The sequence below is a fragment of the Streptomyces sp. NPDC056296 genome, assembly GCF_042268605.1.
Lineage (GTDB): Bacteria > Actinomycetota > Actinomycetes > Streptomycetales > Streptomycetaceae > Streptomyces.
Genome location: NZ_JBHJRX010000058.1, coordinates 1 through 57,443, shown reverse-complemented (window position 1 = coordinate 57,443; position 57,443 = coordinate 1). Strand labels below are relative to the sequence as shown.

Below are 57,443 nucleotides of genomic sequence, written 5' to 3'. Positions count from 1 at the left end.
GCGTACGCCTCCTGCGCGCCGTCCCGTACGCCGTGCGCGACGGCAGCCGCCCCCTGGAACTCGACCTGTGGCTCCCCGGCGAACCGGCCGCCGGCCCACCGCCCGTGATCCTCTTCGTCCACGGCGGCGCCTGGCGCACCGGGTTGCGCGACGACCTCGGCCCACGCTTCCGCGACTGGCGGCCCGGCCCCTTCGCCCGCCTCGTCCGGGCCGGGTTCGCCGTCGCCTGCCCCGACTACCGGCTCAGCGGCGAAGCCGTCTTCCCGGCCCCACTGGGCGACCTGACGGCGGCGCTGGCCTGGCTGCGCACCCGCGCCGCCGAGCTCGGCATCGACGCGGAACGGGCGGTCGCCTGGGGCGAGTCGGCGGGCGGCCACCTCGCCGCGCTGCTCGCCCTCACCGCCGCGCCGGCCGCCCTGCGCGGCTGCGTCGTCTGGTACGGCCCCGCCGACCTCACCGCCGCGCCCCCGCACACCCCGGAGGCGGCACTGCTCGGCGCCCCCGCCGCCGACGTCCCGGACCGCGCCCGCGCAGCCAGCCCCGTCTCCCGAGTCGCGCCCCGCGCGCCGCCCTGCCTGATCCTGCACTGAGCCGAGGACACCGTCGTCCCCGCCGCACAGGGAGAGGCACTCGCCTCCGCACCGCGCGCGGTGGGCACGGAGGCCGGCTTCCGGGCCGTCCCGGCGCCGACCACGTGTGGACCGGGGCGGCCGAACCGGACGTGGAGGACTGCTTCACCGCCTCCCTCGACTTCGTGCGCGGCCGGACCGGGTGATAGAAGCGGGCATGAGCAACTTGCCCTGCCCCGTGCCGCCGAAGCGCCTCCGTCCCGGCGGCAGCCGATGACCGCCGGCATCGATACCCCGGACCGCCGGGGCCGCACCGGACTCGACCGGGCCGGCCGGGACCTGACCGGCAACCCCCGGGTCAGGGTCCGGGACGTACGGCTCCTCTCCAGCCACTGGTACGTCGAACGCACCACGACCTTCGACTTCCGGCGAGCCGACGGCACTTGGAGCACCCAGGAGCGCGAGACCCACGACCGCGGCAACGGCGCCACCGTCCTGCTCTACGACGCGGCACGCGAAACCGTGCTGCTCACCCGCCAGTTCCGCCTCCCCGTCTACGTCAACGGCCACCCCGACGGCATGCTGATCGAGACACCCGGCGGGCTGCTCGACGACGAGGACGAGCACCCCGAGGTCGCCGTGCGGCGCGAGGTCGTCGAGGAGACCGGGCACACCGTCGGCGAGGTCCGGCACGTCTTCGACGTCTACATGAGCCCCGGCTCGGTCACCGAACGCGTCAGCTTCTACGCCGCCGCCTACGGCCCCGCCACCCGCACCCACGAGGGCGGTGGCCTGGACGAGGAGGCGAGGACATCGAGACCCTCGAACTGCCCTTCCGCCGGGCCCTGGAGATGATCCGCACCGGCCAGATCGCCGACGCGAAGACCATCATGCTGCTCCAGTGGGCGGCGCTGGACGGCCCGTTCGCCCGCCCTGCCGGAAAGGGCTGACGCCGAAGCCGCTTGACTTGAAGTGCACTTCAAACTGAAGACTCCCTCTCGTGCCCGGACGACCGGGTACGAAGGGGAGGAACACCATGAAGTACCGCACCATCGGCACCGACCCGGCCCACCGTCGTGAGGTGAGCGTGCTCGCGCTCGGCGCGATGCTGTTCGGCTCGCTGACCGACGAGAAGACCTCCTTCGCCGTCCTCGACCGCTATGTCGAGGCCGGCGGCAACTTCATCGACACGTCCGACAACTACGCCTTCTGGACGGACGGCGGCCAGGGCGGCCAGAGCGAGGAACTCCTCGGCCGCTGGCGGCGCAGCCGCGGTGTCGGTGACGAGATCGTCATCGCCACCAAGCTCGGCGCCCGCCCTTTGGCCCCCGGCACCAGCTACACCGACAACCCCGAGGGCCTGTCGGCCAAGGTGATCCGCGAGGCCGCGGACCGCAGCCGCGACCGGCTCGGCGTGGACAAGCTGGACCTGCTGTACGCGCACATCGACGACCACACCGTGCCGCAGCGCGAGACCGTCGAGGCGTTCGGTGAACTCGTCGCGGAGGGCACGGTCGGACTGCTCGGCGTCAGCAACCAGGCGATGTGGCGCGTGGAGCGGGCCCGCGCCCTCGCCGCCGCGGCCGCACTGCCCGGCTACGAGGTGCTCCAGTACCAGCACAGCCACCTGCGTCCCCGCTTCGACGTGCCCGGCGACTTCTCCCCGGACGGCAGCCTCGGCCACGCCGGCGCGGAACTGCTCGGCTACCTGCGGGCCGAGCCCGCCCTGACCCTGGTCGCCTACTCACCCCTCCTGGCCGGCGCCTACGACCGCGACGACAAGCCGCTGCCCCCGGACTACGACCACCCGGGCACCCCGGCCCGGCTCGCGGTGCTCCGCGACATCGCCCAGGAGACCGGCGCCACCGTGGGCCAGGTCGTCCTCGCCTGGCAGATCGGCGCCGAACTGCCGATCGTCCCGCTCGCCGGCGCGTCGTCGGTGGCGCAGCTGGCGGAGAACCTGGCCGCCGTGGACCTGGACCTCACCCCGGACCAGCGGACCCGCCTGGACACGGTCCACTGACCCCGGGAAAGGCACCGGTGGCCCCGGGAAAAGCACTGGCCCGGTCCGAGCCCGGCGACTAGCCTCGCCGGGCGTGGACACCGGCGACCCCAAGGACATCGTGCGGCGCGGATACGACGCCGTGGCGGCGCGCTACGACGAGGCGTACGGCGACGGCACCAAGTACGGGTCCTGGCTCGACGACCTGCGTCGGCAGCTCCCGGCCGGCGGCACGGTCCTGGACCTCGGCTGCGGCGGCGGCGTACCGGTCGCCCGAGTGCTGACCGACGCCGGGCACCCGGTGACCGGCGTCGACATCAGTGACGTGCAGATCCGCCGGGCGCGCGAACGGGTGCCAGGCGCCGTGTTCCACCGCGCCGACCTCACGGACGTCGACTTCGAGCCCGGCTCCTTCGACGCGGTGGTCTGCTTCTACGCCCTCATCCACCTCCCACTCACCGAACAGCCGCCGCTGCTGCGCCGGATCGCCGGCTGGCTGCGCCCCGGAGGCAGGTTCGTCGCCACCACCGGGCACGGCGCGTGGACCGGCGTCCAGGAGGACTGGCTCGGTGGCGGCGCCCCCATGTGGTGGAGCCACACGGACGCCGCCGGATACCGGAAGTGGATCAGCCTGGCCGGGCTGACCGTCGAACACGAGGAGTACGTCCCGGAGGGCGACGTCGGACACACCCTGTTCCGGGCCCGCCGACCGCTGCGGGCAGGCACCTAGCACTCAACTCCTCACCAGCAGCTGGAAGTCGAACGCGTACCGGGACGCGCGGTATATGTGCGTCCCGTATTCGACCGGCCGCCCGGTGTCGTCGTACGCCGTGCGCTGCATGGTCAGCAGTGCGGCGCCCTCCTTCTCGTCCAGGCGGTCCGCCTCCTCGCGGGTGGCCGAGCGGGCGCCCACCGTCTGGCGGGCGCTGTGCAGGGTGATGCCGGACGCGCGCATCATCCGGTACAGGCCGGTCGACTCCAGCCGGGCGTCGTCGAGGTCCAGCAGCGTCGTCGGCAGGTAGTTGCACAGCAGCGCCACCGGCTGGCCGTGGGTCAGGCGCAGCCGCTCCAGGACGGTGACCTCGCCGCCCTCCGCGATGCCGAGGGCCGCCGCCACGTCGGCCGGGGCGGGCACGCACTCGTTGCGTACCACCCGTGTGGTGGGCCCCTGACCGGCCGCCTCCAGGTCGTCGTAGAGACTGCTCAGCTCCAGGGGGCGCTTGACCTGGCTGTGCACCACCTGCGTGCCGACCCCGCGCCGTCGGACCAGTAGTCCCTTGTCGACCAGGGACTGGATGGCCTGGCGGACGGTCGGCCGGGACAGGCCGAGGCGGACGGAGAGGTCCACCTCGTTGCCCAGCAGGTTGCCCGGGGCGAGGACGCCGTGTTCGATCGCCGCCTCCAACTGCTGGGCGAGCTGGTAGTACAGCGGCACCGGACTGCCCCGGTCCAGGGCGAAGTCCAGGGTGCTGAGCGCGGGGGCGGTCACGGCACGTGCGGGGTCGCCGGTCTTCGCCATGGACGTACCTCCCTTGCGTAGGTGGCGGGGCGTCATAGGTGGCGGCCCGTCAGAGGTGGCGGCGGCGGTCGGCTACGGCGCGTTCGTACTCCGCGCGGGCGTCGGTGGCGGCCGCGCGGGCGGACACCTCGGCCACCGGCACGTCCCACCAGGCCTCGGCCGGGGGAGCGGTCGGCGGCGCCGGGTCGGTCTCCACGTACACGCAGATCGGACGGTCCGCCGAGCGGGCCGCCCGCAGGGCCTCGCGCAGTTCCCCCACCGTCTTGGCGCGCAGTACGTCCATGCCGAGGCTGGCCGCGTTGGCGGCGAGGTCGACGGGGAGCGGGGCGCCGGTGAAGGTGCCGTCGGCGGCGCGGTGGCGGTAGTCGGTGCCGAAGCGCTCGGCGCCGACCGACTCGGACAGGCCGCCGATGGAGGCGTAGCCGTGGTTCTGGACCAGGACCAGCTTGACCGGCAGGTTCTCCTGCACGGCGGTGACGATCTCCGTCGGGTTCATCAGGTACGTGCCGTCGCCGACCAGGGCCCACACCGGGGTGCCGGGCGCGGCCTGCTGGACGCCGAGCGCGGCCGGGATCTCGTAACCCATGCAGGAGTAGCCGTACTCCAGGTGGTACTGGCGGGGGGAGCGGGCCCGCCAGAGTTTGTGCAGGTCGCCGGGGAGCGAGCCGGCCGCGTTGATCACCACGTCCTCGGCGCCGACGACCGCGTCCAGCGCGCCCAGCACCTGCGTCTGGGTCGGCACGGCGCTGTCGTCGTCGGCGCGGTAGGCCGCCTCCACCGTCTCGTCCCAGCGTGTCTTGCCGGCGCGGTACTCGGCCTCGTACGACGCGGCCACCCGGTGGCCGGACAGTGCCTCCGCCAGCGCCGTGAGCCCGGTCCGGGCGTCGCAGACCAGGGTGCGGGCGGCGAGCTTGTGAGCGTCGAAGGCGGTGATGTTGAGGTTCAGGAAGCGGACGTCCGGGTGCTGGAAGAGGGTGCCGGAGGCCGTGGTGAAGTCCGAGTAGCGGGTGCCGACCCCGATCACCAGGTCCGCCGTGCGGGCGAGGTCGTCGCTGACGGCGGTGCCGGTGTGGCCGATGCCGCCCAGGTCGGCCGGGTGGTCGTGGCGCAGCGCGCCCTTGCCGGCCTGCGTGGAGGCGACGGGGATGCCGGTGGCCTTCACCAGGGCTACGAGGGCCTCTTCCGCCTCGCTGTGGTGGATGCCGCCGCCCGCGACGATCAGTGGGCGCTCGGCGGCCCGGACCGCCCGCACCGCATCGGTCAGCTCCACCGGGTCGGGCGCCGGACGCCGTACCCGCCAGACCCGGTCGGCGAAGAACTCCTCCGGCCAGTCGTACGCCTCCGCCTGTACGTCCTGGGGCAGCGCGAGGGTGACCGCGCCGGTCTCGGCCGGGTCGGTGAGCACGCGCATCGCCTGGAGGGCGGAGGCGATGAGAGCCTCGGGGCGGGTGACGCGGTCGAAGTAGCGGGAGACGGGGCGCAGGGTGTCGTTGACGGACACGTCGGCCTCGCTCGGGTGCTCCAGCTGCTGGAGCAGCGGGTCGGCGGCGTGCGAGGCGAAGTAGTCGCCGGGGAGGAGCAGGACCGGGAGGCGGTTGATCGTGGCCAGGGCGGCGCCGGTGACCAGGTTGGTGGCGCCGGGGCCGATCGACGTCGTCACCGCTTGCGCGGACAGCCGGTTGAGCTGTCGCGCGTGGCCGACGGCCGCGTGTACCATGGCCTGTTCGCTGCGGCCCTGGTGGTACGGCATGACGTCGGCGTACTCGACGAGGGCCTGGCCGAGGCCGGCCACGTTGCCGTGGCCGAAGATGCCCCAGGTGCCCGCGATCAGGCGGTGCCGTACACCGTCGCGTTCGGTGTGCTGGGCGGCCAGGAAGCGCACCAGGGCCTGGGCGGTCGTCAGTCGGCGGGTGGCGGCGCTCATGCGGACCTCTCCGGTGCTGTGTAGAGGGGGAGTCGGGGGTCGACGGGCCGGTCCGCCCAGGTGTCGCGGATCCAGGCGTGGTCGGGGTGGTCGCAGATCAGCCAGGCGCGTTCGGCCTCCGGGCCCGCCATGACGTTGAGGTAGTACATGTGGTGGCCGGGGACGGCCATCGACGGTCCGTGCCAGCCGTCGGGGATGAGGACCACGTCGCCGTCGCGGACCTCGGCCAGCACGTCCGTGCCCTGCCCCCGGCCGGACGGGGAGACCCGCTGGTAACCGAGGCCGGGGGTGCCCTCGTGGTCCGCGAACTCGAAGTAGTAGATCTCCTCCAGTACCGACTCCTCGCCGGGGCGGTGCTCGTCGTGCTTGTGCGGCGGGAAGGAGGACCAGTTGCCGCCCGGGGTGATGACCTCGACCGCGATGAGTTTGTCGCACTCGAACACCCCGGCCGCACCGAAGTTGTTGACCTGCCGCGAGCAGTTCCCCGTGCCCCTCAGCTCCACCGGAACCGACGACGCCGGGCCGTAGCGGCTGGGCAGGCGGCGGGTGCAGCGGGCGCCGGTGAGGGCGAAGCGGCCACCGCCGGTGGAGGTGACGGTCGTGCGGGCGTCGCGCGGTACGTACGCGAAGTCGCTGACGCCGCTGAACACGTCGGCGCGGCCGGTGAGTTCGAAGGTGTCCTGGCCGAAGTCGTCGGCGGTGGCGACCGTGCAGCCGCCGCTGAGCGGGAGGACGATCCACTCGCTGTCGCCGCTGTCGAAGGTGTGGGAGCCGCCGGGCGGCAGGTCGAGTACGCGCAGGGCGGAGTGGCCCCAGCCTGCCTTCTCGGGCGTCACGTCCACGGCGTAGGCGCCGCTCGCCGCCTTGCCCGCCGAAAGGTGGTACGTCATCTCCTCGTCCTCTCCTGGTAGGTCACAGCAGTCCGACGGCCGTGTCCACCGCCTGCTCCACGCTGCCCTCGGCCGGGTAGAGCAGCGAGCGGCCGACGACCAGGCCCTGCACGGTGGGCAGCCGCAGGGCCTTGCGCCAGCGTTCGTAGGCGGCGACCTGGTCCGCGGGGGAGCCCCCTATGTCACCGCCGAGCAGGACGGCGGGCAGGGTGGAGGTCTCCAGGACCTCGCCCATGTCGTCCGGGTCGTGGGTGACGGGCAGTTTCAGCCAGGTGTAGGCGGAGGTGCCGCCCAGGCCCGAGGCGATGGCGACGGACCGGGTGACCGCCTCGGCGGACAGGTCGTTGCGGACCCGGCCCTCGACGCGGCGGGAGATGAACGGCTCCACGAAGACGGGCAGTTCACGCTCGGCCATGGCGTCGACCGCGCGGGCGGTGGACTCCATGGTGGCCAGCGAACCGGGGTCGTCGTAGTCGATGCGCAGCAGCAGCTTGCCCGCGTCGAAGCGCAGGCGGGCGATGTCCTCGGCGCGGTGGCCGGTGAAGCGGTCGTCCATCTCGAAGGCGGCGCCCGCGAGGCCGCCGCGGTTCATCGAGCCCATGACGACCTTGTTCTCCAGCACCCCGAGGAGCAGCAGGTCCTCCAGCACGTCGGCGGTGGCGAGCACCCCGTCGACGCCGGGCCGGGACAGCGCGGTGCACAGGCGCTCCAGCAGGTCGGCCCGGTTGGCCATGGCGAGCCGGCGGTCGCCGACGCCGAGCGCTCCGCGCGCCGGATGGTCGGCGGCCACGATCATCAGGCGGCCGGAGCCGCCGATCAGCGGGCGGCGTACCCGGCGGGCCGCCGCCTCGGCGATCGCCTCCGGATGCCGGGCTCTGACCGCGGTGAGGTCGGGGATGCTGAGGGACAAGGCGTTGCTCCGTTCAGGGAGTGGCTCGCGCGAGGAGGTCGTCGACCTCCGCCTCGGTGGGCATCGCGGAGGAGCAGGCGAGACGGGAGGCGACGAGGGCGCCGGCCGCGTTGGCGTACCGCATGGTCCGCGCCAGCTCCCAGCCGGAGAGCAGACCGTGGCAGAGCGAGCCGCCGAACGCGTCGCCCGCGCCGAGGCCGTTGACGACCTCGACCGGCACCGGCTCCACCTCGGCCGTCCGGCCGTCGCGGTGCACGGCGAGGACCCCCTTCGGGCCCTGCTTGACGACGGCCAGCTCCACACCGGCCGCCAGGAGCGCCTCGGCGCAGGCGTGCGGCTCGCGTACGCCCGTGGCGATCTCGCACTCGTCGAGGTTGCCGACCGCGACGGTCGCGTGCCGCAGCGCCTCGGCGTAGTACGGGCGGGCCTGGTCGGGGTCGGCCCAGAACATCGGGCGCCAGTCCAGGTCGAAGACCGTGGTGCCGGCCTTGGCGCGGTGGGCGAGGGCGGCCAGGGTCGCCGTACGGCTCGGTTCCTCGCTCAGCCCCGTGCCGGTGATCCAGAAGACGGCGGCCGCGCGGATCGCGTCGAGGTCCAGCTCCTCCGGGTGGATCTCCAGGTCGGGGGCCTTGGGGCGGCGGTAGAAGTACAGGGGGAAGTCGTCCGGCGGGAAGATCTCGCAGAAGGTGACGGGGGTCGGGTAGGCGGCGACCGGGGTGACCCAGCGGTCGTCGACGCCGAACTCCCCGAGTGCCTGATGCAGATAGCCGCCGAACGGGTCGTCGCCCGTGCGGGTGATGACGGCCGTGCGGCGGCCGAGACGTGCGGCGGCGACCGCCACGTTGGCGGCCGAACCGCCGAGAAACTTGCCGAAGGTCTCAACCTCCGCCAGGGGTACACCCGTCTGCAAGGGATAGAGATCGACCCCGATGCGGCCCATCGTGATCAGATCGAAACGCGGGACTGACTCGGCCATGTGCGACGCTCCTCGGGCTGGGCGGGGGCCTGCCGCCTCCCAGGTGTATGACTCCGAGGCGACCGTGTCAATACTTTGTACTTACATTCGGACCTGCGAGTGAAATGATGTCTTGACAAAGTATTGACAGCGGGCGTCCCAAGGACTTGTATCCGGTCCCAGCGCAACAGCCGTTCTTCTCTGGTCTGGCACACGGCTCCCCCGTCGCACAGTCGCACAGTGAGGTGCAGGAAAGATGGACCGCTCTTCGCACGCCCGCTCCCGCAGATTCGCCCCCGCCGTGGCCCTCGCCGCCGCCGCGGCCCTCACCCTCGCCGGCTGCTCCAGCGGCTCCGGGGGCAAGAAGGCCGACGAGGAAGGGGACTCGGGCGCCTCCGCGGGCAAGGCGAACACCCCCCGCATGACCGTCGCCCTGGTCACCCACCAGGCGCCCGGCGACACCTTCTGGGACATCGTCCGCAAGGGCGCCGAGGCGGCCGCCGCCAAGGACAACATCAAGCTCGTCTACTCCGCCGACCCGAACGCGGGCAACCAGGCCAACCTGGTGCAGAACGCGATCGACCAGAAGGTCGACGGCATCGCCGTCACCCTCGCCAAGCCGGACGCCCTCCGCGGCGTCCTCGGCAAGGCCGAGAAGGCCGGCATACCCGTCGTCGGCCTCAACTCCGGTCTGGCGGACTGGAAGAAGCTCGGCCTGATGTCGTTCTTCGGGCAGGACGAGACCGTGGCCGGCGAGGCGCTCGGGAAGCGGCTGAACGAGGACGGCGCCAAGAAGGCCATCTGCGTGATCCACGAGCAGGGCAACGTCGGTCTCACCCAGCGCTGCGACGGCGTGAAGAAGACCTTCGAGGGCTCCATCGAGAACCTCTACGTCAACGGCACCGACATGCCGTCGGTGAAGTCGACCATCACCGCCAAGCTCAAGCAGGACGGCGACATCGACCGCCTCGTCACGCTCGGCGCCCCGTTCGCCATGACCGCCGTGCAGTCGGTGGACGAGACCGGCAGCGAGGCGAAGATCGCCACTTTCGACCTCAACAAGCAGCTGACCGGCGCCATCGAGAAGGGCGACATCGAGTTCGCCGTCGACCAGCAGCCCTACCTCCAGGGCTATCTGGCGGTCGACGGCATGTGGCTCTACAAGAACAACGGCAACTACAGCGGCGGCGGTGAGCAGCCGGTGCTGACCGGCCCGGCCTTCGTCGACAAGTCCAACGTGAAGGCCGTCGCCGAGTTCGCCGCGAAGGGCACCCGGTGATGAGCATGACCCAACAGGCTGAACCGGCGGTGACCACACCGCCGGTCCCCGGCCCGGGGCAGACCGACGGACGGACCCGGCAGCGCTCGCTGGCGCTGCGGCTGCTCGCCCGGCCGGAGGTCGGGGTCTTCCTCGGCGCCGTCGCCGTGTTCGTGTTCTTCCTGATCGCCGCCCCCTCGCTGCGCGACGGCAGCTCCATGGCGACGGTCCTGTACCAGTCGTCCACCATCGGCATCATGGCGCTGCCCGTCGCCCTGCTGATGATCGGCGGCGAGTTCGACCTGTCGGCCGGTGTCGCCGTCATCACCTCGGCGCTCACCGCCAGCATGCTCAGCTACCAGCTGACCATGAACGTCTGGATGGGCGTGATCGTCGCCCTCGCCGTCTCCCTCGCCGTCGGCGCGTTCAACGGCTGGGTGCTGATGAAGACCGGCCTGCCGAGCTTCCTGGTGACGCTCGGCACCTTCCTCATCCTCCAGGGCGTCAATCTCGCGGTCACCAAGCTGGTCACCGGCAACGTCGCCACCGACGACATCAGCGACATGGACGGCTTCGACCAGGCCAAGGCCCTCTTCGCCTCGTCCTTCGACGTCGGCGGCGTACAGGTGAAGATCACGGTCGTGTGGTGGCTCGTCTTCGCCGCCCTGGCCACATGGGTGCTGCTGCGCACCAAGTACGGCAACTGGATCTTCGCGGTCGGCGGCAACAAGGACAGCGCACGCGCGGTCGGCGTCCCCGTCGCCTTCACGAAGATCACGCTGTTCATGCTGGTCGGCTTCGGCGCCTGGTTCGTCGGCATGCACCAGCTGTTCTCCTTCAACACCGTGCAGTCCGGTGAGGGCGTCGGCCAGGAGCTGATCTACATCGCCGCGGCGGTGATCGGCGGCTGTCTGCTCACCGGCGGCTACGGCTCCGCCATCGGCCCGGTCTTCGGCGCCTTCATGTTCGGCATGGTGAACCAGGGCATCGTCTTCGCCGGCTGGAACCCCGACTGGTTCAAGGCCTTCCTCGGCGTGATGCTCCTCGGCGCCGTCCTCATCAATCTGTGGGTCCGCCGCGCGGCGACCCGGAGGTGATCGGAAAATGACCAGCAAGACCGCCGGCACCCACGGGGCCGTCCTCGCGGACACCGCGCCCGAGACCGACCGGCCGATCGTCCGACTGCGCGGCGCCGGCAAGGCCTACGGCAACATCCGCGCCCTGCACGGCGTCGACCTCGCGGTCCACCCCGGCCGGGTGACCTGCGTGCTCGGCGACAACGGCGCCGGCAAGTCCACCCTCATCAAGATCATCTCCGGGCTCCACCAGCACACCGAGGGCGAGTTCCTCGTCGACGGTGAGGCCGTGCGCTTCACCACCCCGCGTGACGCCCTCGCCCGGGGCATCGCCACCGTCTACCAGGACCTCGCCACCGTGCCCCTGATGCCGGTGTGGCGCAACTTCTTCCTCGGCTCCGAGATGACCAAGGGCCCCTGGCCCGTGCGCCGACTCGACATCGCCCGCATGAAGCGGACCGCAGACGAGGAACTGCGCAACATGGGCATCGTCCTGGACGACCTGGAGCAGCCCATCGGCACGCTCTCCGGCGGCCAGCGCCAGTGCGTCGCCATCGCCCGCGCCGTCTACTTCGGCGCCCGCGTCCTCATCCTCGACGAGCCCACCGCCGCCCTCGGCGTCAAGCAGTCCGGGGTAGTCCTCAAGTACGTCGCCGCCGCCCGGGAACGCGGCCTCGGCGTCATCTTCATCACCCACAACCCCCACCACGCGTACATGGTCGGCGACCACTTCAGCGTGCTGCGCCTGGGCACCCTGGAACTCAGCGCCGCCCGCGCCGACATCACCCTCGAAGAACTCACCAACCACATGGCGGGCGGTGCCGAACTCGCCGCCCTCAAGCACGAACTGGCGCAGGTCGGCGGGGTCGACGTGGAGGCGCTCCCGGACGCGGAGCCGGACGTTCCCGCGGCCGACACCGCCGGGCCCGACACCGCCGCGCCCGATACCGGGGCCCCGGACTCCGCGGCGCCCGACTCCGCGATACCGGACCCCGCGGCGCCCGACTCCGCGGCACCGGACTCCGCAGCGCTCGACTCCGCGGCACCCGACTCCGCCGCATCCGCCGAAGGGAAGGCCTGACATGCCCGCTGCCCTCGACCGCATCCGCGTCGGCTCGGCCCCCGACTCCTGGGGCGTCTGGTTCCCCGACGACCCCCGGCAGGTGCCCTGGGAGCGTTTCCTGGATGAGGTCACCGAGGCCGGCTACGAGTGGATCGAGCTGGGCCCGTACGGCTATCTCCCCACCGACCCGGCCCGGCTCACCGACGAGGTGGCCCGGCGCGGCCTCAAGGTCTCCGCGGGCACCATCTTCTGCGGCCTGCACCGCGGCCCCTCGGAATGGGACGCCACCTGGGAGCAGGTCAGCCGTGTCGCCGCCCTGACCCGGGCCATGGACGCGAAGCACCTCGTCGTCATCCCGTCGTTCTGGCGCGACGACAAGACCGCCGAGATCCTGGAGCCGCCGGAGCTGACCGGCGAGCAGTGGGCGCACCTGACCAAGGGCATGGAACGCCTCGGCCACGAGGTGCGGGAGACCTACGGCCTCGACATCGTCGTCCACCCGCACGCCGACACCCATATCGACACCGAGCAGCACGTCGAGCGCTTCCTCGACTCCACCGACTCCGACCTGGTCAACCTCTGCCTCGACACCGGCCACTACGCCTACTGCGGCGGCGACAGCGTCAAGCTGATCGAGACGTACGCCGAGCGCATCGGCTACCTGCACCTCAAGCAGGTCGACCCGGAGATCCTCGCCGAGGTGCGGGCGGGCGGGGTGCCGTTCGGGCCGGCCGTGCAGCGCGGGGTGATGTGCGAACCGCCCACCGGCGTACCCGAGCTGGGCCCGGTGCTCACGGCGGCCCAGAAACTGGGCGTGGACCTGTTCGCCATCGTCGAGCAGGACATGTACCCCTGCGAGCCCGACAAGCCCCTGCCCATCGCCGTCCGCACCCGCAGGTTCCTGCGCTCCTGCGGCGCCTGAGACGCCGAGACGGCTGAGACGCCGAGACACCTGGGACCGAGGCTGCCGACCGCGCCGGCGGGGCGGGTACCGCCGGCGCGCCGCCCGGCGGGCCGTTGTCAGTGGCGCGCGCTAGCGTGCACAGCACTGGCACTTCGTCCCGTTCCGGGAGGCAGTCATGTCCTCACGTCTCAACCCCTATCTCAGCTTCGACGGCGATGCCCGACAGGCGATGGAGTTCTACGAGCAGGTGTTCGGCGGCACGCTGGCGCTGAACACCTTCGGTGCGTCCGGCATGTCCGACAGCCCTGACGCCGACAAGATCATGCACGGCATGCTGGAGACACCGAGCGGCTTCACCCTGATGGGCGCCGACACCCCGCCCGGCATGGAGCACAGCCCGGGGAACACCTTCTCGGTGAGTCTCAGCGGCGACGACGAGACCGAGCTGCGCGGCTACTGGGAGCAGCTCTCCGCCGGCGGCTCCGTCGCCGTGCCGCTGGAGAAGCAGATGTGGGGCGACGTCTTCGGCATGTGCACGGACCGGTTCGGCGTCCCCTGGATGGTGAACATCAGCGAGCCGGCGAGCTGATCGCGCGGCCCGCCGGCCCGCACGCCCGCCGGCCCGCACGCCCGGCTCACCCCCGCCGTACCTCGTCGATCGTCACCGGCCGGTGCTCGTGCAGCGACAGCGTGCAGGCCTCGGCGATCCAGCCCGCCTCCAGCGCGTCCTCGATCGTGCAGGGGGACGTGCGGTCACCGGCGACGACCTTGGTGAACGCGGTGAGTTCGGCGCGGTAGGCGGCGGTGAAGCGGTCCATGAAGAAGTCGTGCGGAGTGCCGGCCGGGAAGGTCACGCCGGGCTCGACCGAGCGCAGCGGCAGCTTGTCCTCCAGGCCGACGGCGATGGAGTCCGCGAAACCGTGGATCTCCATGCGGACGTCGTGACCACGCGCGTTGTGGCGGCTGTTGGAGACCACGGCGATCGTGCCGTCGTCCAGGGTGAGAACCGCTCCGGTGGTGTCGGCGTCGCCCGCGTCCTTGATGAAGTCGGCGCCGCGGTTGCCGCCGACGGCGTACACCTCGGTCACCTCGCGGCCGGTCACCCAGCGGATGACGTCGAAGTCGTGCACCGAGCAGTCGCGGAAGATGCCGCCGGAGGCGGCGATGTACGCGGCGGGCGGCGGCGCGGGGTCCAGCGTGGTGGACCGCACGGTGTGCAGCTTGCCCAGCTCACCGCCCCGTACGGCCGCCCGCGCGGCGACGAACCCGGCGTCGAACCGGCGGTTGTAGCCGATCTGGATCGGCACGTCCCGTCCAGCGACCGCCTTGAGCACCTCGACGCCCTCCGCCATGGTGCGGGCGACGGGCTTCTCGCAGAAGACGGGGACGCCGGCCTCGACGGCGGCCAGGATCAACCCCGGGTGGGCGTCGGTCGCCGCCGCGATCACCACTGCGTCCACCCCGGCGGCCAGCACCGCCTCGGGGGAGTCCGCGACCTCGGCGCCGAACCGCTCGGCGGCGGCCTTCGCGGCGTCCGCGAACGGGTCGGCGACGACCAGCGAGTCGACGGACTCGAGTCCGGAGAGGGTCTCGGCGTGAAAGGCGCCGATGCGGCCGAGGCCGAGGATTCCGATGCGCATGTGCTCCGCTGCTCCCTGTGTGTGGTTGCGGTGGTGCGGACTCAGTCCAGGCCACCGAGGACGTTCTGGTCCCAGTCGATCACCGAGCCCGTGACCACCCCGGACCGGTCCGACAGCAGCAGGACCACGAAGTCGGCGATGTCGTCCGGTTGCCCGAGCTTTCCCATCGGCAGCCGGGCGGCGGCCTCCTCGCGCCAGTCGTCCCGGCACCGTGGAAGGCGCGCTGGGTCGCGTCCTCGCCCTCGGTCGCCGTCCAGCCGATGTTCAGGCCGTTGATCCGCACCCGGTCCCAGCGGTGCGCGTGCGCGGCGTTCCGGGTGAGACCCACCAGCCCCGCCTTCGCGGCGACGTACGGCGCGAGGAACGGCTGCCCACCGTGCGCCGAGGACGTGATGATGTTGACGACGGTGCCGGGAGCGCCCCGGCCCACCATGTCCGCGACCGCCGCCTGCATCGCGAAGAACGGCGCCTTGAGGTTGATCGCGATGTGCTGGTCGAACAGCTCGGGAGTCGTGTCCAGCAGCGTCCCCCGGGAGGTCAGCCCCGCCGAGTTCACCAGGCAGTCGACACGGCCGTACGCCTCCACCACCCGGGCCACACAGGCCTTCGCCTGCTCCGCGTCCGCCAGGTCGGCCCGTACGAACATCGCCCTGCCGCCCGCCGCCGCCAGCTCGGCCACCAGGGCGTCACCGGGCCCCGGGCGCCGCCCGGTGACGGCCACGACGGCGCCCTCGCGGACGGCGGCCCGCGCGATGGCGGCGCCGACGCCCTGGCTTCCGCCGTTGACCAGGACGACCTTGCCGTCGAGAAGTCCCCTCACGCCCGTCACATCCCTCAGCTCTCTCGGCGTTCCCGGCCGGCCCGCAGTACCTCGCGCAGTGCCTCCGGCGTCCACTCTTCGCGCAGCGCCCGCCGTACGACGTCCGCCTGGGAGGGCGGGGCCAGACCGTCGACCGGCGGATCGCTGTCGAGGTTGGTGGGGAAGGGGTAGCCCTCGGCGCTCGCGGCGACCACGTTCTCCAGCCACCGCTCGCCCACGCCCTCGGCCCGGCGCTCGAGCAGCACCGGGTAGACGGCGTTCGCCACCGCCTCCCGGTCCACGGTCTCCATGGCGCGGCCGAACGCGGAGGAGATCTGGAGCAGGTTGGCCATACGACGGATGCCCGCGGAGCGGTTGGTGCCGGCCGCGTGGAAGAGCGCGGGGTTGAAGAAGACCGCGTCGCCCTTGGCGAGGGGCAGTTGGACGTGGTGCGCCTCGAAGTAGGCCCGGAAGTCCGGGAGCCGCCAGGCCAGGTAGCCCGGTTCGTACTTCTGGGAGTGCGGCAGGTACATCGTGGGCCCCGACTCCACGGGCATGTCGCGGTGCGCGACCGCGCCCTGCAGCGTGAGCACGGGGGAGAGGCGGTGCACGTGCGCCGGGTAGGCGGCGGCGACCTCGTTCGAGAGGAAGCCGAGGTGGTAGTCGCGGTGCACGGTCTGGGCCGTGCCGCCCGGGTTGACCACGTTGATCTGGGAGGTGACCTGGTAGCCGGGGCCGAGCCAGGCCCGGGCGACCAGGGCCAGCGCGTCGTTGGCGTAGTAGTCGGCGAAGGCCTCGGCGTCGTGCAGGGCCGCCTTCTCCAGGGCGTTCCACACCCGGTCGTTGGCCCCGGGCGCCGCGAAGTGGTCGCCGGCGGTGGTGCCGGAGGCGCGCTGCTCGGCGATCAGGGCGTCGAACACGGCGGTGGCCCGGTCGACGACCGACGGGTCCGGGAACGCGCCCTCGATGACGACGATGCCGGGGCCGTCGGCGAGGGCGTGGACCAGCTCGGCCGCCGTCTCGCGGTCGTCGCGCAGTCGGTCGGCCTCGTAGAGCGGGACGTTCCGCTCCACGGCGCGGGCCCATGGATGGTCGGCGGGATCGGTGGGCTGCTCGACGAGTGCGCGGAACGTGTCGAGGTCGCAGTCCCGCTCGGACAGCCAGGCGCGGCGGGAGGGGACGGGGGGCAAGGACATCGTCGTCCTTTCGGGGGCCGGGGGCCGGGGGACGGTAGCCGGGGGGACGGGGTACGAAAAATGCGGCGCGAGAGCGCCGACGAGTGTGGGGGGCGGCGGGCCTGGCGGCACTTCTGCGCGTTGCCAGCGGGCGTCTGCGGGCGCCTGCCCCTGTTTGCCGGGGCGTTCCGCCCTCACCCCTCCGGTCGGACCTCGACCCAGGCGCCGCGCTCGGCCGACCGCGCCATCGCGTCCAGTACGGCCGCGCTGTGCACCGCGTCCGGCAGCGTGGCGCCGTGCGGGGTGCCCTCCGCGATCGAGCGCAGGAAGCGGTGGGCCTCCACCACCTTGAGGTCGTCGTAGCCCATGGCGTTCGCCGCGCCCGGCTGGAAGGCGGCGAACTCGCCGTGCGCGGGGCCGACGTAGACGGTGCTGACCGGCTCGTCCTGGTACTCCGTGCCGCGGCTGACGCCCAGTTCGTTCATGCGGCGGAAGTCCCAGAACACCGCGCCCTTGGTGCCGTGCACCTCGAAGCCGTAGTTGTTCTGCTCGCCGACCGAGACCCGGCAGGCCTCCAGGACACCGCGGGCGCCGGAGGCGAAGCGCAGCAGACAGCTGACGTAGTCCTCGTTCTCGACCGGGCCCGGCTCGCCGCCCGCGGCCCGGGAGTGTCCGGCGGTGGCGGCGGCCGGGCGGGCTCGCTCGGGCAGGAAGATCGCCGTGTCGGCGGTCAGCGACGCGATGTCGCCGAGCAGGAAGCGGGCCAGGTCGGCACCGTGCGAGGCCAGGTCGCCGAGGACGCCGCTGCCGCCGCGCTCCCGCTCGTAGCGCCAGGTCAGCGCGGACTCGGGATGGGCCGCGTAGTCGCTGAAGAGACGGATTCGGACATGCGTGACGGTGCCGATCTCCCCGGAGGAGATCAGCTCGCGGGCGGCCTCGACGGCGGGCGCGTTGCGGTAGTTGAAGCCGACCGCGCCCTGGACACCGGCCTTGGCGACCGCGTCCGCCACCGCACGGGCGTCGTCGGCGGTCAGGCCGACCGGCTTCTCGATCCAGATGTGCTTGCCGGCCTCGGCCATCGCGACGGCGATCTCGCGGTGCAAGAAGTTCGGGGCGGTGATGCTGACCGCCTCCACCCTCGGGTCGGCGGCGACGTCGCGCCAGTCCCGCGTCGTCGACGTGAACCCGAACTGCGCTGCGGCCTCCTCCGCCCGCCCCGGCACCTCCTCGGCGACCGTCACCAGTTCCGGGCGCAGGGCGAGCTGCGGATAGTGGTGCCGGACACGGGCGTACGCCTGGGTGTGCACCCGGCCCATCCAGCCGAAACCGACGACGGCGACACCCAGCGCGTCCACCATGAAAGCCCCTCTTCGGACCGGTCCCTGCTCTGTCCCGCCCACCCTCGGCGCAGCGGAGGCATCATGTCAACCTTTTGACAGGACAAAGGTCCGGAGGATGGGTGGTCGCCGGGGGCGCTACCCGATGTTGATCGCGTACGCCTTGCGCAGCGTCTCGTGCACCGTCCACGTCGTACGGTCGCCCTCGCGCAGCACGGCCAGGTCGCCCGGCCCCACGGTCAGCGTCGGGCCGCCCTCCACCTCGATCGTGGCCGACCCGCTGAGTACGACGAACATCTCGTCCGCCTCGGTGTCGGTGACGACGCCCGGGGTGATCTGCCAGATGCCGCGCACCTGCCGGCCGTCCGCCGACTCCCAGACCACCTTGCCGGTCACCTCCGGGTTGCCGGACACGATCTGCGCGGGGGAGAGGGGCTCGGGTACGAGCTCGGCGTCGGGGACGCGGACAACGAAGCTGTGGGTCATGCCGTGACGCTAACCGGGGCGCACGGTACCCCGGGGGCGACAGGGTGTGGTGTATCCGGCGGGGCACGCGGACACTTCGTCGCGCCGTACGACGGCCAGAACGCGGCTTCCGGCGTCGGCGTGCGAACCGGTACCCGCCCGGAGCCGGGCAGGGCGCCGATCGGTAGCGTGGCGATCATGGTGGAGTGGACACTTCGGCAGGCCTCGACGCCGGACGTGAAAGCCGTCGCCGAGTTGCGGGCCGTGGTACTGCGGGCGGACCTGGAACGCCTCGGCCGGTACGACGAGCAGCGGGTACGGCAACGGCTGAGGGACGGATTCGACCGGACGCACACCTGGGTGATCGAGGTGGCGGGCGAGTTCGCCGGCTGCGTGGCGCTGCGGCCGGCCGAGGACGCCCGGTGGTTGGAGCACTTCTACCTCGCCCCGAGCCTCCAGGGCGCGGGCATCGGCTCGGCCGTGCTCCGCGCGCTGCTGGCCCGGTGCGACCGCGGCGGCGACCTCGTCCGGTTGAACGTGCTGCGGGGCAGTGCGGCCCGACGGCTGTACGAGCGGCACGGGTTCACCGTCGAGACCGAGGACCCCGTGGACGTGTTCATGGTGCGCGAGCCGGTCCGGACCTGACCGATGGCGGAAGCGCGCGCCGGGCCCGCGGTGGAGAACCCGAGCCCGCTCGCCCGATCGCGGTTCACCGCCCCCGGCGCGACAACCAGGCCGCGGTGACCGCGCCGGAGACGTTGTGCCAGACGGAGAACACCGCGGCCGGCAGGGCGGCCAGCGGGCTGAAGTGGGCGGTGGCCAGGGACGCCGCGAGGCCGGAGTTCTGCATGCCGACCTCGAAGGCCATGGCACGGCTCGCCGGTTCGCCGAGCCGGCCGATCCGGCCCGCGCCGTAACCGAGCGCCAGCCCGAGGCCGTTGTGCAGCACCACCGCGACGAACACCAGCCCCGCGGCCGACTTGATCGCGTCGGCGCTGCCCGCCACCACCACCGCCACGATCACCGAGATCGTCAGCGCGGACAGCCAGGGCAGCGCCGGCAGCGCCCGCTCCACGTACCGCCCCGCCAGCAGCCGTACGGCCAGGCCCGCGAGGACCGGGAGCAGCACCGTCTTGAGGATGTCGGTGACCATGGACCCGGCGTCCACCGGGAGGTACTCGCCGGCCAGCAGCAGCGTCAGTGGCGGGGTGACCAGCGGCGCGACGAGCGTCGAGACGGTCGCGACGGAGACCGACAGGGCGACGTCACCCCGCGCCAGGTACGTCACCACGTTGGAGGCCGTGCCGCTGGGCGCGCAGCCGACGAGGATCACGCCGGCGGCGAGTTGCGGGGGAAGGTCGAGCAGGTGGGCGATGGCCCAGCCGAGCCCCGGCATGATGACGTAGTGCGCGACCAGCCCGAGGGCCACCGCCCAGGGACGCTTGACGACTCCGCGGAAGTCCTCCGGGGTCATGGTGATGCCCATGCAGAACATCACGACGCCCAGCAGGTACGGCACCGACTCGCTCCACCCGGTGAAACTCCCGGGGAGCAGCAGGCCGAGGGCGCCGGCCGCGAGGACGAGGATCGGGAAGACGGTCACGGCACGCCGCGCGGAGCGGTCGCCGGTGGCGTCGTTGCTGAGATGTTCGGGTCGTTCGGTTCGCACCGTGCGAGGTAACGCCTGGCGGGCGGTGTGACGCAACGCCGTCTCGCGATGTGATCATCGGGCGATTCGCATGTGGGACGGTCCGCTCGGGCGAGGCCCGGCCGGAGTGGGCGAACGCGCCGAGGCACTCGGTCCGCCCGTGGATGGGGTAGGCTTGACCAGCGCGATCACCCACGAAGTGGGCCGCGCACCGGGACGTGGCGCAGCTTGGTAGCGCACTTGACTGGGGGTCAAGGGGTCGCAGGTTCAAATCCTGTCGTCCCGACTTGCGTTTTTCGCAGGTCGTAGGCCGTTTCCGCGCAACAGCGGGAACGGCCTTTCTGTCGTCGCGCCGTTCGTGACCCCACCCGCTCGGCGGCACCCGGCACCCCGTGCGGCGATCGTCGCCGTGTCCGCCGCCCCCCTCGTGCGGCGGACACGACGTAGCCGGGACACGTCACCCTCCCCCGAAGGCGACGTGCCCCGGCCGTCCCCCGGCGCCGGACTGTGGCCGTTGCGCCCGGGTGCTCTGGAGCCGCGCGGTCACCAGCACATGACCGCCGTCTCGCCCGCACCCCACGAGGAGTGCAGACGCACCCGGACGACATAGCGGCGGCCCTTGACGAAACGGGCCCTGATAGTGGCGTTGCGGGGTGTTCCCCCGTCGTCCAGGCCCGCGAGGTAGCGGGGGTTTCCGTCCCGCATCTCGAAGATCACGACGACGGCGTCGCTGTCACCGAAGGTGCCCACGGTGTACTCCCGGGTCTCCGGCGGATCCACGCGGAAGTCGGCCTGCTCGCCCGGCCCGAGACCGAGCGGCACCGAACGGAACGGCACCAGCGGGCCCGGCCGGCCGGTGGGCGGATACCAGCGCAGGGCGAACTCCTTGTCGGCGGCGGAGAGGGTGCCCGGCGGGTGCAGACCCGAACGGTAGTGCTCCGGCTCCAGTATCAGCCCCGACGGGAAGGGGTACTCCATGATCGACTGGGGGTCCCAGACCGGGTTGTTGGCCTCGTCCGTGTCGAGCTTGCGCAGGATGTTGTGGAACGTCCGCTCCCGGCTCCAGTGGTTCGGCGGGCCCGCCAGTTCGGCGTAGACGGCCTCGTCGTCCCAGAGGATGCCGGCGAACGGGCTCTGGTGCTCGTGCAGCATGCCGAGCGCGTGCCCGATCTGGTGCAGGGCCGTCGCACGCTCCCCGGACGCGGTCAGGTCCCAGCCGAAGTTCATCGTGCGGTCGTTCAGACCGACCCGGAGCGCGTCCTTGCCCACCGCCGACCAGGACCCGTCGCCGGGCTGGAAGCCTATCCGCAGCTCGGCCTCCGAGCGGTCGCCGACCTCGGTGAGGACGAGTCCGATGCCGAGGTCCTGCCACTCCCGGAAGCAGTCGCGCACCACGTCCCGCTGCTCGTCGGTACCCACCCACGACACCCGCCGAGGCCGGCCGGTGCCCGGCATGGGAACCACGGACGAGTCGGTGTCGCCGCCGAGGAAGCAGTAGTGCAGAACGGTGCCGTTGACCCACATCCGCTGCCCGCCGACGAGCGCGGCGAGGCGCTCTGCGGCCAGCCCCGGCGCGAACACGGGGGCAGGCTGCTGCGCGAGCGAGCAGTAGCGTGCGGTCATGACCCCCAGACTGCCGTCCGGGCCGGTCCGGGCGCCTGAGTCGGGGGCTACTCAAGTCACCCTGTATCAGAGGTGAGTATGCCGACTCATGTTGCCGTGACGACTTCTCCGCGGGACCCGAAGACCCTTCAGACGCCCTGGCCGTTCACCGGGCGGACGGACGAACTGGAGCTGGTACGCCGGTCCCTGACCGCCGGACGCGGCGGCATCTCGGTGACCGGCCCGGCGGGTTGCGGCAAGTCCAGGCTCGTGACGGAGGCCGTCCGGGGCACGGACTGCGCCAGGGCGGCCGGGACCCCCGCGACCCGGGAGATCCCCTTCGCCGCCTTCGCCCACCTGCTGCCCGAGACCGTCACCCTGCACCGAGCGGTACAACTCCTGTCCGGTGTACGGCTGCTGCTGGTCGACGACGCCCATCTGCTCGACGACGCCTCCGCCGCCCTCCTGCACCAACTCGCCGTGCACGGCCGCACCCGGCTCCTGGTCGTCGCCACGGAGGGCGTACCCGTGCCGGGGGCGGTGTCCCGGCTGTGGTCCGGTGAGTTGCTGCCGCGCCTCTCCCTGGAGCCGCTGCCCCGTGAGGAGACCGCCGACCTGCTCACGGCCGGTGCGGGCGTCGCCGTCGAGCCGCTGACCGTCGACCGGCTGCACCGCCTGTGCCGGGGTGACCTGCGGCTGCTGCGCGAGCTGCTGACCGCCGTGCGCGAGCGAGGGCTGCTCGCACGGGTCCCGGACACGGACCAGCGGGCGTGGCGGGGACCGGTCCCGATCACCACGGCCGTACGGGAACGCACCGCCCACGTCCTCGACCGCGCCCGCGTCGAGGAGCGCGAGACGCTCGAACGCCTCGCCTTCGCCGAGCCTCTTCCCCTCGGCCTGGACACCTTCGACATCTGGACCCTGGAGCGGTTGGAGGCCGAGGGCCTGGTCGCCGTCGACGACCACGGTGCCACCCGACTCGCCCACCCCCTGCACGGCCCCGTCCTGCGCACCGCCGCCGGCCGGCTCCGGGCCCGGCGGCTGGCCCGCACGCCCGACCAGTGCGGGCCCGCGCTGGCTGCGGAGCGGGCCGCCCTGTCCCTGCGCATCGAGCAGGCCGACGTACGGGCGTTGGAGACACCGGTGGGGGAGTGGCTGGTGGCCGAGGGTGCGCCCCTGCCGGTGGAGTACGCGGCGCTCCGCGCCCGGTACGCCCGCCTGCGCGGCCGGCTGCGCGAGGCCGCGGCCTGGGCCCGCGAGGGCCTGCGCACCCACCCCGACGACGCGTCGTGCCGCGAGGAACTCGCCCTGGCCGGCGCCCAGTCGGGCGACGCGACGGCGGAGAGCCACGGGGCGGCGGCGGTCTGGGCCGCCGCCGCACGCGGCGACCTCGACGAGGCGGTCCGGGCGGCCGCTCGCACCGGTGACCCGTACGACGCCGTCCGGCTCGGCGCCCCCGAAGGGTCGGCCGGGCGGCTGACCGGAGTCTTCGCCGCACACGCCGACGCCCTCGCGCGGGGTGACGGACCGGCGCTGGACCGCGTGGCCGAGGAGCTGGAACGACGCGGGTTCCTGCTCTTCGCGGCCGAGGCGCAGGCCCAGGCGGTACGCGCCCACCGCGCCCCGGGCGGCGTCCGCGCCGCCCGCACCCGCGCCGTCGCCCTCGCCCGACGCTGCGAGGGCGCGCGCACCCCCGCCCTGTCCGGTCTGGTGCTCGGTGAACTCACCGCCCGCCAGCGGCAAATCGTCACCCTCGCCGCCGCCGGACTGAGCAACCGGCAGATCGCGGAGAGACTCACCCTCTCCGTCCGCACCGTCGGCAACCACCTCTACGGCGCCTACACCCGCCTCGGCGCCGGCGACCGCGGCGCCCTGCCCTGGCTGATGGAGCTGCCCGAGCCCCAACCCGCCTGACGTACGGACAGACAGGCCACTGACAGACAGACCACGCAGAGGCAGGCCGATGCTCAGGCCGCCCCGAACGCGGAGAACGCCCACCCCGTCGCCTGGTGCACCGCGTCGTCCGGCAGCGCCGCCCGCGCGTCGCGCAGCGCCTCCGCCAGGGACAGCCCCGCGTCCAGGCCCTTGTGCAGCGCGAGCATCAGCGGCACCACCGCCGCGTCGTTGACCGGCGCGCTGCACGCCACCACCCCGGCCGTACCCAGCGGCAGCAGCGCCGTGACCAGCCCGAGCAACTCGTCCGCGCCGACCGAGGCGAAGCGGGCGGTGTCGCAGCAGGACAGGATGATCCGGTACGGGCTGCGGTCCAGCCGCTCGAAGTCGTGCACGATGAGCGGCCCGTCCGCCATCCGCAGCGACGAGAACAGGGGGCTGTCCGCGCGGAACGCCCCGTGCGCCGCGATATGCGCCAGTGCCGCCCCGTCCAGCTCCCGCAACACCCGCGGCACCCGTGCCGCGTCCCCCTCCAGCACGGTGGGCACCGCCCGCCGCCCGGCGCCGCCGTGTGGTCCGGTGGGCTGGGCCGCACGTGCCGCTGTCGTTTCCTCGTCGCCGTGCGGTCCGGTGGGCCGGGCCTGACGTGCCGCTGACGTCTCTTCGCTGCCGTCCGGTCCGGCGGGTCCGGCCCCACGCGTCGCCCACGCCTCCTCGCCCCCCGGCGTCCGCGACGTCGCCCCGTACCGGTCGGCGAGTTCCGGTACCTCGGCACCGCCGCTCGCCAGCCCCGGCCCGCGCACCAGGACCTGGCGGCCGCCCCGCGGGGGCGCGGTCTCCCTCGCGCGGAGCCAGCTGCTCGCGGACGGCGACACACTCAGGACCCGTTCGCGCAGTGCGGGCAGCAGGGCCCAGGGCACCCGGTGCAGCCGGCCCGGGGGGACCACGACGACCGGGCCGGAGCCGAGGTGCGCCGCGGCAGGGCCCAGCAGCAGCTCCTGGAGGCGCGCGCCCGCCGCCTCCACCAGCGGCAGCCGGGCCTCCGCACCCGGGTGCGCCAGGCGCCGGAGGCCGGCCTGTACGTGCTCGGCCTCCCGTTCCGCGTCGGCCAGCAACCCGGCCTCGAACCGCCGTACCCGTCCCTGCCCGCACAGCAGTACGTGCACGCGTCCGTCGAGCACCGCCAGCTCCACCAGCCGTACGTCGTCGCCCAGCCGCCGCAGCAGGCGCCCCACGTCGAACAGGTCGCCGTCACCCGGCGCCTCGCCCCGCATGTGCAGGGTGCGGGAGCGGATCTCCCGCTCCAGGCGACGCTGTTCGCGCTCCAGCGCGGGGACGGGACGGCCGCCGTCCGTCCGTGCCTCCTCCGCGCGGGCGGCGATCTCGCGGAACGCCGTCATGCCGCTCAGCAGCGCGGGATCGGCCGGCGGCCGGGTCGGCGGCGCCGACAGCACCGTCGCCCGCCAGCGCTCGCTCCACACCAGCAGCCGTCGCGGCCCGCCCGAGACCAGACTCGCCCGCTGCGCCAGCGCCGCCAGCTCCGCACCCTGCGCGGTGGCCCGGGCCCGCAGCTCCGAGGCGCCCAGCGTCATCCGGTGGTCGTCGAGGACGTCCAGACCCCGTCGGCACGCCTCCAGCACACCCCGCGCCGACCCCGCCCGCAGCGCCTGCGCCGCCCAGCCCGTCATCCGCGCCAGCGGCGGCCCGCTGTGCCGACTGCGCGCGGCGACCGCCAGATGCCGTTCCGCGTCCGCCGTCCAGCCCAGACCCAGCGCGATCCGGCCCGCGAGCAGCGACGCCTCCGGCGCGGCCGGCGCGCCGAAGGCGGCCAGCCGCTCCGCCACCGCCGCCGCGTCCGCGACCAGCCGGCCCGAACCGCGCCCCGTCGCGACGCGCGCCTCGATCAGCACCAGCCGGGCGTGCGTCTCGTACCAGGTGCGCCGCTGCCCGGCGAACAGCCGTACCGCGACGGCCGCGCGCGCGAGCGCGGTCCGCGGATCACCCGCCAGCCGGGCCGCCCGCGCCGCGACCAGCAGCAACTCCGCCTTGCGGGTGGACTGGCCGCCGATCCCGTCCAGGGCGGCGATCGCCCCGTCCGCCTCGGTCAGCGCCTCCGTCGCCAGCCCTGCCGCCATGAGCACCTCGCAGCGCCGGATGGTGAGCATGAACGTCGGCGTGCCCAGTTTCGCGTACCGCTCCTCCGCCTCGTCCAGCAGCCGCAGCGCCGCCGGCACGTCACCGGACCGGAACGCCGCGAGCCCTCGGCTCTCCACCGCGTCGGCCTTGTCGTGCTCCTGGCCGGTGGTGTCCCACAGCGCCTCCGCCGCGGTGAAGTCGGCGTCCGCCCGCTCCACCGCGCCGAGCGCCAGATGCACGGTGGCCCGCAGGGTCAGCGCCCGCGCCGTCCAGATCACGTCGTCCGCCTGCCGCAGCACCGGAATCGCCCGCCGTACGTCCTCCAGTGCCTCGCCGTGCCGGCCCAGCACCCACCACACGTACGCCCGCCGGTACAGCACCCGCGCGCGGGTGTGCCCGGTACCGCGCGCCACCCCCTGCTCGAACGCGGCCAGGCCCTCCCGGGTGCGGCCGGAGTGCACCAGCGCGACCCCCAGCGTGGCCAGTACGTCCGCCTCCCGGTCGGCCGAGTCGGCGCGCGCCGCGAGATCGCGGGCGCGCCGCAGATGCGCCAGAGCCCGCCGGGTGTCCCCGAAGTCCCGCTGCCAGATGCCGATCACCTGATGGGCGATCGAGGCGTGCAGCGGTGAGGGATCGGCCCCGAGCAGCTCCTCCGCCCGCGCCAGCGCTTCGTTGGGGGCGGCGAACACCATCGGCAGCAGTTGGAGAACCGAGTCGTTTCCCGCTGTCACCCCACGGATGGTAGTGCTCCGGAACCACACCCCACAGGTTCGAGTCTGTATCAATCAGCCACCCCCGGACTCTGATTGACGACCGTCGCCGAGACCGTTGACGAGACGGTCACCGCGACCGCCGCCACCACCGCCGTCCCAGTGGAGGAAATGCCATGGCACCACAGAGATTCCGCGAGCAGTTCGACCAGATCCAGCGCTCGATGCCGGGCGTCCCGCTGGCGATGGGGCCGGACGACTCCGCCGAGTTCTTCTACGAGAAGGGCGTCGTCCTCGCCCGCGACGGCGAGGAGGCCCGCCTCGTCGAGGACACCGTGCGCGACCACTTCACCACGATGGCCGACCTGACCCCGGACCACGTGCGCCGGGCGAGCCCCGAGACCAACCGCACCGGCATCACCCGCATCCAGGTCGCCGACCCCGGTGAGGGCGACCGCGGCGGCGATCCGACCGTCGCGCACGCCTTGCGCTCCCTGCGGACGATGGAGGGACGCGCGGGCCGTCGGCTGATCAGCCGCAACCACGTCGTCTCCATCGCCGTCAACGCCTGCCCCGGCGACGAGCCCGTCCCCGTCCCGATCAGCGAGCCACCGAACCCGGCCGCCGCCGAGACGTCGTACGACGCCGGGACCGCCGTCGGTGTCCTCGTCATCGACACCGGCCTCATGCACGACTACCGGTCCTACCCGCTGCTCGCCCACACCGACGGCGACGCCCAGATCAGGGAGTGCGACGACGACGGCATCCTCCAGCAGTACGTCGGCCACGGCACGTTCATCGCCGGGCTCGTCGCCGCCGTCGCCCCCAACACCGAGGTGACCGTCCGCAACACCCTCAACGACGCCGGCGCCATCCTGGAGTCCGAGCTCGGCGAGAAGCTCTTCGAGGCCGTCGACCGGAGCGGCTGGCCCGAGGTCCTCAGCCTCTCCGCCGGCACCTCCAACGGCCGCACCGACGGCCTGCTCGGCGTGCACGCCTTCATGGAGGAACTGCGCGACCAGCGCACCCTGCTCGTCGCCGCCGCCGGCAACAACGCGAGTGCCACGCCCTTCTGGCCCGCCGCCTACGCCGACCTGCCCGGCTGGGAGAAGTCCGTGCTGTCGGTCGGCGCGCTGCGCGCCGACGGCGAGTTCGGCGCCTGTTTCAGCAACCACGGCGGCTGGGTCAAGGCCTACGCCCCCGGCGAGCGTCTCACCAGCGCCCTCACCGGCTTCGGCACACCCGTGCCGTACGTCTACCAGCACTCCACCTACGACGAGTGCCGATACGGCTTCGGCTACGCCTGCACCTGCCAGTACCCCCGCCACAACGGGGTCCTGAGCGAGCCGGGCGAGGCACCCGCCAAGCCGGACCAGGTGATGTTCGAGGGGCACGCGCAGTGGAGCGGCACGTCCTTCGCCACCCCTGTCGTCGCCGGTCTTGTCGCCTCCCACATGACGGCGCACAAGGAGCGGGACCCGCGCGCGGCCCGCAAGCAACTGCTCGCGGCCAACACCGAGTACGCGGAGGTACGCGGGGCGCACGTACCGGCGCTGCTGCCGCCCACCTGGCGCCCCGTTGTCCTCGACCCGCCGTCCGGCGGGGCGTGAGCGGCCGTATGCCGGGCGGAACCACCCACTCCACGGCGTACGATGACGTGTCGTACACGAGGGGTGGGACCGTGGACCGTGCAGATGTCGGGGTGCTTGTCCAGTCGGCCGCCGACGGGGACGCGGCGGCCTGGAAGTCACTGGTGGACGGGCTGGGCCCGCTGGTGTGGTCCGTCGTGCGGGCCCACGGGCTGTCCGACGCCGACGCGCACGAGGTGTACCAGACCGCCTGGTTCCGGTTCGCCCAGCACCTGGGGCGGATCCGCGAACCGGAGAAGACCGGCTCCTGGCTGGCGAGCACGGCACGGCACGAGTGCCTGAAGCTGATCAAGGCGTCGAAGCGGTGGACGCCGACCGACGATCCGCAGCTGCTCGACCGGCCGAGCGAGGACCGTACGCCGGAGGAGTCGGTGCTCGACTCCGAGGAGGCCGCCGCGCAGACCGAGCGCGTGCGGCGGTTGTGGCAGGAGTTCGAGGAACTGGGCGAGCGGTGCCGCCAGTTGCTGCGGGTGCTGATCTCCTCGCCGCCGCCCAGTTACCAGGAGGTGTCCGCCGCGCTGGGTATCGCGGTGGGCAGCATCGGGCCGATGCGCCAGCGCTGTCTGCGCCGGCTGCGGGCCCGGCTAGAGGCACGGGGGACGATATGAGCGACATGCGCGACGACTTCGGGGACGAACGGTCCGACGGGACGTTCACCGACGAGGAACTCGGCACCGGGCTCCTGGAGGAGGAGCTGCGGCAGGCCGCCGCGATCCTGGACCCGGTCCCGGCCGAACTGCGGCAGATCACCGTGGACGCGTTCGCCCTGCACGACCTGGACGCCCGCGTCGCCGAGCTGACCTTCGACTCGCTGGTCGACGCCATTCCGGTCAGAGGAGAGACGGACCCGCCGCGGATGCTGACCTTCCGCGCGGACGAGGTGACCGTCGACGTCGAGGTGACCACCGACGGGCTGATCGGCCAGGTGCTGCCGCCGGGGCCGGCCCGGATCGAGGTGCTCAGCGGTCCGCTGGCGCACGCGCGGCTGACGGCGGACGACATGGGCCGGTTCACCGGCGGGGCCCCGCCCACCGGCCCGTTCGCGCTGCGGCTGCGGACCGGCCGGGAGGTGGTCGTGACGGAGTGGCTGCGCGCCTGAGCCGCCGGTCCGCCGGTCCGCCGTTACGGCCTACCAGGCGCAGGGCAGGGTACGCGGCCCGCGGATCATGGTCTTGCGGCGCCAGGCCACTTGGTCGGCGGGGACCACGAGCCGCAGCCCCGGCAACCGCTCCAGGAGGGTGTCGACGAGCAGCTCGGTCTGCATCCGCGCGAGCACGGCACCCGTGCAGTAGTGGTGCCCGTTGCCGTAGGCCAGGTGCGGGTTGGGAGCGCGGTCGAGGTCGATCCGGTCCGGGTCGGGGAAGACGTCCGGGTCGCGGTTGGCGGCGAGGTAGGACACGTACACGGGGTCGCCGGCACCGATGCGCACCCCGTGCACCTCGACGTCCTCCGACGCGATGCGGGCGAGGCCCACCGAGGTGCGGTGCGAGATCCAGCGCAGCAGCTCGTCCAGGGCGGTGTCCCGCGCGTCCGGGCGCTCCCGCATCCGGGCCATCAGCTCCGGGCGGGTCAGCAGCAGGTACAGCATCTGACCGACGTTGTGCGTGACGGCCTCCCCGCCGATCTGCAGCGGCCCGGCCAGGCCCACCGCCTCCGTCTCGCCGACTTCGCCGCGGCCCACGGCGGCGCCGAGCATCGAGTACACGTCGTCGTCGGTGCTGCCGGCGCGGGCGCGGACGGTCTCCGTGATCCACCCGTACAGTCCCTGCTTCGCCCGCTCGGCCGCCTCCGCGCCGCCGGAGGTGGAGATGATCTGCCGCGTCCAGGAGTGCACGCGCTCCCGGTCGGCGGCCGGTACGCCCATCACCTCGCTGACGACGGCGATCGGGAACGGCTCCAGGACCCGCTCGACCAGGTCCGCCGGCGGTCCGTCCCGGACGATCCCGTCCACCAGGCCGTCGAGCATCTCCTGCGCGCGCGGCCGCAGCCGCTTCGTCGCGCCCACGGTGAACGCCCCCGCGACCGCGCGCCGCAGCCGGTTGTGGTCGGGCTGGTCGGCGAAGGCGAGCGAGCCGGGGCGCGGCTTGAAGTGCGGGGCGAGTCGCGTGATCTGCCGCTTCGTCACCTCGGCCCGCCCGAACCGCGGATCGTTGGTGATCGCCTTCACGTCCTCGTACCGGGTGGCCAGCCACGCCCAGCCCTCGCCGTGCGGCAGCCGGACGCGGGTCAGCGGCCCCTCGCGCATCAGATCGGCGAGCACCGGGTCGAACTGCGGCCCGTCCAGGTCGAGGGCGGGCCAGTCCCGTACGGGGGGCGGGGACTGGCCGGTCAGCGTGGTGGTCTCCTGCGTCATGCACCCACCCTCGCCGCGCACCCGGGCGGCTGTCGCGCGGGAGTGCTCCAGCCGGTGGGCGGGCCGCCGGTCAGCCCGTTACGGCGTCGACGAGCGCCGCCAGCGACTCGGCGAGGCGGACGAGCCCGGCCCCGGCCGGACCGCCCGGCTCGGTCATGTAGGTGTCCCGGCGGATCTCCACCATCAGCGCGCCCACCTCGCGCCGCTTCCCGTAGAACTCCAGCGGCACGTACGTACCGCTGAACGGGCTGTCCAGCCCCGTCTCCCCGCACGGGGCGAACGCCTCCCGGGCGGCGGCGAGCAGCTCGGACGGCGTGTGGAACGCGTCGGTGCCCAGGCAGACCGGTGGGCGCGGGCCCTCGGCGTGCAGCTCGTAGGGCAGCGGCTCGGTGGGGTAGGAGTGCACGTCGATGATCACGGCCCGCCCGGTGACGGCGAGCCGGTCGGCGACCGCCTCGGTCATCGCCCGCGCGTACGGCCGGAAGTACCGCTCGATCAGCGGCTCCGGGTCGGCGCCGTCCGGCCGCAGCACCTCGCGGTGCGACGTCCCCGTGTACACGGCGCCCATCCCGACGGCCGTCATCTCCTCCCGCTCGTCCGGGAACCGCTCCGGGTCGACGACCAGCCGCGACGCCCGGTTGACGAACCGCCAGGGCGTGAGGCCGGCCATCCCGGCCGCCACTTCGGCGATCCGGTCCGTGTGCGAGTCGGTGATGTGGTCCAGCTCCCGTTCCAGCGCGGCGTCGTCCAGGACGATGCCGGGGCGGACATCGGCGGGTATCCGCCGCGAGGAATGCGGCACGTGCAGGATCACGGGGGAGGCGGGGGCGCCGGGGACGAGCTCGAAGGAGGGCATGAGGCTGCTCCGCAGAAACGTAGAGAACGCGGGGACGCGGGAACGTGGGGGCGCGGGGACGTGGGGATGTGGGGATGTGGGGACGAGACAGACGCGCACACCCCGCCTCCGTGGACGGAGACGGGGTGCGCCGCAGGCCTTCGGGCCGGGTGGTGAGAATCAGGCGAGGGACGCCAGCGTCTCGTTCCACGTGGCCGACGGGCGCATGACCTCGGCGGCCTTGGCCGGGTCGGGCTGGTAGTAGCCGCCGATCTCGGCCGGCTTGCCCTGGACGGCGTTCAGCTCGTCGACGATCTTCTGCTCGTTCGCGGACAGCGTCTCGGCGAGCGGGGCGAAGGCCTTGGCCAGGTCCGCGTCGTCGGTCTGCTTGGCCAGCTCCTGCGCCCAGTACAGGGACAGGAAGAAGTGGCTGCCGCGGTTGTCGATGCCGCCGACGCGCCGGGTCGGGGACTTGTCCTCGTTGAGGAAGGTCGCCGTGGCGCGGTCGAGGGCGTCGGCGAGGACCTTGGCGCGGGCGTTGCCGGTGACCTCGGCGTACTGCTCCAGGGACGGCACCAGGGCGAAGAACTCGCCGAGGGAGTCCCAGCGCAGGTAGTCCTCCTTGACCAGCTGCTGCACGTGCTTGGGCGCGGAGCCGCCGGCGCCGGTCTCGAACAGACCGCCGCCCGCCATCAGCGGGACGACCGACAGCATCTTGGCGCTGGTGCCCAGCTCCAGGATCGGGAAGAGGTCGGTCAGGTAGTCGCGCAGCACGTTGCCGGTGACGGAGATGGTGTTCTCACCGCGGCGGATGCGCTCCACCGACAGCTTGGTCGCCTCGACCGGGGACAGGATCTTGATGTCCAGGCCCTCGGTGTCGTGCTCCGGCAGGTACGCCTTGACCTTGGCGATCAGGTTGGCGTCGTGGGCGCGGCCCTCGTCGAGCCAGAAGACGGCCGGGTCGCCGGTGGCGCGGGCGCGGGTGACGGCCAGCTTGACCCAGTCGCGGATCGGGGCGTCCTTGGTCTGGCAGGCGCGGAAGATGTCGCCGGCGGAGACCGTCTGCTCCAGGACGGCGTTGCCGTCGGCGTCGACCAGGCGGACCGTGCCCGTGGTGGGGATCTCGAAGGTCTTGTCGTGGCTGCCGTACTCCTCGGCCTTCTGCGCCATGAGGCCGACGTTCGGGACCGAGCCCATGGTGGAGGGGTCGTAGGCGCCGTTGGCGCGGCAGTCCTCGATGACGGCCTGGTACACGCCGGCGTAGGAGGAGTCCGGGATGACCGCGAGGGCGTCGTGCTCCTGGCCGTCCGGGCCCCACATGTGGCCGGAGGTGCGGATCATGGCCGGCATGGAGGCGTCGATGATGACGTCGGAGGGCACGTGCAGGTTGCTGATGCCCTTGTCGGAGTCGACCATGGCCAGCTCCGGGCCCTCGGCGAGCTCGGCGTCGAAGGAGGCCTTGATCTCGGCACCCTCGGGCAGGGACTCCAGGCCCTTGTAGATGCCGCCCAGGCCGTCGTTCGGGGTGAGGCCGGCCTTGGCGAGCGCCTCGCCGTACTGGGCGAAGGTCTTCGGGAAGAAGGCGCGGACCACGTGGCCGAAGATGATCGGGTCGGAGACCTTCATCATCGTGGCCTTCAGGTGCACCGAGTACAGGATGCCCTCGGACTTGGCGCGGGCGACCTGGGCCGTGAGGAACTCGCGCAGCGCGGCGACGCGCAGCACGGAGGCGTCGACGACCTCGTCCTTCTTCACCGGTACGGACTCGCGCAGCACCGTGGTGGTGCCGTCGTCGCCGACCAGCTCGATCCGCAGCGCGCCGTCCGCGGCGATCACCACGGACTTCTCGGTGGAGCGGAAGTCGTTCTCGCCCATGGTGGCGACGTTGGTCTTCGACTCGCCGGTCCAGGCGCCCATGCGGTGCGGGTGGGTCTTGGCGTAGTTCTTCACCGACGCCGGGGCGCGGCGGTCGGAGTTGCCCTCGCGCAGGACCGGGTTGACCGCGGAGCCCTTGACCTTGTCGTAGCGGGCGCGGATGTCGCGCTCCTCGTCGGTCTTCGGGTCGTCCGGGTAGGCCGGCAGCGCGTAGCCCTGGCCCTGCAGCTCGGCGATGGCGGCCTTGAGCTGCGGGATGGACGCCGAGATGTTCGGCAGCTTGATGATGTTGGCGGCGGGCGTCTTGGCCAGCTCACCGAGCTCCGCCAGGGCGTCCGGGATGCGCTGGTCCTCGGCCAGGTACTCCGGGAACAGGGCGATGATGCGGCCGGCCAGCGAGATGTCGCGGGTCTCGACCGCGACACCCGCCTGCGAGGCGTACGCCCGGATCACCGGCAGGAACGAATACGTCGCCAGGGCCGGGGCCTCGTCAGTGTGTGTATAGATGATGGTCGAGTCAGTCACCGGGTGCTCCGCTCCACGTCTGCAACATTGCTCGACATCAAGATATCTCCTGATCGACCCGGGCTCGACAGGGGCCGTGCGGAGATTCCGGACAACCGGCCGCACGACCCATGTCGAACACGCGAGCGAAAGCGCGAACGGGCCGGTGGGTGATCAGGCGAATGGGACGACGTCCTCGCCCGTCCGCTGCTGCGGGAACACCACGGTCCCCTGCTGGAGAGCGACCGTCCGGGCGGGGGCCGGAATGCGGATGCCCTCCTCGCGGTAGCGCTTGTGCAGGCGCTTGATGAACTCGTGCTTGATCCGGTACTGGTCGCTGAACTCGCCGACGCCCAGGATCACCGTGAAGCCGATCCGCGAGTCGCCGAACGTGTGGAACCGCACCGCCGGCTCGTGCTCCGGCACCGCGCCGGTGATCTCGTTCATCACCTTGGCGACCACCTCGGTCGTCACCCGCTCCACGTGCTCCAGGTCACTGTCGTAGGAGACGCCGACCTGGACCATGATGGTGAGCTGCTGCTCGGGCCGCATGAAGTTGGTCATGTTCGACTGCGCGAGCTTGCCGTTCGGGATGACGACCAGGTTGTTGGACAGGTCGCGGACGGTGGTCTGCCGCCAGTTGATGTCCTCCACATAGCCGTCCTCGCCGCTGCTGAGCTGGATGTAGTCACCCGGCTGCACGGTCTTCGACGCCAGGATGTGCACGCCCGCGAAGAGGTTGGCCAGCGTGTCCTGCAGGGCCAGCGCGACCGCCAGACCGCCGACGCCCAGGGCGGTGAGCAGCGGTGCTATGGAGATGCCCACCGACTGCAGCATCACCAGGAAGCCGACGGCCAGCACCAGGATCCGGGTGATGTTGACGAAGATCGTGGCCGATCCGGCGACCCCGGAACGGGACAGGGTCACCGTTCGCACCAGACCGGCGATCACCCGGGCCGACGACACCGTCGCCACGAAGATCAGCAGGACCGTCAGCACCTGGTTGACGTTGTGCTGCACCGCCCGGGTCAGCGGCAGCGCCGCCGCCGCGCCCGCCACGCCGCCCGCGACCGCCGCCCACGGCGCCACCGTGCGCAGCGCGGCCACCATGACGTCGTCGCCGCTCCAGCGGGTGCGCCCGGCGTGTCCCGCCAGCCAGCGCAGCACCACGCGCAGCAGGAACGCCCCCAGGAGGCCCGCCGCCAGCGCGATGCCGGCGGGCACCAGGTGGTCCACGGTCAGGTCGTCCGTCACCGGCCACCTCCATGGAGTGCGGCTGCGGCGAAGTCCCTCGCCGACGGCCGGATGTGAAGTCTCGTCACGTCGTCACCTGCTCGATACCTGCTGGATTCCGGAATGCGCGAACCACGCCGGTCCGCAAGAGAGTTCGACCGGCGCGAGCGCTCATCCTGCCGTATCGCGCGTGGTGCTCGGTACCGCGCCGAGGAGCGGGGCGCGGTGTTTCGGCCTCAGATCACCTTCATCCGTACCAGCGCCGCCAACGTCAGCGCCCCGGGCAGCAGCGGCAGCCAGACGGTCATGAGCCGGAACGCGAGCACCACCGCCGTGGCCACGGCCGCCGGGCCGCCCGCCGCCACCAGCGCCACGACCAGCGCCGCCTCCACCGAACCGATCCCGCCCGGCGTGGGTACCAGCGCGACCGCGACCGTCGCCGCCAGATACGCCACCGCCATGTGCGCGGCAGGCACCGGCAGTCCCAGCGACTCACCCACCAGGACCAGCACCGCCGTCTGGAGCGCGGGGAAGGCGAGCGCGCCGCCCCACAGCGCCAGCGCCCGCGCCGGGAGGGCGTGCACCGAGCGGGCCTCGCCGAGCGCCGTCCGCAGGAAGGAGACCAGCGCCCCACGCAGCCGTGGCACCAGCGCGAGTACGCCCGCCGCCACGAACGGCACCGCGCCCGCGACGATCAGCAGTGGTCCCACGGCCCCCTCGGGCAGCAGCGTGCCGAGCCGCAGCGCGTCGGGGAACGCGATCAGCAGGGCGCCCAGCAGGGCGAGCCGGCCCACGCTCTCCGCCAGCAGATACAGGGCGAGAGCGGCCGAGGAACGGGCGAGCGGCAGCCCGCACACCGCCATGAAACGCAGGTTGACCGCGCTCGCGCCCAGCCCCGTCGGCAGCAGATGGTTGGCCGCGCCCGCCGCGAACTGCGTGGCGAGCAGCCGCCGCCGCGGCAGCCGCTCCACCACGGCGCCCTGCCGGGTGCAGGCCGCGGCGACCCAGGTCAGACAGGTCGCGCAGGCCGCGGCCAGCAACCAGGGCCACCGGGCGGTGGCGAGATGACCGAAGCCCTCGGCGAGCACGGACCGGTGCCGCACCGCGACCACGGTGACCAGCAGCAACGGAAGCACGCAGAAGACCCGCCGGACCAGGCGGGCGCGGCTGTCGCGGCGGACGGGGGCGAAGCCGGGGACGGGCTTCTCGGGGAGTTGTACCGCTGTCACACCACAAGAGATTCCCGGTACGGCGCCAACTACGGATGTCCGACGCGCGGACGACGTCTTACGGATGGCGGGCGGCCGGTCCGCCCCGGGGCTCTTGACCTCAAGGAAGATTGAGGTTCTACCGTCACTCGCATGAGCATGGAGACCACAGCCTGGACCCAACTGCACAGCGTCATGAACGCCGAGCATGAGCGCCGACCCCTCGCCCGCGCGACACTGCGCCGCATCGGCGCGTTCGCCCGCCCGCACCGCCGCCGCATCACCCGGTTCGTCCTGCTCGGGGTGGTGACGGCGCTGCTCGCCGTCGCCACACCCGTCCTGGCCGGCAACGTCGTCAACGCGATCGTGTCGGGCGACGACGAGGGCACGGTCGTACGCCTCGCCCTGCTGATCGCGCTCATCGCGGTCGCCGAGGCGGTGCTCGGCATCCTCTCCCGGAGGCTCTCGGCGAGGCTCGGGGAGGGACTCATCCTCGATCTGCGCACGGCTGTGTTCGATCATGTGCAGCGCATGCCGGTCGCGTTCTTCACACGTACTCGTACGGGAGCACTGGTCTCCCGTCTCAACAACGACGTCATCGGCGCCCAACGGGCCTTCAGCAACACGCTGTCCGGAGTGGTGAGCAACCTGGTCACGCTGCTGCTCACCCTGGTCGTCATGCTCACCCTGTCCTGGCAGATCACCCTGCTCGCGCTGGCGCTGCTGCCGGTGTTCGTGTTCCCGGCCCGGCGCATGGGTCGCCGCATGGCCCGCATGCAGCGCGAGGCCGCCACCCTGAACGCCGCCATGGGCACCCGCATGACCGAGCGCTTCTCGGCCCCCGGCGCCACGCTGATCAAGCTGTTCGGCCGCCCGGACGACGAGTCGGCCGAGTTCGCCGACCGCGCCCGCCGCGTCGCCGACATCGGAGTGCGCACCGCCACCGCCCAGGCGGCGTTCATCACCGCCCTCACCCTGGTCTCCGCCCTCGCCCTGGCCCTCGTCTACGGCCTCGGCGGCTGGTTCGCCCTGCGCGGCACCCTGGACCCGGGCGCCGTCGTGGCGCTCGCGCTGCTGCTGACCCGCCTGTACGCGCCGCTCACCGCGCTCGCCGGGGCCCGCGTCGAGGTCATGAGCGCCCTCGTCAGCTTCGAGCGGGTCTTCGAGGTACTCGACCTGACCCCGCTCATCGACGAGAAGCCCGACGCCGGCCCGGTCCCCGACGGCCCGGTCGCCGTCGAGTTCGACGACGTCCGCTTCGGCTACCCGTCCGCCGACAAGGTCTCCCTCGCCTCCCTCGAAGAGGTCGCCACGCTGGACACCCGGGGCGGCGAGGAGGTGCTGCACGGCCTCTCCTTCCGCGCCGAACCGGGGCAGACCATCGCGCTCGTCGGCTCCTCCGGCGCCGGCAAGTCGACCATCGCCCAGCTGCTGCCGCGCCTGTACGACGCCGACGGCGGCACCGTCCGCGTCGGCGGCGTCGACGTCCGCGACCTGGGCGCCCGGTCACTGCGCGACACCGTCGGCATGGTCACCCAGGACGGCCACCTCTTCCACGACACGGTCCGCGCCAACCTGCTGCTGGCGCGGCCGGGGGCCACCGACACCGAGCTGTGGGACGCGCTGCGCCGCGCCCGCCTGGTCGACCTCGTACGGTCCCTGCCCGACGGCCTCGACACCGTGGTCGGCGAGCGCGGCTACCGGCTCTCCGGCGGCGAGCGCCAGCGCATGACCATCGCCCGGCTGCTGCTGGCCCGCCAGCGCGTCGTCATCCTCGACGAGGCCACCGCCCACCTCGACAACACCTCCGAGGCGGCCGTCCAGGAGGCCCTCGCGGAGGCACTGGAGGGCAGGACCGCGGTGGTGATCGCGCACCGGCTGTCGACGATCCGGGCGGCCGACCAGATCCTGGTGGTCGAGGCCGGCCGCATCGTGGAACGCGGCACCCACGACGAACTCCTGGCCGTCGGCGGCCGCTACGCCCAGCTGCACCGCACCCAGTTCGGCCGGCCGGCGACGGAGAAGGCGAAGCAGGCGGCGTGAGCGCGCGGGGGTGGGAGGTGCGGGCCGGGACGGTACGGGCGGCGCTACTGCGGGCCGACCGTCCCGGTACGCACGGGCAGGTCCTGCTCGGCCCAGACGACCTTCCCCTCGGGCGTGCGGCACGAACCCCAGCGCCGGCACAGCATGTTGATGAGCTGGAGACCGCGCCCGCTCTCGTCGCTCACGTCCGCGTGCTGGATCTGCGGCAGGTCGGGCCCGGAGTCGGAGACCTCCACGGACAGTCGTTCGTGTCGCAGGAGCCGCAGCTCACCGGGGGCGTTGCCGTACCGCAGGGCGTTGCCGACCAACTCGCTGACCACCAGCTCCGTGGAGTCGACCAGGTCGTCCAGGCCCCACTTCACCAACTGCTCGCGCACCGCGGTCCGGGCCTGCCCCGCGGCCTTGCCGTCCGGCGGCAGCGTCCGTACGTACACCTCGCCCTCGGGACCGAGCGGCCGGGTGCCGGCGACCAGAACGATCGCGTCGTCGGACCGGTCACCGCCGACCCGCTCGGTGACGGACCGGCACACCGTGCCGTTCTCGGGCACGCCGTCGCCGACCGTCTCCCGCAGCCGCTCCATCTGCGTGCCGAGGTCGGCGGTGCGCGACCTGATCAGACCGTCCGTGTACAGCGTCAGCCGGCCCCGCTCGGGCACCGGGCAGTCGACCGGGTCGTACGGGATCACCCCGGTCCCCAGCGGCGCCCCGGCGGGCACGTCCAGGAACGAGGCGGTGCCGTCGGGACCGGTCAGCAGCGGCGGCGGGTGACCGGCGCTGGCGATGCGGAAGGTGCTGCCGTACGGGTCGTAGACCGCGCACAGACAGGTGGCGACCTGGTCCTCCTCCAGGTCGCGGGCGGCCAGGTCCAGCCGGGCCAGCAGCCGCTCGGGCGCGATGTCGAGCGCCATCAGCGTGCGGGCCACCGTGCGCAGCCGACCCATGGTCGCGGCGGCGGCCAGCCCGCGCCCCATCACGTCGCCCACCATCAACGCCGTACGGCCGCTGGGCAGCGCGACGACGTCGAACCAGTCGCCGCCCACGGCGGCCGGATCGCCGGCCGGGTCATAGCACGAGGACACGTCGAGGCCGGGTGTACTCGGGCTGGACCGGGGGAGCAGGGCCCGCTGCAGCGTGACCACGTGCTCGCGCTCCCGCCCGTAGAGCCGGGCGTTGTCGATGGACACGGCCGCCCTGGACGCCAGTTCCATGGCCAGAGCCACGTCGGCCCGGGTGAACGGTGACCGGCTGCCGGTCCGGATAAAGTCCGCCAGGCCCAGCAGCACCCCGCGCGCGATCAGCGGTACCGCGAGGTAGGAGTGCACGCCCGCGCGTCGCATGAGTTCGGCCGCCCGGCGAGTGGGCGCGACGGCGTGGAAGTCGGACGGCTCCATGCGGGTGACCAGAACCGGCTTCCGGGTGGTCAGGCACGTGCGTACCAGCCGGTCGGCGGTGTACACCGAGACCTGGCCCACCGGGTCCGGCGCGAGATTCAGCCCGGGGATCTCCGCGACCGCCATGGCCCTCAGCTCGGGAGTGCCCGCCTCCCCCTCGAAGCGGTCGCCCTCCTGGAAGCGGAGCACCGACTCCAGCAGGTCCACCGCGCACCCGTCGGCCAGTTCGGGCACGGTGAAGCCGGACAGTTCCTCGGCCGTGCGCCGCAGGTCCAGCGTCGTCCCGACGCGCATGCCGGCCTCGTTCAGCCACGCCAGTCGGCGCCGGGCGCGCACCGCCTCGGTCACCGGCCGCAGGGCCGCCTTCAGCGCTCGATGACCGCCGACGAGGGGCTCAGGAGGCCGACGGACCCCGCGCAGCCACGGTCGTTCCCGCACGCGTCGCCTCCTCCCACGGCCTCCTGCCCCGATTCTGCCCTGCCTCGGGGCGACAGGCGACGGCGGCGCCTCGATCGGTCGGCCCACCGAACGAGGCGGTCGCCGGGTTCACCTCAGACGCGCAGCCACACCGCCGTGTCCCGCGGCAGCCGGCCGTCCGCGTCGAGCGGCCCGCTGCACAGCAGGAGCGTGCTGGGTACGGGCAGCCCCACCGGCGCCGCGGACAGGTTGACGACGCACGTCAGGCCGCTCCCGCGCCGGAACGCGAGGACGCCGTCCGGCGCCGGGAGCCAGTCGAGGGGGCCGTCACCGAACCCGTCGGTGGAGCGCCGCAGACGCAGCGCCTCGCGGTAGAGCGTGAGCATCGACTCCGGGTCGGCGCCCTGGCGGTCCGCCGCGTACGCCGACCAGTCCGCCGGCTGCGGCAGCCAGGGTTCCGTCTCGGCGCCGAAACCGCAGTACGGGGCGTCGGCCGACCACGGCAGCGGTACGCGGCAGCCGTCCCGGCCGGGATCGGTGCCCCCGGAGCGGAAGTGCATCGGGTCCTGGATCCGGTCGAGCGGGACGTCCGCCTCGGGCAGCCCGAGTTCCTCGCCCTGGTACAGGTAGACCGACCCGGGCAGTGCCAGCGTCAGCAGTGCGGCCGCCCGGGCCCGCCTGGTCCCGAGGACGAGGTCGGTCGGGGTGGCGAAGGCCTTCTTGGCGAAGTCGAAGCCGGTGTCCTCACGGCCGTACCGGGTCACGGTGCGGGTCACGTCGTGGTTGCAGAGCACCCAGGTGGCGGGGGCACCGACCGGGGCGTGCTCGGCCAGTGTGTCGTCGATGGTGCGGCGCAGCCGGTCCGCCTCCCAGGGGCAGGCGAGGAAGTTGAAGTTGAAGGCGGTGTGCAGTTCGTCGGGCCGCAGATAGCGGGCGAAGCGCTCCGCGTCGGGCAGCCACACCTCACCCACGAAGACCGCCCCGTACTCGTCGGCGATGGCGCGCCAGGAGCGGTAGACGTCGTGCAGTTCGTCCTGGTCGATGTACGGGTGCGGGTCGACACCCTCCTCGAAGTCCGCGAGCGCGGGGTCCTTCGCGAGCAGGGCGGCGGAGTCGATCCGCACGCCCGCGACGCCCCGTTCGAACCAGAAGCGCAGCACGTCCTCGTGCTCCCGGCGCACCTCGGGGTGGGCCCAGTTGAGGTCGGGCTGTTCCGGGGTGAAGAGGTGGAGGTACCACTCGCCGTCCGGGACCCGGGTCCAGGTACGACCGGAGAACTGGGAGGGCCAGTTGTTGGGCGGGAGTTCGCCGTTCTCCCCGCGCCCGGGGCGGAAGTGGAAGCGCTCCCGCTCCGCGCTGCCCGGGCCCGCGGCCAGCGCCGCCCGGAACCAGGCGTGCTGGTCCGAGACGTGGTTGGGAACGATGTCGACGATGGTGCGGACGCCCAGCTCCCGCGCCTCGGCGATCAGCTTCTCGGCCTCGCCGAGGGAGCCGAAGGCCGGGTCGATCGTGCGGTAGTCGGCGACGTCGTACCCGCCGTCGACGAGTGGCGAGACGTACCAGGGGGTGAACCAGACGGCGTCGACCCCGAGTTCGGCGAGATACGGCAGTCTCGCCCGGACGCCCGCGAGGTCACCGGTGCCGTCGCCGTCGCCGTCGGCGAAACTGCGGGGGTACACCTGGTAGATGACGGCGTCGCGCCACCAGTCTTCGGTGCGGTGCGGGTTGGGGGCTGCCACGTGACGGTCCTTTCGGGCAGGGTGGATCTTCGCCGCCGGCCCGGACAGGGCGGGGCGTCGGACGGGCCGGCGGCGAAGGCTGACGGGGACGAGCCGGTCGGACGGGGCGGGCTGCTCCGGGCTCGGAGGGGAGGCGGGGCCCGGGAGACTCAGCCCTTGAGCCCGCCGGCGGTGAGTCCGCTCATGATGTTGCGCTGGAAGATCAGGAAGATGATCAGGGTCGGCAGCGAGGCCATGGTGAGCGCGGCGATCAGCACGTTGACGGGCACGCCGTTGGACAGGGAGTAGATGCCGACGTTCAGCGTCTGCTTGGCCGGGTCGGGCAGTGTCAGCATGGGCCAGAGGAAGTCCTTCCAGACGCCCACGATGGCGAAGATGGACACCACGCCGAGGATCGGCCGCGAGATGGGCAGCACGATCGACCAGAGGGTGCGCATCGGCGAGGCGCCGTCCATGGACGCGGCGTCGAGCAGTTCCCTCGGGATCGAGTCGAAGAACCGCTTCAGCAGGAAGATGTTGAAGGCGTTGGTCACCGAGGGCAGCCAGATCGCCCACGGCGTGTTCAGCAGGTTGCGTTCGAAGATCGGCACGTCGAGCACCGTCAGGTACTGCGGCACGACCAGCACCGTCGCCGGGATCATCAGCGTCGCCAGCATCATGCCCAGGATGGCCTTGCCGAGGACCGGGCGGAGCTTGGACAGCGAGTACGCCGCCGCCACGTCGAGGACCAGCTGGAAGGCCAGGGCGCCGAACGCGTAGTACAGCGTGTTCCCCAGCAGGCCGGCCAGGTCCATGACGTTCCAGGCCTGCGAGTAGTTGTCGGGCTCGAACGACTCGGGAACCAGCGTCGGCGGCGTCTGTACGACTTCCTGGGTGTCCTTGAACCCGCTGGAGACCATCCAGTACATCGGGCCGAGGAAGACCACCGTGAACAGCGTGACGACGCCGCCGAACGTCACCCAGTAGAGGACCTTGCCGCGGGGCCTGGCGAGCTGGGCCGGCGAGATGAGCGTGCGTGTGGACATCTGTGGTTTCCCCCGGCCTACTCGTCCTCGGCGCGGCTGAGCTTCACGTACGCCGCCGAGAATCCGGCGAGGAGTACGAGGAGCAGCAGGCCGAGGGCCGCCGCGGCGCCGTAGTTGTTGAAGTTGAAGGCGTACTGGTAGATGAGGTAGACGACGGTGGTGGTGGAGCCCTCGGGGCCGGCGCCGCCGGTGAGCAGGAAGGGTTCGACGAAGACCTGCATGGTGGCGATGATCTGCATGAGCAGCATCAGCGAGAGGATCAACCGCGTCTGCGGGATCGTCACGTGCCAGATCTTGCGCAGCAGCCCGGCTCCGTCCAGCTCCGCCGCCTCGTACAGTTCACCGGGTATGCCCTGGAGCGCGGCGAGGTAGATCAGTGCCGCGCCGCCCATGTTCATCCAGGTCGACGCGATGACCACGGAGAGCATGGAGAGGTCGGGATCCTGCAGCCACTGCTGCTCGGGCAGCCCGAAGAAGCCGAACAGCTCGTTGAGCAGGCCGTAACCGGGGTCGTACAGGTACTTGAAGAGCAGCACGGCGGCGACCGGGGGCAGCATCACCGGCAGATAGACCAGCAGCCGCAAGTACCCCTTGCCGTGCCGGAGTTCGTTGATGACGATCGCGACGACGAACGGCACGGCGAAGCCGAAGACCAGGGCCAGCACGGTGAACAGCAGTGTGTTGCGCCACGCCTGCCAGAAGGCCGGGTCGTTGAAGACCGTGCGCAGGTTGTCCAGGCCGACCCAGGAGACCTCGCCCTGGTCGGTCTTCTGGAAGGCGAGGAAGAACTCCCGGACCATGGGGTACCAGGAGAAGAAGGCGAAGCAGAGGACCGCTCCGATCAGGAAGCCGTGTGCGGTGAGATTGCGCTTGAGGCTCCTGCCGAAGGACCCGCCGGGCGGGGGCGGGCCGTCCATCGGCGGCTGGGAGTGGCGGGATCTCGCCGCCTTGCTCGGGGTCAGGCTGGGGGCCGACATCGTCGCTCCTCGGTACTGATCTCATGGGCCCCGGGGGGCGGTGCCGCCCGCCCCCCGAGGGAGCCGGTCACTGCGTGGCCAGAACCTGGTTGACCTGCTGCTCCGCGCTGGAGAGCAGCTTGTCGATGTCGGCGTCCTTGTTGGTGAGGATGCCCGACATCACGTTGTCCAGGACCTTGTAGACCTCCTGCGCCTTCGGCGGCTCGGCCATGCCCGGGACCGGGTTGTCCATGAACGTCTTGAAGTTCTCGACCGGCATGGTGGCGTGCTCGATGCGGGCCGCGTCGTCCTTCTTCTTGGACTCGTTCAGCCAGAAGTTGGGCTGCGGGAGGCCGACGGGCAGCTTGTCGGCCTTCTTGCGGGCCCAGTTGAACTGTCCCTCGCCGACGGTGAGGTTCTGGAAGTTCAGCCAGGCGATCCCGGCCTTGATCTTGTCGGAGGAGATCCCCTTCTTGATCATGTAGCTGTTGCCGCCGGCCAGGGTGTTCTTCTCGCCCGGAATCGGCCCCATGCCGAAGTTCTCGTAGTCGGCACCGAGTTGCTGGACCATGTACGTGATGTCGTCGGGCGCGGCGAGGAACATGCCGAGCTTGTCGGTGGCGATCTGCTTCTGCAGGTCACCCCACTTGAGCAACTGGGTCTTGCCCATGCTCTCGTCCTCCCAGCGCATGGCGTGGAGGTTCTCGGCGACCTGCTTGCCCAGCTCGTCGTTGAACGCCGCCTTCCTGCCGCTCGCGTCGACGACCTCGCCGCCGAGGCTGTACATCTGGGCGGTGAAGTGCCAGCCGCCGGTGTTGCCCGCGCTGTACTCGCCGAAGCCGGCGATGCCGTCGCCCAGGTCGGCGATCTTCTTGGCGGCGGTGCGGACCTCCTCCCAGGTACGCGGCGGGGCGTCCGGGTCGAGTCCGGCCTTCTCGAAGAGCCTGCGGTTGATCAGCAGGCCCATCGTGTAGTTGCTCGTGGGCAGGCCGTAGAGCTTGTTCTCGTGCTTGAGCGAACCGAGGACGTTCGGGTCGATGTCCTTCAGGAGCGGCACCGTCTTGTCGTTGACGTACGCGGTGATGTCCTCGGCGCCGTCGTTGTCCAGCACCTGGGGCAGGTCCGTGAAGTACGTGAAGAAGACGTCGGGCTGCGACTTGGCCTTGAGCATCGCCGTGAAGCGCGGCGGCTCCAGGCACTGGCCCGGGGTGGAGCGGCCCTCGATGGTGACGTTGGGGTACGTCTTGTTGAACTCCTTGACGTCCTCCTTCCACTCCTTCAGCTCGGCCGCCTTCGCCGCCGGGGGCATGCAGTCGATGGTGATCGTCACCTTGGTCTTCGGGTCCAGCGGAGCAGCCGGGTCGGAGGACCCGCTGCCGCCTTCGGAACCGCCGCCTTCGCCACTGCTGCTCGTGCCGCAGGCGGCCAGAGCGGTCAGGGTGAGGGCGGAGACGAGCGTGATGGCGCCGGCACGGCGAGTACGGCGGAACCGAGCACTTCTCATGGGTGGTCCCCTTCGGGCATGAACGTGGAAGGCGCCCCACCGCCGATGCGTTGTGGGGCGCCGCTCACTCAACCACCGCGAACAAGTGAACGCAATATCTCGCGCTGATTTCGTAATTGCTCGACAGCCTGCCGAAGATGTTGAGGTGCGGTTACTTGGCGGATGCCTGTGCGGTGGAGCCGCGGACGACGAGTTCGGGCTCGAAGAGCAGCTCCCGGTGGGGGACTTCGGTGCCCTGGATCTGTGCGCAGAGGAGGTCGACGGCGGCGCGTCCCATGGCTTCGATGGGCTGGCGGACGGTGGTGAGCGGGGGTTCGGTGCAGGTCATGAAGGCGGAGTCGTCGTAGCCGACGACGGAGATGTCGTGGGGGACGTGGAGTCCGCGTCGGCGGGCGGCGCGGACGGCGCCGAGGGCGAGGGGGTCGCTGGCGCAGATGATGCCGGTGACTCCGCGTTCCAGCAGGCGTGAGGCGGCTGCCTGGCCGCCTTCCAGGGAGAACATGGCCCGCTCGACGAACTCCTCGGGAAGCTCCGTGTGCATGGCCTCGGCCGCTTGCCGGGCGGCGGCCAGCTTCCTGCGGGAGGGGATGTGGTCGGAGGGGCCGAGCACCAGACCGATGCGCTCGTGACCGAGGGACGCGAGGTGCCGCCAGGACTGCTCGACGGCCACGGCGTCGTCGCACGCGATGCAGGGAAAGTCGAGGTCCGCGATGGAGGCGTTGATCAGCACGACGGGGATGTTGCGCTCGGCGAGCAGACGGTAGTGGTCGTGCGGGGCGTCGGCCTGGGCGAACAACCCACCGCCGGCGAACACCACGCCCGACACCTGCTGCTGCAACAGCAGCTCGACGTAGTCGGCCTCGGAGACGCCGCCCTTGGTCTGGGTGCACAGCACCGGCGTCAGCCCCTGCTGGGCCAGGGCACCGCCGATGACCTCGGCGAACGCCGGAAAGATCGGGTTCTGCAACTCCGGCAGCACCAGCCCCACCAGCCGCGCGCGCTCACCCCGCAACTGCGTCGGCCGCTCGTACCCGAGAACATCCAACGCACTCAGCACCGACTGCCGGGTCGCCTCCGAGACCCCCGGTTTGTCGTTGAGCACCCGGCTGACCGTGGCCTCGCTGACCCCAACCTTCTTCGCTACTTGAGCAAGTCGTCGCGTCACACACGCAAGACTAGCGCAAGCCTCCGCAAGAGGCTTGCGCCAGCCTTCGATCCGTCCGACACGTCAGTCGCCGTGTCGGCGTCGACCTACGGGTTTCTGATGATCTTGAAGGTGGACGTCGTGTTGCGTACGTCCACGGCGTTGTCGCTGAGCTTCAGCCCGTTGAAGACGACCTCACCGACCGCCGGACCCTGCCCCGCCTCGGGCATCTCATTGGCCCAGAGACCGAAACCGGACTTGGCGTCGAACGCGTCACCGCTCTTGCGCGCGCCCGAGATGGTGACGTCGGTGAAGACCGTGTCCTTGATCGGGAACTGCGGCTGACCTCCCACGTAGTTCGTCTGGAACATGATGCCGCTGTACGTCGGGTCGACGATGTCGACGTTGTTGACCCGGATGCCCTGGAACACCTTGGACGCCGAGAACACCCAGATGCCCGGGAAGGTCTGCCCTCCCCAGAAGTGGCCGCCGGCCCGGACGATCGAGATGTTCTCGAAGGTCGTCGGATCGGTGCCGAAGCCGTTCATCGGGTAACCGAAGTCCAGCGAGCTGATGGTGATGCCCGAGTAGACCAGGGTGTCCGCGATGTGGATGTTGCGGAAGGTGTTGTTGTAGCCGCCGTAGACGGCGAGACCCGCGGCGCGCCAGGTCAGCGTCGTCGTGAGGTTCTCGTACAGGTTGTTCTTCATGTCCGCGCCGCCCGCGTCGATCGCGGAGAACAGCGCGAAGCTGTCGTCACCGGTCGCCCTGGCGTCGTTGTTGGACACGAGGTTGTCGGTCGAGCCGTTGGTCATGTTGACGCCGTCGGCGAACATGTTGCGGATCCGGGAGTTCTTGATCGTGACCCGGTCCGTGTTGGCGCCCCAGTAGAGGCACACCATGTGCTCGTTCCAGATGTTGTCGATCACGATGTCCGACACGTTGGAGAAGTCGAACACCTTGCCCGGCCCGTCGATGCGGCTGGTGTAGTTGCCGAAGTAGGCGAAGTTCGCGAACGACGAGCCCTTCGCCGTGGCGTCGGCCCGGAAGCCGACGTCGGTGTTGTCCTGCGTCGTGGGCGCGTGGAACTGGGTGAACCACGGACCGGCGCCCACCACCTTGACCGCCTTGCCGTACACCTGGAACTTGCTCGACGTCTGGTAGTCGCCGGGCGGCAGGTACACACCGACGAGCTTGCCGGAGCCGTCCATGCGCACCCGGTCGAGCGCGTTCTGCACGTCCTGGTGCGTGAACCCGGTGGGCACCGCGTACGCCGCCGGGTCCGGGTTGCCCACCGGGGCGACCTGTTCCAGGTTGACGAAGTCGATCGCGTAGTCGGTGGTGTTCGCGGCGTCCTTCTGGAGCCGGATCCTGCTGCCCGCCGGCACGGTCTCGCCCAGCATGATGTGGGCCTCGTCGTAGATGTGACGCGGCGCGCCCGCGCCGGGGGAGTTGCCGGGCGCCGCCTCGTTGCCGTACAGCCAGGCGTACTTCGAGGTGAGCGGGAGCGCCTTCTTCATGACGCCGTCGACGTACACGTTGATCGTCGAGTTGATCCCGCCGCCGCCCGGCGCGTCCGGGATCGAGAAGCGGGTCACCAGGGTGTTGGTCTCCGCCTTCGTGGTGAACTCCACGTACTCACCGGTCGCGTCGAGGTGCACGGCCTTGCGGCCGGACGCCTCGCCCGCGATGTCGCCGATGGTCCGGTTGGGCCCGACCACCTTGGCGCCGCCGCCGACCGTGCCGTCCTCCGCCTCGTACATGTCGTACGGCATGTTGGCGCCGCGCCCGACGAACAGCGGCTGCGTGGAGGTGTTGTTCTCCCGCTTGACCGGCAACTCGTTCGCGTCGTCGGCGACCGTGACCCTCAGGGTGTACGAGCCGTTGGCCGCCTTCCAGGTGCCGAGGCTCACGGCGGGGGCCGTGGTGCCGGCGGCGATGACACCGGAGTGCGCGCCGGTCAGCGTCTTGACCGTGGTGCCCTTGGAGTCGACCAGGGCGAGCGTCACCGCGTGGCTGCCTCCCGCCGAGTCCTGGGTGCCCTGGTTCCTCAGCGCGACCTTGAAGGCCACGTCGTCACCGGCGGCCGGGCTGGACGGCGAGGTGGTGACCGTCGCGGCGACCAGGTCGGAGCTCTGGACCGGCTTGACCACCAGCGGTTCGGGCCGCGTGTAGGTGTTGTTGGTCTCGTTCTGCTCGGTGATCTCGTTCGCCTCGTCGGCGACCGCGCTCAGTTCGTAGGAGCCGGCCTCGCGTGCCCCGATGGACGCGCTGACCGTGCTCTGCGCGCCTGCCTCCAGGGCGCCGACCTCGGCGGTGGCGACCTCGGTGTCGCCCAGCCGCAGGGCGACCGTGCCGGCCGGGGCGTTCGCCGGGCCGCTGTTGCGGACGGTGGCGGACACCGTGATCTCGTCCGACTCGACGGGCGAGGCGGGCGAGGTGGTCAGCTTCGTCACCTCCAGATCCGGGTTGGGCGCGGGAGCGCCGATGACCTGGAACTCGGCGATCTGCCCGGCCGTCGCCCCGGTGTTGGACGTGAACCTGAGCTGGACGTCGGCGATCCGGTCGTCGACGGGGATGGTCACGCTGTTGCCGCCGCTCGCCGGGTCGAAGACATAGTCCTTCGCGGCCACCAGAGTGGTGAAGCCGGACGCGTCCTGCTCCCGTCCGAGCACCTGGATGTTCTGGGTGCGCTTGGACCAGCTGTTGTCCGGGTTGAGCTTGAGGACGACGCTGTCGACGTCCGCGTTGGCGCCCAGCTTGAGGGTGAGCGTGTTCGGGTAGCTGCCCGCCGCCCCCTCCCAGTAGGTCGACGTGCTGTTGTCGTTGGCGTTCTGGGCGACGTAGGTGTGGATGAAGGACGAGGCGCTGATCGGCTTGCCGACGGCCAGGTTCGACGCTCCTCCGCTGCCGGTGCGGGTGACCGAGTTGCTGTTGCCCGACTGGTTGCCGGCCGCGTCCTTCGCCCGTACGTGGTAGGTCACGTTCGCGGACGCCGGCTGGGTGTCGGTGTAGGTGGTCACATCACCGGCGACGCTCTTGCGGAGCTTGTTGTCGGCGTAGACGTCGTAGCCGGTGACGCCCTTGTCGTCCGTCGAGGCGTCCCAGGTCAGCTTGATCTGACCGGCGGCCGGCTCGGTGAGGGCGAGGTTCGCGGGCGCGGTGGGCGCCTGGGTGTCACCGGTGTCGGCGCGGCGGGTGACCGAGTTGCTGTTGCCCGACTGGTTGCCGGCCGCGTCCTTGGCACGCACGTGGTAGGTGACCGTCGCGTCCGCCGGACGGGTGTCGGTGTAGGTGGTGACGTCGCCCGCGACCGTGGTCAGCAGGTCGCCGCCCGCGTAGATGTCGTAGCCGGTGACGGCCGTGTCGTCCGTGGCCTCGTTCCAGGTCAGTCTGATCTGACCGGTCGCCGGCTCGGTGAAGGAGAGGTTCGCGGGCGCGGTCGGGGCCTGTGTGTCGCCGGTCGCCGGGCCGTAGACCTCCAGCTCGGAGACCTGGGCGGCCGGCTGACCGGTGTTGGCCGTCACCAGGACGCGCACGTACCGCGTGGTCGTCGCGTCGAAGGTGATCGTGGCCGACTGGCCGCCCGCCGCGTCGAAGGCGTACGCCTTGGAGGCGGTCAGGTCGGTGAAGTCCGAGCCGTTGTCACTGCTCTGGATCTTCAGGGTCTGGCTGCGGGCCGGCCAGCCGTCCGGCAGGCGCAGCACGACGCGGTCGATCCGCCGGGACGAGCCGAGGTCGGCCTGGAGCCACTGGGGCAGGTCGTTGTTGGAACTCTCCCAGTAGGTGGCCTTGTTGCCGTCGTTTCCGTTCCCGGGCGTGTACGCCCCCGTGGAGCTGCTTGCCGTCAGCCGGCGGCCGGCGGCGAGGTTCGTGGACGCCTCCCCGGCCGCGTGCACTTCGAGCTCGGAGAGCTGGGCCGCCTGCCACCCGGTGTTCGCCGTGACATCGATCCGCACGAACCGCGTCCGAGTGGCGGGGAAGCTCACGGTGACCGTGTTGCCCGACCCCGGGCTGAAGGCGTAGGTGGCGGAACTCTTCAGTGTGCTGAAGCTCGTGCCGTCGGCGCTGCCCTGTACCGAGAGCGTCTGGTCGCGTCGCTCCCAGCCGGCGGGCAGTCTCAGGACGACCTCGTCGATCCGCTCGGTGGCACCGAGGTCGGTCTGCACCCACTGGGGCAGGCTGCCGCCGCCGCTCTGCCAGTACGAACCCTGGTTGCCGTCGGTGATGTTGGCGGCGCCGTACTCGCCGTGCGAGCTGCTCGCCGCCGTGGCGTCTCCCACGGCGATGTTGGGGCCACCCGCTGCCGTGGCCGACAGCAGCGGTCCTCCCAACGCCAGGAGACTGGTCGCGACCACGGTGCACAGGGCACGTGATCTCCAGTTCCGGTTTCTCATCTGTTCTGTCCCCGATCTCCGCCTCGCGCCGCATGGCCACGAGGCACGGCTCAGTCGGATGCGCTCATCAGGTAGACACTCAATGTTCTCCGTCATTTACGTTGAGCGCTCAGAGAGTTGCAGAGAACTGTCGAGTCGTCCACAGGAAAGGCAGGGCGATCTCAGCGCCGTGCGCAGCGGAGTGTTCTCTGTGATGACCGGGAGATCCCCGGTTGATGCCCCGGATCAGGGGCTTTCACGGGCTACGTCGGGTAGCCGCAAGCCACTGCCATTTCCCGCAAGATGCTTGCGGCCAGGGAGCCGGGGTGGGCGTCGTCCTGCTACTTGGCGGATGCCTGTGCGGTGGAGCCGCGGACGACGAGTTCGGGTTCGAAGAGCAGCTCGCCGTGGGGGACTTCGGTGCCCTGGATCTGTGCGCAGAGGAGGTCGACGGCGGCGCGTCCCATGGCCTCGATGGGCTGGCGGACGGTGGTGAGCGGGGGTTCGGTGCAGGTCATGAAGGCGGAGTCGTCGTAGCCGACGACGGAGATGTCGTGGGGGACGTGGAGTCCGCGTCGGCGGGCGGCGCGGACGGCGCCGAGGGCGAGGGGGTCGCTGGCGCAGATGATGCCGGTGACTCCGCGTTCCAGCAGGCGTGAGGCGGCTGCCTGGCCGCCTTCCAGGGAGAACATGGCCCGCTCGACGAACTCCTCGGGAAGTTCCGTGTGCATGGCCTCGGCCGCTTGCCGGGCGGCGGCCAGCTTCCTGCGGGAGGGGATGTGGTCGGAGGGGCCGAGCACCAGGCCGATGCGCTCGTGACCGAGGGACGCGAGGTGTCGCCAGGACTGCTCGACGGCCACGGCGTCGTCGCACGCGATGCACGGGAAGTGGAGGTTCTCGATGGAGGCGTTGATCAGCACCACCGGGATGTTGCGTTCCGCGAGCAGCCGGTAATGGTCGTGCGGGGCGTCGGCCTGGGCGAACAACCCGCCCGCGAAGACGACACCCGACACCTGCTGCTGCAGCAGCAGCTCGACGTAGTCGGCCTCGGAGACGCCGCCCTTGGTCTGGGTGCACAGCACCGGCGTCAGCCCCTGCTGGGCCAGGGCACCGCCGATGACCTCGGCGAAGGCGGGGAAGATCGGGTTCTGCAACTCCGGCAGCACCAGCCCCACCAGCCGCGCGCGCTCACCCCGCAACTGCGTCGGCCGCTCGTACCCGAGAACATCCAACGCACTCAGCACCGACTGCCGGGTCGCCTCGGAAACACCGGGCTTGCCATTGAGCACCCGGCTGACCGTGGCCTCGCTGACCCCAACCTTCTTGGCCACCTGGGCAAGTCGTCGCGTCACATCCGCAAGGCTAACGCAAGCTCCGTAAGCGGCTTGCTCTCCAGACGCATTGGGATGTTTGCTCCGACTGTGCAGCGTATGCCCCTTTCAGTCCACCCTGACCCGGGCGACGACCGGAAGGTGATCGCTTCCGGTGGCGGGGAGGGTGCGGATGTGGCCGACGGTCGCGGAGCGGGCCATGACCTGGTCGATCCGGGCCACCGGGAAGGTGGCGGGGAAGCTGAGCGCGAGGCCCCGCTCGGCCACGTTCAGGTGCGTCGTCAGCGGATCCAGCGCGCGGTCGTCGACCGTGCCGTTGAGGTCGCCCAGCAGGACGATCCGGCTCAGTCGCTCGGCCGCGACGGCGTCGCCCAGCAGGCCGGCGCTCTCGTCCCGCCAGGACGACGCGAGGCCGCTCGCCCGGACGCGGACCGAGGGCAGGTGCGCGACGTACACGGCGATCTCACCGTGCGGCGTGTGCACCGAGGACCGCAGTCCGCGGTTCCACTCCTCCGTGATGCCCCGGGGCTTGATGTCGAGCGGCCGGGCACCGGTGAGCGGATGCCTCGACCAGAGTCCGACCGTGCCCTGAACCGTCCGGTACGGGTACTCCGCGGCGAGAGTCTTCTCGTACACGTCCAGTGCCGGCGGCACCAGCTCCTGGAGCGCGATGAGGTCGGGCCCGGCATCGGCCAGTGCACGGGCCGTGCCCGCGGGGTCGGTGTTCTCGTCGCTGACGTTGTGCTGCACCACGACCAGGTCGGCGGCGCCGGGCTCCGGCGCGGGCAGGAGCAGTCCGCCGAAGAGGTACGTCCAGGCAGCCAGCGGCAGGAGCAGCGCCACCAGCGCGACGGCCGAGCGGCGCAGCAGCGCGAGGAGGAGCAGCACCACGATCACCAGGCCGAGCCACGGCAGGAACGATTCCAGCAGACTGCCCAGCCCGCCCACCGCATTGGGGACCACCCCGTGGAGCACCAGCAGGGCGGCCGTCAGCACCGCCGCCCCGGCGAGCACTCGCCCCCGCGCCCACACCGACCTGCCCCGCGTTTCCGTTCGTTCGACCATCGTTCCCGTCCACTCGTCCTTGCTCGTCAGGACGCCGCACCAGGTGGATCGGGTTCCGGTGCGGGGAGGCGCGAACGTTCCCGTGCTGCAAGAAGAACCGGAAAGTTGCAGAAATGACGCCACGTCACGTCCCGGCAGTCGGCCTCGTTCAAAGCCTTGACCGGTACAGAACAGTGCCCTTACGGTCACGACCGCAACACCTTGCAGTCATCTTGCAGAAATGTATTGCAAGGGTGCGCCGACTCCCCAGTCAGCCATCGATCGGCATCCAGGACACCCGCATCCTCACACGGGAGACTCCATGCACAGGAGCATCAGCAGAGCGCGAAGAAACACCGCCGCAGCACTTGCACTCACCGCCGGCGTGGCCGGCAGCCTCCTCACCACCGCGGTACCGGCGCAGGCTTCCCCGCCCGGCGACAAGGACGTCACCGCGGTGATGTTCGAATGGAAGTTCAGTTCGGTCGCCAAGGCGTGCACCGACACCCTCGGCCCGGCCGGCTACGGCTTCGTCCAGGTCTCCCCGCCTCAGGAGCACATCCAGGGCGGGCAGTGGTGGACCTCCTACCAGCCGGTCAGCTACAAGATCGCGGGCCGCCTCGGTGACCGCGGACAGTTCAAGAGCATGGTCGACACGTGTCACGCGGCGGGTGTGAAGGTCGTCGCCGACTCGGTCATCAACCATATGTCGGCCGGGAACGGCACCGGAACCGGCGGCTCGTCGTACACCAAGTACAACTATCCGGGCATCTACTCGGCGCCCGACTTCGACAACTGCACCTCGCAGATCAACGACTACCGCAACCGCTTCAACGTCCAGGAGTGCGAGCTGGTCGGGCTCGCGGACCTGGACACCGGCGAGGACTACGTCCGGGGCAGGATCGCCGGCTACCTCAACGACCTGCTGTCACTCGGCGTCGACGGCTTCCGGATCGACGCGGCCAAGCACATGGCCGCCGGAGACCTGGCCGACATCAAGTCCCGCCTCAGCAACCCGAACGTGTACTGGAAGCACGAGGCCATCCACGGTGCCGGCGAGGCCGTCTCCCCGACCGAGTACCTCGGCAGCGGCGACGTCCAGGAATTCCGCTACGGACGCGACCTCAAGCGCGTCTTCAACGGCGAGAACCTCGCGTACCTGAAGAACTTCGGCGAAGCCTGGGGCCACATGCCCTCGGACAAGTCCAACGTCTTCGTCGCCAACCACGACACCGAACGCAACGGCGAGACCCTCAGCTACAAGGACGGCGCCAACTACACCCTGGCCAACGTCTTCATGCTGGCCTGGCCGTACGGCAACCCCGACGTCCACTCCGGCTACGAGTTCTCCGACCGCGACGCGGGCCCGCCGAGCGGCGGCCAGGTGAACGCCTGCTACAGCGACGGCTGGAAGTGCCAGCACGCCTGGCGCGAGATCTCCTCCATGGTCGGCTTCCGCAACGCCGCCCGCGGCCAGTCGGTGACCGACTGGTGGGACAACGGCGGCGACCGGATCGCCTTCGGGCGCGGCTCCAAGGCGTACGTCGCCATCAACCACGAGGGCTCCTCGCTGACCCGTACGTTCCAGACGTCGCTGCCCGCCGGCGACTACTGCGACGTTCAGTCCGGCAAGGGTGTCACCGTCGACGGATCCGGCCGGTTCACCGCCACCCTCGGCGCCCACACGGCCGCGGCCCTGCACGTCAACGCCCGGAACTGCGACGGTGGCACCGCTCCCGACCCCGACCCGGTGACCTCCGGCGTGTCCTTCGCCGTCAACGCCTCCACCAACCCGGGCCAGAACATCTACGTGACCGGCAACAGGCCGGAACTGGGCAACTGGAACCCGGGCAGCGCCCTCAAGCTCGACCCGGCCGCCTATCCGGTGTGGAAACTGGACGTGGAGCTCCCCGAGGGCACGTCCTTCGAGTACAAGTACATCCGCAAGGACGAGGCAGGGAACGTGACCTGGGAAAGCGGCGCCAACCGCACCGCGACCGTCACCTCCACCAAAACCACACTCAACGACACCTGGCGCGGCTGACCCCGCCTGCCTCCTGTGGCCGTCCCCGCCTCTGTCGACGGGGACGGCCACAGCCGCCTGTGCCTTCCCCGTGGAGAGCGGGCGTGGGACAGGCGCTAAGCTGCAAGCGCCTCGCGGGGGAAGTCCGGTCGAAGTCCGGCGCTGACCCGCAACGGTAGGCGGAGCCCTCGAACAGGGTGGTTCCGTAAGCCCGATTACCCGCGGTGGTGAAGCTCCTGTCAATCGCCGTGGACTGCGAGAGGTGCTGCGCACGGCGCCCAGCGCCCGGGCCCGCTCCTTCGAACACGCAGGTGCACGGCCCGAGGCGAAAGCGATCCGCCTGTGGCCACGCTCCGCGACCGTAAACCCGTCGTACCGCACCAACGTACGAGCGGCGGACCCCCACCACCTCAGCGTGTCTCGCTGCCCCTGCTCGTGACGGCCCTGTGCGTCGCGCTCCCCGTCTCCCTGGCCTGCGGGGCGGGCATCGGGGCGTCGGGGCTCTCGTGGAGCGAGGCGCTGCACTACCTCTGGGCGGGGCTGACCGGCGGGGCCATCGCACCGGACGAGGTCTCCTCCTACACCATCGTGTGGGAACTCCGCTTCCCCCGCGCCGTGCTCGCGGCCGTCGTCGGTGCCGGTCTGGCATCCGTCGGCGTCGCCGTACAGGCCATGGTCCGCAACGCGCTCGCGGACCCGTTCGTACTCGGCATCTCCTCCGGCGCCGCCGTCGGAGCCAACGCCGTGCTCATCTTCGGCGCCTTCGGCGCTCTCGGTATCTGGGCGCTGTCCACGGCGGCGTTCGTCTCCGCGCTCGCCGCCATGACGCTGGTGTACGCGATCGCCCGGACCCCGAGGGGGCTGACGCCGCTCCGGCTGGTGCTGACCGGTACCGCGTTGTACTACGGGTTCTCGGCCGTGACCACGTTCATGGTGTTCGCCGCCGAACACGGTGAAGCGGCCCGGTCCGCGGTGATGTGGCTGCTCGGCAGTCTGGGCGGCGCGAGCTGGTCCTCCGTACCGATCGCCGCGGGCGCGGTACTCGGCGGCCTCGTCCACCTCGGCTGGTCGGCCCGGCGCCTGAACGCCCTCGCCATGGGCGACGAGACCGCTGCCGCGCTGGGCGTGGACCCCGGGCGGCTGCGCAAGGAACTGTTCCTCACCGCAGCCGCCGTCACCGGGGCCGTGGTCGCGGTCAGCGGGGCGATCGGCTTCGTGGGCCTGATGGTTCCGCACGCCGCCCGGATGCTGGTCGGGGCGGACCACCGCAGGCTGCTGGCCGTGGCCCCGCTGGCCGGCGCCGTGCTGCTGATCTGGGTGGACATCCTGTCGCGCGTGGTGCTCGCCCCGGCCGAGCTGCCGCTGGGCGTACTGACCGCCGCCATCGGCGTGCCCTGCTTCGTCCTGCTCATGCGCCGCCGCACCTACACCTTCGGAGGCGTGTGATGCAGATCGACATCGACACCGTCACAGTGGAGATCTCCGGGGCGCGCGTGCTGGAGGACGTCTCACTGCGGGCGGGCAGTGGACAGGTCGTGGGGCTCGTCGGGCCCAACGGCAGCGGCAAGTCGACCCTGTTGCGATGCGTCTACCGGGCCCTGCGTCCCACGGCGGGTGCGGTACGTCTCGGCGGTGACGACCTGGTGGCCATGAGCGCGCGCGAAAGCGCGCGCCGGCTCGCCGCCCTTCCGCAGGAAGTGGTCGCGGAGTTCGACTTCACGGTGGCCGAGGTCGTGGCCATGGGCAGACTGCCGCACCAGGGGGCGGTGGCCCGCGAGACCGACGAGGACCGGCGGACGTGTGCCGCCGCACTGGACGGAGTCGGCGCCGGCCATCTGGCCCACCGCGGCTTCCTCACGCTCTCCGGCGGTGAGAAGCAACGGGTCCTGATCGCCCGCGCCCTCGCTCAGCAGCCGCAGGTACTGGTGCTGGACGAGCCCACCAATCACCTCGACATCGCGCAGCAGTTGGAGGTGCTCTCCCTGGTGCGGGACAGCGGGCTGACCGTGCTCACGGCACTGCACGACCTCAACCTGGCCGCCCTCCACTGCGATCTTCTCCACGTCGTCGAGGGCGGGCGGATCGTCGCTTCCGGCGCCCCTCACGACGTTCTCACGCCCGACCTGCTGGCCGACGTCTTCGGAGTCCGGGCGCACCGGGTGCCCCACCCGGAGACAGGCGCGGTTCAACTGCTCTTCGACCGCCTCCCCTCTCAGTAGTCCGCCTAGGTGTGCTGTCCCGGGACGTTGGTGACACGCGTGCTGGGTGCTTGAACAGGTGAGGGCCTTCTGGGTTCGGTGTGGATTGCGACATCTACC

The 57,443-nt window shown here is 71.6% G+C and carries 43 protein-coding genes, 1 tRNA gene, 2 pseudogenes and 1 riboswitch; of the genes and pseudogenes, 19 read left to right on the top strand and 27 right to left on the bottom strand.

Features of this window, described 5'->3' with window-relative positions; translation table 11 throughout:
• The 4 genes and pseudogenes from ACFCZF_RS32980 to ACFCZF_RS32965 all read left to right on the top strand — a co-directional run.
• Positions 1-590, top strand: a 590-nt coding sequence (locus tag ACFCZF_RS32980; RefSeq protein ID WP_376674756.1) for an alpha/beta hydrolase fold domain-containing protein, incomplete at its 5' end; no start/stop codon positions are given.
• Positions 591-842: 252 nt separating this feature from the next.
• Positions 843-1,519, top strand: a pseudogene (locus ACFCZF_RS32975) (NUDIX domain-containing protein).
• Positions 1,520-1,605: 86 nt separating this feature from the next.
• Positions 1,606-2,592, top strand: a complete 987-nt coding sequence (locus tag ACFCZF_RS32970) for an aldo/keto reductase (RefSeq protein WP_376674755.1) — start codon at positions 1,606-1,608, stop codon at positions 2,590-2,592.
• A gap of 73 nt (positions 2,593-2,665) precedes the next feature.
• Positions 2,666-3,301 (top strand): class I SAM-dependent methyltransferase, encoded by a 636-nt coding sequence (locus tag ACFCZF_RS32965; protein ID WP_376674754.1) that lies wholly within the window; start codon positions 2,666-2,668, stop codon positions 3,299-3,301.
• A gap of 3 nt (positions 3,302-3,304) precedes the next feature.
• On the opposite strand, the gene ACFCZF_RS32960 is transcribed toward ACFCZF_RS32965, so the two are convergent.
• From ACFCZF_RS32960 to iolC, 5 genes are read right to left on the bottom strand one after another with little or no spacing between them, the layout of a single operon-like run.
• Positions 3,305-4,090 (bottom strand): GntR family transcriptional regulator, encoded by a 786-nt coding sequence (locus ACFCZF_RS32960; RefSeq protein WP_376674753.1) that lies wholly within the window; start codon positions 4,088-4,090, stop codon positions 3,305-3,307.
• 49 nt (positions 4,091-4,139) lie between these two features.
• Positions 4,140-6,014 (bottom strand): 3D-(3,5/4)-trihydroxycyclohexane-1,2-dione acylhydrolase (decyclizing), encoded by a 1,875-nt coding sequence (iolD, locus tag ACFCZF_RS32955; RefSeq protein ID WP_376674752.1) that lies wholly within the window; start codon positions 6,012-6,014, stop codon positions 4,140-4,142.
• Complete coding sequence (gene iolB, locus ACFCZF_RS32950) at positions 6,011-6,904, bottom strand: 5-deoxy-glucuronate isomerase (protein ID WP_376674751.1); 894 nt, start codon at positions 6,902-6,904, stop codon at positions 6,011-6,013. Before iolB ends, iolD begins: the two co-directional genes overlap by 4 nt.
• 22 nt (positions 6,905-6,926) lie before the next feature.
• A complete protein-coding gene (locus ACFCZF_RS32945; RefSeq protein ID WP_376674750.1) occupies positions 6,927-7,814 on the bottom strand; it encodes a deoxyribose-phosphate aldolase in 888 nt (295 codons plus the stop codon).
• A 13-nt stretch (positions 7,815-7,827) separates the two neighbouring features.
• A complete protein-coding gene (gene iolC / locus ACFCZF_RS32940) occupies positions 7,828-8,790 on the bottom strand; it encodes a 5-dehydro-2-deoxygluconokinase (RefSeq protein ID WP_376674749.1) in 963 nt (320 codons plus the stop codon).
• A gap of 235 nt (positions 8,791-9,025) precedes the next feature.
• On the opposite strand from iolC, the gene ACFCZF_RS32935 reads away from it, so the two are divergent.
• The 5 genes from ACFCZF_RS32935 (at position 9,026) to ACFCZF_RS32915 (ending at position 13,659) form a co-directional block, all read left to right on the top strand.
• Positions 9,026-10,048, top strand: a complete 1,023-nt coding sequence (locus ACFCZF_RS32935; RefSeq protein ID WP_376674748.1) for a sugar ABC transporter substrate-binding protein — start codon at positions 9,026-9,028, stop codon at positions 10,046-10,048.
• Positions 10,048-11,124 (top strand): ABC transporter permease, encoded by a 1,077-nt coding sequence (locus tag ACFCZF_RS32930; RefSeq protein WP_376674747.1) that lies wholly within the window; start codon positions 10,048-10,050, stop codon positions 11,122-11,124. Before ACFCZF_RS32935 ends, ACFCZF_RS32930 begins: the two co-directional genes overlap by 1 nt.
• Before the next feature lie 7 nt (positions 11,125-11,131).
• The gene (locus tag ACFCZF_RS32925; protein WP_376674746.1) at positions 11,132-12,184 is read left to right on the top strand and encodes an ATP-binding cassette domain-containing protein; all 1,053 of its coding nucleotides are present in this window, start codon (positions 11,132-11,134) and stop codon (positions 12,182-12,184) included.
• 1 nt (position 12,185) lies between these two features.
• The gene (locus ACFCZF_RS32920) at positions 12,186-13,088 is read left to right on the top strand and encodes a sugar phosphate isomerase/epimerase family protein (RefSeq protein ID WP_376674745.1); all 903 of its coding nucleotides are present in this window, start codon (positions 12,186-12,188) and stop codon (positions 13,086-13,088) included.
• 157 nt (positions 13,089-13,245) lie between these two features.
• Positions 13,246-13,659, top strand: a complete 414-nt coding sequence (locus ACFCZF_RS32915) for a VOC family protein (RefSeq protein WP_376674744.1) — start codon at positions 13,246-13,248, stop codon at positions 13,657-13,659.
• A 46-nt stretch (positions 13,660-13,705) separates the two neighbouring features.
• On the opposite strand, the gene ACFCZF_RS32910 is transcribed toward ACFCZF_RS32915, so the two are convergent.
• The 5 genes and pseudogenes from ACFCZF_RS32910 to ACFCZF_RS32890 form a co-directional block, all read right to left on the bottom strand.
• A complete protein-coding gene (locus ACFCZF_RS32910; protein ID WP_376674743.1) occupies positions 13,706-14,710 on the bottom strand; it encodes a Gfo/Idh/MocA family oxidoreductase in 1,005 nt (334 codons plus the stop codon).
• Positions 14,711-14,751: 41 nt separating this feature from the next.
• Positions 14,752-15,530, bottom strand: a pseudogene (locus ACFCZF_RS32905) (SDR family oxidoreductase).
• A 14-nt stretch (positions 15,531-15,544) separates the two neighbouring features.
• A complete protein-coding gene (locus ACFCZF_RS32900; RefSeq protein ID WP_376674742.1) occupies positions 15,545-16,705 on the bottom strand; it encodes a phytanoyl-CoA dioxygenase family protein in 1,161 nt (386 codons plus the stop codon).
• A 173-nt stretch (positions 16,706-16,878) separates the two neighbouring features.
• Positions 16,879-18,042 (bottom strand): Gfo/Idh/MocA family protein, encoded by a 1,164-nt coding sequence (locus ACFCZF_RS32895; protein ID WP_376674741.1) that lies wholly within the window; start codon positions 18,040-18,042, stop codon positions 16,879-16,881.
• 117 nt (positions 18,043-18,159) lie between these two features.
• Complete coding sequence (locus tag ACFCZF_RS32890; RefSeq protein ID WP_375920221.1) at positions 18,160-18,507, bottom strand: cupin domain-containing protein; 348 nt, start codon at positions 18,505-18,507, stop codon at positions 18,160-18,162.
• A gap of 177 nt (positions 18,508-18,684) precedes the next feature.
• Here ACFCZF_RS32890 and ACFCZF_RS32885 point away from each other — a divergent pair, with 177 nt between their 5' ends.
• The gene (locus tag ACFCZF_RS32885; RefSeq protein ID WP_376674740.1) at positions 18,685-19,131 is read left to right on the top strand and encodes a GNAT family N-acetyltransferase; all 447 of its coding nucleotides are present in this window, start codon (positions 18,685-18,687) and stop codon (positions 19,129-19,131) included.
• A 64-nt stretch (positions 19,132-19,195) separates the two neighbouring features.
• Here ACFCZF_RS32885 and ACFCZF_RS32880 read toward each other — a convergent pair whose 3' ends face one another.
• Positions 19,196-20,155 (bottom strand): bile acid:sodium symporter family protein, encoded by a 960-nt coding sequence (locus ACFCZF_RS32880; RefSeq protein ID WP_376674739.1) that lies wholly within the window; start codon positions 20,153-20,155, stop codon positions 19,196-19,198.
• 191 nt (positions 20,156-20,346) lie between these two features.
• On the opposite strand from ACFCZF_RS32880, the gene ACFCZF_RS32875 reads away from it, so the two are divergent.
• Positions 20,347-20,420 (top strand) — tRNA-Pro (locus tag ACFCZF_RS32875).
• Positions 20,421-20,677: 257 nt separating this feature from the next.
• Here the strand turns inward: ACFCZF_RS32875 and ACFCZF_RS32870 are convergent.
• Positions 20,678-21,757, bottom strand: coding sequence for a hypothetical protein (locus tag ACFCZF_RS32870; protein ID WP_375911446.1), 1,080 nt, complete (start codon positions 21,755-21,757; stop codon positions 20,678-20,680).
• 78 nt (positions 21,758-21,835) lie between these two features.
• Between ACFCZF_RS32870 and ACFCZF_RS32865 the strand changes: the two genes are divergently transcribed.
• Positions 21,836-23,650, top strand: coding sequence for a LuxR C-terminal-related transcriptional regulator (locus ACFCZF_RS32865; RefSeq protein ID WP_376674738.1), 1,815 nt, complete (start codon positions 21,836-21,838; stop codon positions 23,648-23,650).
• Between the two features lie 53 nt (positions 23,651-23,703).
• Here the strand turns inward: ACFCZF_RS32865 and ACFCZF_RS32860 are convergent, their stop codons facing one another.
• Positions 23,704-26,457: a CHAT domain-containing protein gene (locus ACFCZF_RS32860; protein WP_376674759.1), complete on the bottom strand. Its 2,754-nt coding sequence runs from the start codon at positions 26,455-26,457 to the stop codon at positions 23,704-23,706.
• Positions 26,458-26,651: 194 nt separating this feature from the next.
• On the opposite strand from ACFCZF_RS32860, the gene ACFCZF_RS32855 reads away from it, so the two are divergent.
• The 3 genes from ACFCZF_RS32855 to ACFCZF_RS32845 are packed head-to-tail and all read left to right on the top strand — an operon-like array spanning position 26,652 to position 29,223.
• Positions 26,652-28,085: a S8/S53 family peptidase gene (locus ACFCZF_RS32855; protein WP_376674737.1), complete on the top strand. Its 1,434-nt coding sequence runs from the start codon at positions 26,652-26,654 to the stop codon at positions 28,083-28,085.
• Between the two features lie 8 nt (positions 28,086-28,093).
• Positions 28,094-28,732, top strand: a complete 639-nt coding sequence (locus ACFCZF_RS32850) for an RNA polymerase sigma factor (protein WP_376674736.1) — start codon at positions 28,094-28,096, stop codon at positions 28,730-28,732.
• Positions 28,729-29,223, top strand: coding sequence for a hypothetical protein (locus tag ACFCZF_RS32845; RefSeq protein ID WP_375911461.1), 495 nt, complete (start codon positions 28,729-28,731; stop codon positions 29,221-29,223). The genes ACFCZF_RS32850 and ACFCZF_RS32845 overlap by 4 nt, the downstream gene beginning before the upstream one ends.
• Before the next feature lie 30 nt (positions 29,224-29,253).
• Here the strand turns inward: ACFCZF_RS32845 and ACFCZF_RS32840 are convergent, their stop codons facing one another.
• The 5 genes from ACFCZF_RS32840 to ACFCZF_RS32820 all read right to left on the bottom strand — a co-directional run bounded on the left by ACFCZF_RS32840 (position 29,254) and on the right by ACFCZF_RS32820 (position 36,060).
• Entirely contained in the window at positions 29,254-30,477 is a 1,224-nt protein-coding gene (locus ACFCZF_RS32840; protein ID WP_376674735.1) for a cytochrome P450, read from the bottom strand.
• A 70-nt stretch (positions 30,478-30,547) separates the two neighbouring features.
• A complete protein-coding gene (locus ACFCZF_RS32835) occupies positions 30,548-31,333 on the bottom strand; it encodes an N-formylglutamate amidohydrolase (RefSeq protein WP_376674734.1) in 786 nt (261 codons plus the stop codon).
• A gap of 159 nt (positions 31,334-31,492) precedes the next feature.
• Positions 31,493-33,712, bottom strand: coding sequence for an NADP-dependent isocitrate dehydrogenase (locus ACFCZF_RS32830; protein WP_376674733.1), 2,220 nt, complete (start codon positions 33,710-33,712; stop codon positions 31,493-31,495).
• Between the two features lie 153 nt (positions 33,713-33,865).
• Complete coding sequence (locus ACFCZF_RS32825; RefSeq protein ID WP_376674732.1) at positions 33,866-34,945, bottom strand: mechanosensitive ion channel family protein; 1,080 nt, start codon at positions 34,943-34,945, stop codon at positions 33,866-33,868.
• Positions 34,946-35,160: 215 nt separating this feature from the next.
• A complete protein-coding gene (locus tag ACFCZF_RS32820; protein ID WP_376674758.1) occupies positions 35,161-36,060 on the bottom strand; it encodes a YbhN family protein in 900 nt (299 codons plus the stop codon).
• A 231-nt stretch (positions 36,061-36,291) separates the two neighbouring features.
• Between ACFCZF_RS32820 and ACFCZF_RS32815 the strand changes: the two genes are divergently transcribed.
• Positions 36,292-38,175, top strand: coding sequence for an ABC transporter ATP-binding protein (locus tag ACFCZF_RS32815; RefSeq protein WP_376674757.1), 1,884 nt, complete (start codon positions 36,292-36,294; stop codon positions 38,173-38,175).
• A 44-nt stretch (positions 38,176-38,219) separates the two neighbouring features.
• Here the strand turns inward: ACFCZF_RS32815 and ACFCZF_RS32810 are convergent, their stop codons facing one another.
• From ACFCZF_RS32810 to ACFCZF_RS32770, 9 genes are all read right to left on the bottom strand, one after another.
• Positions 38,220-40,004: a SpoIIE family protein phosphatase gene (locus tag ACFCZF_RS32810; RefSeq protein WP_376674731.1), complete on the bottom strand. Its 1,785-nt coding sequence runs from the start codon at positions 40,002-40,004 to the stop codon at positions 38,220-38,222.
• Between the two features lie 113 nt (positions 40,005-40,117).
• Positions 40,118-41,722: a glycoside hydrolase family 13 protein gene (locus ACFCZF_RS32805; RefSeq protein WP_376674730.1), complete on the bottom strand. Its 1,605-nt coding sequence runs from the start codon at positions 41,720-41,722 to the stop codon at positions 40,118-40,120.
• A gap of 149 nt (positions 41,723-41,871) precedes the next feature.
• A complete protein-coding gene (locus ACFCZF_RS32800) occupies positions 41,872-42,747 on the bottom strand; it encodes a carbohydrate ABC transporter permease (RefSeq protein ID WP_121745710.1) in 876 nt (291 codons plus the stop codon).
• Positions 42,748-42,764: 17 nt separating this feature from the next.
• Positions 42,765-43,724: a carbohydrate ABC transporter permease gene (locus ACFCZF_RS32795; RefSeq protein WP_376674729.1), complete on the bottom strand. Its 960-nt coding sequence runs from the start codon at positions 43,722-43,724 to the stop codon at positions 42,765-42,767.
• Between the two features lie 67 nt (positions 43,725-43,791).
• Entirely contained in the window at positions 43,792-45,207 is a 1,416-nt protein-coding gene (locus ACFCZF_RS32790) for an ABC transporter substrate-binding protein (RefSeq protein WP_376674728.1), read from the bottom strand.
• Positions 45,208-45,358: 151 nt separating this feature from the next.
• Entirely contained in the window at positions 45,359-46,372 is a 1,014-nt protein-coding gene (locus ACFCZF_RS32785) for a LacI family DNA-binding transcriptional regulator (RefSeq protein ID WP_375911491.1), read from the bottom strand.
• Between the two features lie 86 nt (positions 46,373-46,458).
• Positions 46,459-50,748, bottom strand: coding sequence for a discoidin domain-containing protein (locus ACFCZF_RS32780; RefSeq protein WP_376674727.1), 4,290 nt, complete (start codon positions 50,746-50,748; stop codon positions 46,459-46,461).
• A 320-nt stretch (positions 50,749-51,068) separates the two neighbouring features.
• Positions 51,069-52,079, bottom strand: a complete 1,011-nt coding sequence (locus ACFCZF_RS32775) for a LacI family DNA-binding transcriptional regulator (RefSeq protein WP_376674726.1) — start codon at positions 52,077-52,079, stop codon at positions 51,069-51,071.
• An 87-nt stretch (positions 52,080-52,166) separates the two neighbouring features.
• Positions 52,167-53,123, bottom strand: coding sequence for an endonuclease/exonuclease/phosphatase family protein (locus tag ACFCZF_RS32770; protein WP_376674725.1), 957 nt, complete (start codon positions 53,121-53,123; stop codon positions 52,167-52,169).
• A gap of 301 nt (positions 53,124-53,424) precedes the next feature.
• Between ACFCZF_RS32770 and ACFCZF_RS32765 the strand changes: the two genes are divergently transcribed.
• From ACFCZF_RS32765 to ACFCZF_RS32755, 3 genes are all read left to right on the top strand, one after another.
• Positions 53,425-55,146, top strand: coding sequence for a carbohydrate-binding module family 20 domain-containing protein (locus tag ACFCZF_RS32765; RefSeq protein ID WP_376674724.1), 1,722 nt, complete (start codon positions 53,425-53,427; stop codon positions 55,144-55,146).
• 84 nt (positions 55,147-55,230) lie between these two features.
• Positions 55,231-55,366, top strand: a riboswitch (cobalamin riboswitch).
• Positions 55,367-55,467: 101 nt separating this feature from the next.
• Positions 55,468-56,571 carry a FecCD family ABC transporter permease gene (locus ACFCZF_RS32760; RefSeq protein ID WP_375911506.1) on the top strand — a complete coding sequence of 368 codons (1,104 nt, stop codon included), beginning with the start codon at positions 55,468-55,470 and terminating at the stop codon, positions 56,569-56,571.
• Complete coding sequence (locus ACFCZF_RS32755; protein ID WP_375911509.1) at positions 56,571-57,344, top strand: ABC transporter ATP-binding protein; 774 nt, start codon at positions 56,571-56,573, stop codon at positions 57,342-57,344. Before ACFCZF_RS32760 ends, ACFCZF_RS32755 begins: the two co-directional genes overlap by 1 nt.
• The last annotated feature ends 99 nt before the right edge of the window (positions 57,345-57,443 follow it).

Coding starts and splice junctions, on each gene's coding strand:
- ACFCZF_RS32970 (WP_376674755.1), top strand. CDS start 1,606: ATGAAGTACCGCACCATCGGCACCGACCCGGCCCACCGTCGTGAGGTG.
- ACFCZF_RS32960 (WP_376674753.1), bottom strand. CDS start 4,090: ATGGCGAAGACCGGCGACCCCGCACGTGCCGTGACCGCCCCCGCGCTC.
- iolD (WP_376674752.1), bottom strand. CDS start 6,014: ATGAGCGCCGCCACCCGCCGACTGACGACCGCCCAGGCCCTGGTGCGC.
- iolB (WP_376674751.1), bottom strand. CDS start 6,904: ATGACGTACCACCTTTCGGCGGGCAAGGCGGCGAGCGGCGCCTACGCC.
- iolC (WP_376674749.1), bottom strand. CDS start 8,790: ATGGCCGAGTCAGTCCCGCGTTTCGATCTGATCACGATGGGCCGCATC.
- ACFCZF_RS32935 (WP_376674748.1), top strand. CDS start 9,026: ATGGACCGCTCTTCGCACGCCCGCTCCCGCAGATTCGCCCCCGCCGTG.
- ACFCZF_RS32930 (WP_376674747.1), top strand. CDS start 10,048: ATGAGCATGACCCAACAGGCTGAACCGGCGGTGACCACACCGCCGGTC.
- ACFCZF_RS32925 (WP_376674746.1), top strand. CDS start 11,132: ATGACCAGCAAGACCGCCGGCACCCACGGGGCCGTCCTCGCGGACACC.
- ACFCZF_RS32920 (WP_376674745.1), top strand. CDS start 12,186: ATGCCCGCTGCCCTCGACCGCATCCGCGTCGGCTCGGCCCCCGACTCC.
- ACFCZF_RS32915 (WP_376674744.1), top strand. CDS start 13,246: ATGTCCTCACGTCTCAACCCCTATCTCAGCTTCGACGGCGATGCCCGA.
- ACFCZF_RS32910 (WP_376674743.1), bottom strand. CDS start 14,710: ATGCGCATCGGAATCCTCGGCCTCGGCCGCATCGGCGCCTTTCACGCC.
- ACFCZF_RS32900 (WP_376674742.1), bottom strand. CDS start 16,705: ATGTCCTTGCCCCCCGTCCCCTCCCGCCGCGCCTGGCTGTCCGAGCGG.
- ACFCZF_RS32895 (WP_376674741.1), bottom strand. CDS start 18,042: ATGGTGGACGCGCTGGGTGTCGCCGTCGTCGGTTTCGGCTGGATGGGC.
- ACFCZF_RS32890 (WP_375920221.1), bottom strand. CDS start 18,507: ATGACCCACAGCTTCGTTGTCCGCGTCCCCGACGCCGAGCTCGTACCC.
- ACFCZF_RS32885 (WP_376674740.1), top strand. CDS start 18,685: ATGGTGGAGTGGACACTTCGGCAGGCCTCGACGCCGGACGTGAAAGCC.
- ACFCZF_RS32870 (WP_375911446.1), bottom strand. CDS start 21,757: ATGACCGCACGCTACTGCTCGCTCGCGCAGCAGCCTGCCCCCGTGTTC.
- ACFCZF_RS32865 (WP_376674738.1), top strand. CDS start 21,836: ATGCCGACTCATGTTGCCGTGACGACTTCTCCGCGGGACCCGAAGACC.
- ACFCZF_RS32860 (WP_376674759.1), bottom strand. CDS start 26,457: ATGGTGTTCGCCGCCCCCAACGAAGCGCTGGCGCGGGCGGAGGAGCTG.
- ACFCZF_RS32855 (WP_376674737.1), top strand. CDS start 26,652: ATGGCACCACAGAGATTCCGCGAGCAGTTCGACCAGATCCAGCGCTCG.
- ACFCZF_RS32850 (WP_376674736.1), top strand. CDS start 28,094: ATGCCGGGCGGAACCACCCACTCCACGGCGTACGATGACGTGTCGTAC.
- ACFCZF_RS32845 (WP_375911461.1), top strand. CDS start 28,729: ATGAGCGACATGCGCGACGACTTCGGGGACGAACGGTCCGACGGGACG.
- ACFCZF_RS32840 (WP_376674735.1), bottom strand. CDS start 30,477: ATGACGCAGGAGACCACCACGCTGACCGGCCAGTCCCCGCCCCCCGTA.
- ACFCZF_RS32835 (WP_376674734.1), bottom strand. CDS start 31,333: ATGCCCTCCTTCGAGCTCGTCCCCGGCGCCCCCGCCTCCCCCGTGATC.
- ACFCZF_RS32815 (WP_376674757.1), top strand. CDS start 36,292: ATGGAGACCACAGCCTGGACCCAACTGCACAGCGTCATGAACGCCGAG.
- ACFCZF_RS32800 (WP_121745710.1), bottom strand. CDS start 42,747: ATGTCCACACGCACGCTCATCTCGCCGGCCCAGCTCGCCAGGCCCCGC.
- ACFCZF_RS32795 (WP_376674729.1), bottom strand. CDS start 43,724: ATGTCGGCCCCCAGCCTGACCCCGAGCAAGGCGGCGAGATCCCGCCAC.
- ACFCZF_RS32790 (WP_376674728.1), bottom strand. CDS start 45,207: ATGAGAAGTGCTCGGTTCCGCCGTACTCGCCGTGCCGGCGCCATCACG.
- ACFCZF_RS32780 (WP_376674727.1), bottom strand. CDS start 50,748: ATGAGAAACCGGAACTGGAGATCACGTGCCCTGTGCACCGTGGTCGCG.
- ACFCZF_RS32770 (WP_376674725.1), bottom strand. CDS start 53,123: ATGGTCGAACGAACGGAAACGCGGGGCAGGTCGGTGTGGGCGCGGGGG.
- ACFCZF_RS32765 (WP_376674724.1), top strand. CDS start 53,425: ATGCACAGGAGCATCAGCAGAGCGCGAAGAAACACCGCCGCAGCACTT.
- ACFCZF_RS32755 (WP_375911509.1), top strand. CDS start 56,571: ATGCAGATCGACATCGACACCGTCACAGTGGAGATCTCCGGGGCGCGC.